Source organism: Streptomyces erythrochromogenes, assembly GCF_036170895.1.
Lineage (GTDB): Bacteria > Actinomycetota > Actinomycetes > Streptomycetales > Streptomycetaceae > Streptomyces > Streptomyces erythrochromogenes.
The window spans coordinates 1415332-1473002 of the sequence record NZ_CP108036.1 but is presented as its reverse complement, the minus strand read 5'-3'; the positions used below and the strand labels follow the sequence as shown (position 1 = coordinate 1473002).

Below are 57671 nucleotides of genomic sequence, written 5' to 3'. Positions count from 1 at the left end.
TCCTCACCCCACAGCGCCGTGATGAGGTCGGTGGCGCTCGCCGAGTGCCCCGGCCGCAGCAGGAGGACGGCCAGCATCGCCTGCTGCTGCGGGCTCCCGATCTTGAGCGCGGTAGCGCCCCGGTGAGCCCGCATCAGACCGAGTAATGAGAAACGGAGATCGCCCAAGTCCTGCCCCCAGCCCCAGAACACGGTGCCCGCCCCCGCTCGGCGCCCATGTCTCGATTTGTGTCACCTTTTTAACCACAGCGTCGTACTCGGTGTCGAGAGTCCGTTGAGCCTGTGGTGATCAGGTGTTGAACCTTGCGGTAAAGAATCGCACCGTGCCGCGGGCACGCCGGAGACCGTCCGGGCACCGCGCCCGCCCCCCTCGGTCGCCGGTGCCGCCGGGCCCGACCATACATTCGGAGGCGGACGTCCGTGAACACCCCATTGCTGTACAGATTGCTCGACACCGACCCCGCCGCCGGCCCGGCGGAACTGCTGCACCGAGCCCGGGCCGGCCGCCATCTGCCCCACCTGGTGCTCTCCGCCCTGGAACGCGACGGGGTCCGGATGGGCGAGCCGGCCCGTGCCGAGCTCGGCCGGGCCCGCGAGCGGGTCGACCGGTACGCCCGCCTGGCCGCCGACCTCGCCTGCTCCACGGGTGTGCGCGCCATCGGCGGCCTCCCGCTCGCCCGGTACTACCCGGCCGGTCTGCTCCGTCCGCTGGAGACCCTCGACCTGGTCGCCCCCGACGAGGCCGCCCTGTGGCAGGCCGTCATCCGTCTGGTCACCGACCACCCGGTGGAGCACATCGACGTCTCCCTGCTCGGTGAGCGCCCCCACCACACCGCCGTCACGCTCCACTGGCCCGCGGAGGACCCCCTCGTCGACCCCTGGTACCGCGTCCACCTCTCCACCGCCGCGCTGCCGGGCGACGGCCGGGGCGTGCCCGTCCGGCCGTACCTGGTCGCCGACGACCACGTGGAGTGCCTCATCGCCCTGGCCGAGTCCTGCCTCGGGGGGCCCGACCTGCCGCCCGGCCCCCTCGCCGTCCTCGACGTCGCCGGGCTCGCCGGCCGGCCCTTCGAGGCCGCCGAGGCGGCCGCCGTCCTCGCCGCCTACCGGCTGGCCCCCGAGGCCTCGGCCCTCCTCGACCACGCCGCCGAGTACGTCCCGCTGGGTCCGCTCGCCGCCGTGCGCGCCGCCCTCGGCCCTCATGTGGCCGCCGAACACCGCCGCCGCGGCGAGGCTCCTCCCGGTGCCCGCCGGGCCGGGACACGGCACGGCGCCCTGCTCCGCCGGACCGTCATCCGCCACACCTGGGGCGAGGCCCGTCTCCTCACCCCCGGCCCCGGCACCTCCCTCCTGCTCACCCCCGTCGCGGACTACCTGCTCACCCCGGCCCGCGAGGCCGTCGCCGAGCCGGCCACCCGCACCGCCGCCCTGGACGCCCTCCACTCCTGGGACACCCTCTGTTGATGTTGGGGAATTCGGCATTCCGCCCGGTGTGCCTCGCAGCCCCCGGTTTCCCCGCTGTGGCCTTCACGACATTTCCGAACCGGCCCACCAGCTCCGCTAACATGTTCGAGCGAACAATGATCAGGTTGAAATATGAACATCGGCTGAAAAATTGATATCTGCGGTAAAGCGAGCGATTTCGCGAAAGGACGGCGGAGCCGAGTCCGCTGCATGGCGTCGCCCGAGCGTTGTGCTGTGGGTCGCGGTGAGTGCGGTGGCCCTCGGATTCCTCATCGCACTGGAGATCGCCGCGCGCGGTTACGGCGTGCGGGGGCCGATCACCGACCAGGCGCGGGAGGTGGTGTTCGCCCCCAAGTCGGGCACGGTGCTCTACGCCAGCATGGCCCTGATGCTGGTGGTGCTCACCTGGCGGCAGCGGTTCATCGCGATCGGCGCCGCGGTCGGCATCGACCTCGTCTTCTGGCTCGTGCGCTGGGTGGTCGGCGCCGAGATGATGTACGGCAACGGTGCCCTGCTGGTCACCCTGGCCTGCGCCGTCATCGCGCTCACGCGCCGCACCGGCCGCGAACGGATCCTGCTGCTGCAGGGCGTCGGACTGGCCCTGCTGCTGGTCACCGGCCGCAAGACCGGCTACACCTGGCTGCTGATCACCTCGAAGACCCGCCCGACGGTGCTCGACCAGTACGTGGCGACCGCCGACCAGGCGCTCGGCAACCCGTCATGGGTGGCCGGCCGGATCGTCGAGGCCACCGGGGTCGCCGGTTTCCGCGTCCTCGAATTCGTCTACATCCAGCTCGCGGTGATGGCGGTCGTCGTCGCGCTGTACCAGCTGCGCAAGGTGGCGGTCGAGCGCCGCTTCCCGCGCCACCACCTGGTGCGCACCTTCCTGGCCATCGGTCTGCTCGGGCCGGGCATCTACATGGTCTTCCCGGTGGTCGGGCCGATCTTCGCGTACGGCGCCGACGGCGGCCAGTGGGCGCTGGCCCAGCTCTGGCCGAACACGCCGCCGCCGGTCACCACCCCGCAGCCGATGCCGTTCGACGAGTTCACGCCGCGCAATTGCATGCCCAGCCTGCACACGGCGTGGGCCACCGCGATCTTCATCCATTCCCGCAAGGCCCCACGGGCCCTGCGCTGGGCGGGAACGTTCTGGCTGATCGCGACGCTCGGCGCGACGCTGGGGTTCGGTTACCACTACGGCGCGGACATCGTCGCCGGTGTCGTGTTCACCCTCACGATCGATGCCGGGCTGCGCACCCTCGACCACGGCTGGGACCGCAGGGGAATCCAGCTGGTCGCCTACGGCACCGCGGTCTTCGTCGGGCTCCTGCTGTCGTACCGCTACCTGTCGATGGAGATGGCGGCCCACCCGTGGGTGTTCGGGCCGCTGGTCGTCCTGTCGATGGTCTCGGTGATCTACGGCTACGTCCGGATCACCAAGCGGTGGGAGCGCCGGGCCGCGGCGGCGGTGCAGCTGCCGCAGCAGCGCCGCGAACAGCAGCCCGAACTGGTCTGAGACGACACCGCGCGCCCCCCGGTGCGGCGGGGCGCGCGCGGACGGCCGGACGGTCGGGTCAGACGATGCCCTCGGCGATCTCGGCCTGCTCCCGGGCGTTTCCGTACGCCGACGGGGTCCCGTACGAGCGCCGGGCGGCGTACCACCACGCGCTGGCCAGGACCAGGACCACGGCCAGGGCGATCACCGCGTAGTTCATCGAGTCGATGGTCACCGGCGACTTCTGCGGCAGGCAGAACAGCACGGTGACGACGGCCACCCACACGACGGCGATCCAGCCGATCGGCTTGCTCCAGCGGCCCAGGCTCCACGGGCCGGGCTGGAACCGGTTCCCGGCGCGCAGCCGCAGGTAGATCGGGATCGCGTAGGCCGGGGTGATGCCGATGACGTTGATGGCGGTCACGGCCCCGTAGGCGGTGGCGGAGTAGAGCGACGGGAGCGCCAGCACGGCCGCGACGGCGACGGAGAGCCACACGGCCGGGACCGGCGTCTGCGTACGGCTGCTCACCTTGCGCCACAGGGCGGAGCCGGGGAGCGCGTTGTCGCGGCTGAAGGCGAAGACCATCCGGCTCGCGGCGGCCACCTCGGCGTTGCCGCAGAAGAGCTGCGCGACGATCACGACGAGGAGCAGGGCCGTGGCGCCGCCGGAGCCCAGCGCGTCGATGAAGATCTGCGCCGGCGGGACGCCGGTGGCGGTGCCCTGGACGGCCGCGTAGTCCTGGATGGCGAAGGTCAGGCCCGCGAGCAGCGCGAAGCCGGCGATCCAGGAGACCCAGATGGCCCGGACGATGCCCTTGGCGGCGGAGACGGAGGCGTTGGAGGTCTCCTCCGAGAGGTGCGCGGAGGCGTCGTACCCGGAGAAGGTGTACTGGGCGAGCAGCAGGCCGACCGCCGCCACGTAGAACGGGTTGGCCCAGCCGGTGTCGTTGACGAACTCGGTGAAGACGAACGAGGGCGACTGGTGCTGGTCGGGTATGAAGGCGAGGGCGCCCACGATCAGGGCGACGCCGCCCAGGTGCCACCAGACGCTGACCGAGTTCAGCACGCTGACGAGGCGGACGCCGAAGAGGTTGAGCGCGGCGTGCAGCAGCAGGATGCACAGGAAGATCACGAACGTCAGGCCGGGGGTGGGCTCGACGCCGTACTGGAGGTTGAGGAAGGCGCCGGTGAACAGGGCGGCGCCGTAGTCGATGCCGGCGATGGCGCCGAGCAGGCCGAGCAGGTTCAGCCAGCCGGTGTACCAGCCCCAGCGGCGCCCGCCGAGCCGGTCGGCCATGTAGTAGAGCGCTCCCGAGGTGGGGTAGGCGCTCGTCACCTCGGCCAGGGCGAGACCCACGCAGAGCACGAACAGGCCCACGCCCACCCAGCCCCACAGCATCACGGCCGGACCGCCGGTGCCCAGGCCGAAGCCGTAGAGGGTCATGCAGCCGGACAGGACCGAGATGACCGAGAAGCTGATGGCGAAGTTGCCGAAGCCGCCCATCCGGCGGGCGAGGACGGGTTGGTAGCCGAGCTCCCTGAGCCGTTCCTCCTCGTCCCGCCGGGGCGGGGCCTTGCTGTCCTGGCGGACGGTCGGCGCGGTTCGGGACATGGGGGAGTACCTCCGGGGGTCGAGAGGAGCGGGGGTGGGGCAGGGGGGAACCTTCGGGAGCGCGGGGCAAGGGGGGGCCCGCGCGGTCAGCTCCGGGCCGTCAGGCTGCGGGCACGGGCCCGCAGGAAGACCTCCATGGCCAGTTCCTGGTCGGCCGGGTCGCGGGTCCGGTAGGCCCACGGCAGGGTGGTCCAGTACCGGTCGATCGCGTCGAACACCTGCGCCGCCGCGCCGAACAGGTGGGCTCCCCACAGGGCGTGCGCGAGGTGGTTCAGGTCGAGCTGGGAGGCGCGGCGCAGGTCGCTGTAGCGGAACCAGGTGTCCAGGGCGTGCCCGGCGTCGCGGACGGCGTCCTCGGCGACCCAGTGGAGGTCGAGCGCCTTCTCCTGGCCGCGTTCGCGTCGGTAGCGCTCGACGCTCAAGTAGAGCGGCAGCAGATGGACGGCGGACTCGGGCGGGGCCGAACCGGACGCCCAGTGCACGAAGTTGGCGGCCTCGGTCAGCGGTCCGGGCGTGCCCGCGCACACGAACTGGAGCATCCGGTGGTACGCCTCGCGGTTGTGCGGGTCGCGCTTGTCGACCTGGGCGAGGATGCCCCAGGGGCCGCGGGGCAGCATCAGGGCGGGCGGCGCCTGGCGGTGCTCGTCCATCGAACGGTGCTCGTCGAGGAGGGCCAGCGCGAGTAGGCAGACCCAGGGCACGGGGTCGGCGGGGCTGAGCTCGGCGGCGTCGCGGCAGGCGGCCCACGCCTCCTGCCACAGCTCGCGCGTACGGGGGTGGCGCGCGCGGTGGGCGCGGACGGCGCGCTCGACGACGACACGGGTGTGCATGACGGACGCGGCGACGCTGCGCGGTTCCTCGGACCGCCACGCCTGGACCACATCGGATCCGGCGGCGACCGCGGCGAGCACCTGGGTGCGCTGGGTCCACAGCCCCCAGCCGTCCGTCCGGTCCAGTAAGTGCGCCATCGCCAGCCAGCGTCCGGTGCGCAGGTCCTGCACGGCCACCCGCAGGTCGTTGTCGTGGCCGGCGGGGTGGTAGACGGGCCGGAAGTCGCCGCCCGCCATCACCTCGCCCCGGTCGACGGGTCGTCGGGACGGGCGCGTCTTGCGGTGGTCGTGGTCATCGGTCCTCGTATCGCATGGCCTTCGCGCCTGGTGATCGGCGATCACTATAGAGTGACTATGAGCGTTCGAGTCATGAAACTTTTTCGAATGCAAGTATCAAGCCACATACAAGATGTGAATTCGCGTCAGCGCGATCGTCGCCCGCGCGGATGGATCTTGACGGGGCGGTGTCCGCTGGTGAAGGCTTCCCAGAGACGATCGCGCATGCCGACACCAGGGACGGAGTGGTGATGACGGGCCCGGTGCTCGCTGTGGACCAGGGCACCTCGGGAACCAAGGCCCTCGTCGTCTGCCCCGTACGAGGAGTCATCGGCTCCGCATCCGCCCCCGTACGGCCCCGGTACCTGCCGGGCGGCCGTGTGGAGGTGGACCCCCGCGAGCTGCTGGATTCCGTGGTCGACGCGGGGCGCGCCGCCCTGGCCGCGGCCGGCGAACCGGTCGCCGCGGTGGGCCTGGCCAACCAGGGCGAGACCGTCCTCGCCTGGGACCCGGCGAGCGGTGAGCCGCTGACCGCAGCGATCGTCTGGCAGGACCGCCGCGCCGAGCAGCTCTGCGCCGAACTGGCGCCGCACGCAGCGGCGTTACAGGACCGGACCGGCCTGCCCCTCGACCCGTATTTCGCCGCGCCCAAGATGGCCTGGATACGTCGCCACCTCACCCGGCAGGGCGTCGTGACGACCAGCGACGCCTGGCTGGTGCACCGGCTCACCGGTGCCTTCGTCACCGACGCGGCGACCGCCGGCCGCACCCAGCTCCTCGACCTCGACACCGTCGACTGGTCGCCGGCGGCGCTCGACGCCTTCGGCCTCACCGGCGAACCGCTGCCCGAGGTCGTCGACGCGGACACCCGGGTCGGCACCACCACCGCCTTCGGACCCCCGCTGCCGCTGACGGGGCTGCTCGTCGACCAGCAGGCCGCGCTCCTCGCCCAGCGCGTCACCGAGCCCGGCACCGCCAAGTGCACCTACGGCACCGGGGCGTTCCTCCTCGCACAGAGCGGCCCGCGCCCCCGCCGCAGCACCACCGGACTCGTCGGCTGCGTCGCCTGGCGGCTCGCCGGAGAGACCAGCTACTGCCTGGACGGCCAGGTCTACACGGCTGCGTCCGCCGTCCGCTGGCTCACCGACCTCGGCGTGATCTCCGGCGCCGAGGACCTCGACACGGTGGGCGGGACCGCCCCCGACGCCGGCGGCGTCACCTTCGTCCCCGCCCTCGCCGGCCTCGCCGCCCCGTGGTGGCGGGGCGACCTGCGCGGCTCGGTCACCGGGCTCGGCCTCGACACCACCGCCGGGCACCTCGTGCACGCGCTGTGCGACGGCATAGCCGCACAGGTCGCCGAGCTCGCCGACGCCGTCGCCGCCGACCTCGGCGCGCCGCTGGCCACCCTGCGCGTCGACGGCGGGCTCACCCGGTCCGCCCTGCTCATGCAGGCGCAGGCCGACCTGCTCCAGATCCCCGTCGAGGTGTCCGCGCTCCCCGACGCCACCGCCCTCGGCGTCGGCGCCGTCGCCCGGCTCGGCCTCGACCCCGCCCTCGCCGTGCACGAGGCCGTACCGGAGTGGAAGCCGTCCGCCGTCTACGAACCGAAGGCCGGCGCCGGGCACGCCGCCGAGCGCCGCGCACGGTTCCGGACGGCGGTGTCCGCCCTGCTCGCCGACCCGGCATGACCCTGACCCGGCGCGGCCCGCTCCCGGGCGGCGACCCGTACGACGTGACGGTCGTCGGCGCCGGCGTGGTGGGCTCGGCCATCGCCCGCGAACTGGCCCGCCTGCCGCTGCGGATCGCCCTGATCGACGCGTCCGACGACGTCGGCAACGGCACCTCCAAGGCCAACACCGCCATCCTGCACACCGGTTTCGACGCCGTGCCCGGCTCCCTGGAGGCCCGGCTCGTCCGCGACGGGCAGCGGCTGCTCGCCGCGTACGCCGCCGACAGCGGCATCCCGGTGGAACCGGTCGGAGCCCTGCTCGTGGCCTGGAACGAGGAGCAGCTCGCGGCCCTGCCGGGCCTCGCCGACAAAGCCGTGCGCAACGGCTACCACGCGGCCCGCATCCTCCCGGCAGGCGAGGTGCGGGCCCGCGAACCGGAGCTCGGCCCCGGCGTGCTGGGCGCCCTCCACGTACCGGACGAGTCGCTCATCTGCCCCTGGACGACCACCCTCGCCTACGCCACCCAGGCCGTGCGCGCCGGCGTCGACCTCCACCTCAACTGCCCCGTGCGGGCGGTCGCCCCGGGCGAGCCGCACACCCTCGCCACCGGCCGGGGCCCGCTGCGCACCCGGCACCTGGTCAACGCGGCCGGCCTGTACGCCGACGAGGTCGACCGGCTCCTCGGCCACGCGGACTTCATCGTCACGCCCCGCCGCGGCCAGCTGATCGTCTTCGACGAACTCGCCCGCGGCCTCGTACGCCACATCCTGCTTCCGGTGCCCGACGCCCGCGGCAAGGGAGTGCTCGTCACGCCGACCGTCTACGGCAACGTGATGCTCGGCCCGACCGCCGAGGACCTGGACGACAAGACCGCCACCGGCTCGACCGCCGAAGGGCTCGCGCTGCTGCGGGAGAAGGGCCGGCGGATCCTGCCGGCGCTCCTCGACGAGGAGGTCACCGCCGTGTACGCCGGGCTGCGCGCGGCCACCGGGCAGGAGGACTACGCGATCCGCGCCCGCCCGGCGCAGCGGTACGTGACCGTGGGCGGGATCCGCTCCACGGGCCTGACCGCGTCGATGGCGATCGCCGCCCACGTGGTGGAACTGCTCGCCGAAGGCGGTCTGCCCGTGACGGGCGCCCGCGAGCCGGCACCGGTGCGGATGCCGAACCTCGGCGAGGCGTTCCCCCGCCCGTACCGCGACGCGGCGATGATCGCGGCGGACCCGGAGTACGGACGGATCGTCTGCCACTGCGAGCGCGTCACCCGCGGGGAGATCCGCGACGCGCTCGCCGCGACCGTACCACCCGTCTCGACCGACGGTCTGCGCCGGCGCACACGGGCCCGCGGCGGCCGCTGCCAGGGCTTCCACTGCGGGGCCGCCGTCCGCGCCCTGTTCGAGGAGGCCCGCCGGTGAACCGTACGGACGGTGGTGACCGTACGGACGTGCGGGTCGACGTCCTGGTGGTCGGCGCCGGCCCCGCCGGACTGGCGCTGGCCGCCCGCCTCGCCCGAGCGGGAGCCGGCCGGGTCGAGGTCCTGGAACGCGAGCAGGACCCGGGCGGCATGCCGCGCCACCTCCACCACGGCGGCTTCGGCCGGCCGCCGCTCCCCTGGCTGCGGGGCCCCGAGTACGCGCGGCGCTCGGTACGGGCGGCGCTCGCCGCCGGGGCCGCGCTCCGTACCGGCGTCACCGCCACCGGCTGGGCCGGCCCGCTCTGCCTGGAGACCACCGGCCCGGCGGGTCTGCAACGGATCACGGCCCGGGCCGTCGTACTCGCCACCGGCGCCCGGGAACGCCCGCGCAGCGCCCGGCTGGTCCCCGGCTCACGCCCGCAGGGGGTGTTGACCACCGGGGAGCTGTTCCAGGCGGTCCACGCGTACGGACTGCCCGTCGGCCGACGGGCAGTGGTGGTGGGCGCCGAGCCCGTGGCCCGCCACGCGGCGGCCACGCTCCGGCAGGCGGGCACGGACGTGGTGGCGATGGTCACCGAGCACCCGCGCGCCCCCGCCGTACCGGGGATCCCGCTGCTCACGGCGACGACGGTCGGCGAACTGCGCGGCCGGGGCCGGCCGACCGGCATGGTGATCCACCACCGGGACGGCCGCATGGGCCTCCTCGCCTGCGACACGGTGGTCTTCACCGGCGACTGGATCCCCGACCACGAACTGGCCCGCCGCGGCGGCGTCCCCCTGGACCCCGGCACCCGGGGCCCGTGCGTGGACGCCTCCTTCCGCACGGCGGCGCCGGGCGTCTTCGCGGTCGGCAACGCCCTCCACGGCATCGAACGGGCGGCTTCCGCGGCCGCGGAAGGCGCCGCCGCGGCCGCGCCCGTACTCGCCCACCTCGCGGGCGCCCCCTGGCCGGAGCACGGCCCGCCACTGCAGGTCCGCGCCCCGCTCGTGTGGGTGACGCCCAACCGGATCACGGGCGTCGCCCGGCGGCCGCTGCTGCTGCGCTCCGCGCAAGCCGTGACCGCCCCCGTGGTGGCGGTGACCCAGGACGGCCGCCCGCTGTGGCGGCGACGGCTCCCCCTCCCGGCCTCCCCGTCCCGCTCCCTGCACCTGCCGCCCCACTGGACCGCCCGCGTGGACCCCACGGGCGGCCCGGTCGTGGTGACCCTGGCCTGATCATGCCGTCGGCCGCCGACCGGGGGACCGGTCGGCGGCCGACGGCACGGGGCGGCATCGCGGTGCCGACCGTTCGAGTGGTCAGCCCTTGAAGACGTCCTTCATCTTCTCCTTGGCCTGCCGGGCGTTGCCCTTGGTCTTCTCGGCACGGCCCTCGGCGGTCAGGCGTTCGTTGCCCACCGCGCGGCCTGCGGTCTCCTTGAGCTTGCCCTTGGCCTGTTCGGCCTTGGCCCGGCTCTTCTCCTTGTCGGACACGACTGATCACTCCCTCGAGATCGGGGTACGGATGCGTCGTACACCTCGCTTCTGACCACGATCCCCGGCGGCAAACGCGGCACCGCCGATCCCCCCGGGGCCGTAGTGACCACCCGTACGCGCGGTGGGACGATGGGGTGCGGGAGACGGGGCCGTGAGGGGCCGAGAGGGTGAGTGCCACCATGGCGGAGCTGGACACGTTCACCGACCTGCTCGACTACCCGATGTACGTGGTGACGGCGGCGGCCGGGGACCGGCGCGCCGGGTGCCTGGTGGGCTTCGCCTCCCAGTGCTCCATCGATCCGCCCCGGTTCATGGTGTGGCTCTCCAAGGCCAACCACACGTACACGGTCGCCCGGACGGCCTCCCACCTCGCGGTGCACACCCTGCGGGACGACCAGAAGCGCACGGCCGCGCTCTTCGGCGGCCGGACCGGCGACGACACCGACAAGTTCGAGCACCTCGCCTGGCGGCGCTCGCCCCACGCCCCCGCGCCGATCCTGGAAGACGCCGCCGCCTGGTTCCTCGGGCGGATCGAAGGGCACACCGACGGCGGAGACCACGTCGGATTCCTGCTCGCGCCCGTCGAGACGAGCCGCCCCGGCCCCGAGCGCCCGCCGCTGCTGCGCCTGAGCGACGTCCTGGACCTCACGCCCGGCCATCCGGCCTGACGGCCCCGCCTCTGTTTGCGGCCCACACCGACCGCGCAGAGACTGGATCCGCGTGTGATCAGCCAACCAGCGAACGGACGACGGGAGAAGACATGTCTGAATACGGGAACGGATTCGCCTGTGCAGCCGGTGCCGAGGACTTCACCGCCACGGCCCACCGGTACGGCAAGGGCGGGCGCACGGTCACGGTGAAGGGCACGTGCCAGTGCCGGACCCCCGGCTTCGATCTCGAACTGGTACTGGCGTCCCCACCGATCGTCCCGGTCCCCGAGGAACTCCACCTGGAGCTGACCGAGGTCGCGCCGACCGGGACTGTCGCCCAGGTCATCACGCCCACGGACGTGGAAGGCGAGTTCGAGATCGGCGACGAGGTCGAACGGGTCCTCATCCGCAAGCGGAACATCACCGTGCTCATCAAGGAGGGGTGATCCCAGGGCGTACCGGGACCCCGCCCGACCGCTGACATCCGGTCAGGCGGGGCGATCACCTCGCCGCCCCGGGTTCCGAATTCACCCGCACGGGTGAAAATGGGGGCCGGCCACGGACGTGTGTGGGGGGCGCCATGCCGGTGTTGCTCGTACGGGAGAACGGCCGCGTGCGCGGCTGGCCGGCCTACGTGGGCGCGGTCGGCCTGGGCGCGGCGGCCCTGGCCCTGGCCTCGCTGTGGACCAGCGGGGCATGGGCCACCGGAATCGGCGCCGCCGTCACCACCTTGTCCGGCCTGGTGGCCGAGCGGCTCCAGCCACAGCGCGGCACCGCGGCGGGCGGGGACGCCACCGCGGCCGGAGCGGACGCGCTGCTGCGCACCGCGGCGGGCCGCATCCCCACCCTGCGGCAGGTGGACCGCCCCGAACCGGCCGGCGCCCACCACGCGGACGGACGTCCCGCCGACGGGAGCCGGACCCCGGCCGCGCCCCCCGCGTACATCCGCCGCGACGTGGAACCGCAGCTCCGCGAGGCCCTGGGCCGGGCCGGGTTCGTCCTGCTGGTGGGGGAGTCCACCGCCGGCAAGTCCCGGCTGGCCCACGAGGTGGCCCGCACGCTCTTCCCCGGTCACGCCTTCGTCCGCCCGCTGGGCAGGGCCGCGCTCCCGCAGGCGCTGCGCGTGGCCGGCACACGGCGGCGGGCCGTGCTGTGGCTCGACGACCTGGAGGAGTTCCTCGGCGCGGGCGGGCTCACGACCGCCATGCTGGCCGCCCTGTCGGCGCCGGCGCCGGGGCGCCGGGTGGTGGTGGCGACCATGCGCACCCAGGAGTTCCGGCGCTTCGACGCCCGCGAGGAGGGCCGGCTGACGGGCTCCGACCGCGACGCCTGGCGCACCCAGCGGGACGTGCTCCGTCAGGCGGAGGTGGTACGGCTGGCACGGCACTGGTCGCCCGAGGAACGCCGGCGGGCAGCCGCCCACGGGCAGGACCCGCGGATCAGGGCGGCCCTGCGGGCGGGGGAGCGCTTCGGCATCGCGGAAGTCCTCGCCGCCGGACCGGAGTTGCTCGCCGCCTGGCACAACGCCTGGACACCCGGGGCCAATCCGCGCGGCGCGGCCGTGGTCGCGGCCGCCGTGGACTGCCGGCGGGCCGGACTGCGAAGCCCGGTGGGCCGGGACCGGCTGCGCGAACTGCACCGGCCCTACCTGGAGGAACGCGGCGGCGGCGACCTACAGCCGGAACCCTTCGACGATGCGATGAACTGGGCCTGCACGGCGGTCTACGCCACCAGCGGCCTGCTCATCGGCAACTACACCCAGGGGTACACGGCTTTCGACTACCTCCTCAACACGCCCGGCCTGCCCCCGGTACCGGAGCACCTGTGGCAGGCCCTCGTCGCGAGGGTCACCCCGGCCGAGGCCTACGACATGGGCCTGCTGGCCCACCAGGAAGGGCGGCCGAGGCGGGCCGCCGAGGCGCTGTCCCGGGCCCGGCTGGGCGGGGCTCCCGGCGCCGACTTCCTGTTCGCCATCACGGTCGGGGACGCGGGGCGCCCGCGCCGGGCCGCCGCCGACCTCGCCGGGATCACCCGGCGGCGCGAGGACCGGCTGGGCCCCGCCCATCCCGACACCCTGGCCGCCCGCCACCAGCTGGCCTTCTTCACCGGCGAGGCCGGCAACCCGCACGCCGCGGCCGGCCGGTTCGCCGCCCTGGCCGCCCACACCGCGTCCGTCCTCGGCGCCGACCACCCGGACACCCTGGCCGCCCGGCACGAACTGGCCTACTTCACCGGCGAGTCGGGCGCCCCGGCCGAGGCGGCCCGGCAGCTGGCCCGGCTGCTCGCCGACCGGCTCCGGGTCCAGGGCCCGGACGACCCGCAGGTACTGGCCACCCGGCGCAGCCTGATCTGGTACCGGGCTGGTGAACCGGCCCGCACCGAGGAGAAGTTGGCCGAGCTGCTGGCCGATGCCGAACGCTGCCTCGGCCCCGACGACCCGCACACCCTCGCCGTCCGCAGCAGCCTCGCGGCCTTCGCGGCCCGGGCGGGCCGGACCGCCGATGCCGCGACCGCCTGGGAGTCGCTGGTGGCCGACCGCACCCGCGTCATGGGCCCCGACCACCCGCACACGATCTACGCCCGCCTGGAATGGGCCCGCGCCCTGGCCTCCTCGGGCCGCCCCGAGCAGGCCCGCACCCTGCTGACCCGGACCCTCGGCGACGCCCGGACCCTGCTGGAGCCGGGCCACCGCCATCTGCGCCTGGCCCGGGAGCTGCTGGCCGGCCTCCCGCCGGCGGGGCGGCACCGGGCGTGACCCGCGTACCGCCCGCGCCGGGGGAGGGGCCGGTCAGGCGGCGGCCGGCTCCGTCCGCCCGGCGGGGACGGGATCCGCGAGCCGCCCGCTGCGGTGCAGCCACCGGACCGCGGCGGCGCACAGGGCTCCCAGGGCGGCCAGTGACAGCCACGGCAGTGCCGGCGCACCCGAGGCCCGGGCCGCGTCGAGGGCAGCACCGGTGAGCAGGTTGCCCGCGGTGATGCCGATCCCGCAGACCGTGTTGTAGAGCCCGTAGTGCGTCGCGACGAGCCGGTCCCCGGAGAGCCGGACGATCGTGTCCATCTCGAACGGATAGGCGATCATCGTGCCGACGGCGAGCAGCAGCGCCGCCAGCGCCGGCGGCCCGGCGGCGAGCAGCCACCGCCCCGGACCCCCGTCCGGCACCGGTACGGCCGCCGCCAGGAGCAGCGGTACGAACGCGCCGCCCATCACCAGCAGACCCCCGGTCAGCGCCCGGCCCGGCGTTGTGCGCGCCGTGCACCAGGCGGTCACCCGCGTCTGGAACAGGACGGTGCTCAGCCCCGACACGGCGAACAGCGCCGCCGTCGCCGCCCCCGCGAAGGCCCCGTCGCCGCCGAGGCGCCGGACCTCCAGCGGCAGTGCCAGGTACACCTGGAAGGTCAGCACGTACGAGCCGGTCATCGCGGCCGCGAAGAGCAGGAACGGCCGGTTGGCGAGGATCCCCCGCCACTGGGCCGGTACCGTCTCCCGCGCGCCGCCCTGCTCCGTGCCCGCCCCGCCCGCCCGGCGTGCGGGCAGGCTGCGGATCTGTACGAGGCTCAGCACGGCGAAGATCCCGGCCGCCGTCAGGCAGGTGACGCGGAACCCGGCCCCGGCCAGGACCATCCCCACCAGCGGCCCGAGCAGGATGCCGGCCTGGTAGAAGACGTTGAACAGGGCGAACGCCTCCACCCGGCGGTCACCCGCGTCCGCGGCCAGGTACGCCCGGGTCGCCGGGTTGAACAGGGCCCCCGCCAGCCCGGTGGCGGCGGACGCCGCCAGCAGGGCGGGTACGGAGTCGACGAGTCCGAGGGCGGCGAAGCCGACGACGCGCAGCACCAGCCCCGCGATGATCATGGGTTTGTAGCCGAGCCGGTCGGCGAGGGTGCCGCCGATCAGGAACATGCCCTGCTGGCTGAAGTTGCGTACGCCGAGGACCAGGCCGACGAGCCAGCCGGCCAGTCCCAGCGAGCCGGACAGGTGCGCGGCGAGGTACGGCATCAGCATGTAGAAGCCGAGGTTGATGGTGAACTGGTTCACCATCAGCAGTTGGACGCTGCCGTCGTAGGAGCGGACCTGCGCGAGGGTGCCCTTCACCGGTCGGAGACCTCCGCCCGTTCCGGGGACCCGGCGGCCCGCTCCTCGACGGACAGCGGATCGACGACGGCGGCGCACCGGGTCCAGCGGGTGACCTCTTTCTCGTCGACGCGTCCGACGACCTCCGGTTCGGCGGCCGGCGGGGCGTCGAGGAGCCCGTGGGCCGCGCAGTAGTCGTCGTCGTAGACGGTGCCTAGGTACCGCTGGGGACCGTCGGGGAAGACCGCGGCGATACGGGTGTCCGCCGGCCGGGTCCGGGCCAGCCAGCCGGCGACCAGGGCGACGGCGCCGACGCTCCAGCCGCCCGTGGCGTAGTGCGAGCCGGCGAGCTGTCGGCAGGCCCAGACCGCTTCGGACGGCGCCACCCAGTGCACCTCGCCGAAGTTGCCGTAGGCGACGTTGCGGGGAAAGATGCTCGATCCCAGCCCGCGCATCAGGCGGGGCCGGGCGGGCTGGCCGAAGATCGTCGAGCCGATGGTGTCCACGCCGACCAGCTCCAGCTGCGGGTAGAGCTGCCGCAGCACCCGGGAGACGCCCGCGGAGTGCCCGCCGGTGCCCACGCTGCACACCAGGACGTCGATGTGCCCCAGCTCGGTGGCGAGTTCCAGCGCGAGCGGCGTGTACGCGCCGGTGTTGTCGGGGTTGTTGTACTGGTCGGGGCACCAGGATCCGGGATTCCGGGCCATCAGCTGCCGTACCCGCTCGCGGCGGGCCTCCTGCCACCCGCCGGCGGGGTGGGGCTCGGCCACGACGTTGACCTGGGCGCCGTAGGCGGTCAGCAGTTTCGTCATGGACGGCTCCAGGCCCGGGTCGGTGACCAGCGTGACCGGATGCCCGTGGACCATGCCGGCCAGGGCGAGCCCCAGGCCGAGGGTGCCGCTGGTGGACTCGATGATCCGGGCGCCGGGCAGCAGGTCGCCGCGGGCGCGGGCCCGTTCGACCATGTGCAGGCCCGGCCGGTCCTTGATGCCACCGGGGTTGAAGCCCTCCAGCTTGGCCCAGAAGCCGCGGCCTTCGGGGGCGAAGGGCTCGGACACGCGCAGGAGCGGGGTGTTGCCGACGAGCCCGGACAGGGCGGCGCCGCGGGCGGGCCGGGTGGTCCGTGTGGACGGAGAGGACATCTTCCTCTGCTCTCGTTCGTAGACGGATGTTTCCGTGCACATCTCGTCCGCCGCCGCCGCGCAGGGGCGTTCGCCCGTACGCGGCGCAGGGGACGGCGGCCTTCGGGCAAGGCCGCACGAACGGCTGCTAGATCCGCCAGCAGCAGAGGCGTGTCCTGGTTCTGCGCCCCGCGAGCGCTGTCCCGGCAGGCGTGGGGGCGCGGCGCCGTACCGGGCCGGGAGACGCGGTGGCGAGCAGCGCGAGGAGCACCGGGAACGCGGCCGGGCGCTGGGCCGCGAGGTCCTGGACGCCCCGGGGCGCGAGGTGGAGGACGCAGGGGTCGTCGGGGTGGGGGATCCCCGGGGAGTCCCGGGCGGCGGGCGCGTGGTGGTGGACCGTGGCGGACCGCGCGAGGGCCTGCCGCGGGGGCGGTTGGCCGTCGTGGACCAGGCAGCCGATGAGGGCCGCGGTGAAGGCGGTCAGCGCGAGGAGCGCGGACAGCGCGAGCAGCGGCCGTACGAGGACGCCCGCGCGGCGCGCGGCGGCGGAAGGGGGCAACGACACGGCTCCTCCGTGGAGGTGCTTCGGACCGTGGGCGGGGAGGGGCAGCCCGGTAGGGGCAGGCGGATGGTGCCGCGGGTCGTGCGGAGTGTTCCGCCGATGCCCGGGGGTCCGGTCGGCGCGACCCCTGAACGCCCGGGAAGGGTGAACCGCATGCGCCGCGTGGCCCACTGGACCGACGGACGGGTGCGGGGCGGGCGTACGGGCCCGGCAAGACCGGAAGCGACGGCCTAGATGCGCAGGACTCCGTGGGCGGGCCGGGTCGGGGTGCCGCATGCCTGCGGGGACGTGCCCGGCGTCGGGGACCCGTCGGTCCGCACGGCGGGCGTGGCCGGATCGGCGACCGTCTGCGGGTGGCTCGCGGGCGCGGTGCTGCGGTCGGAGCGGCCCGGCATGCACTGCTCGGCCGGATGCGTGGAACCGTCCGCGCCGGACACGGGGGCCTGCGAGGACGCGGCGACGGCAGCGGTGGAGGAGACGGACGTGGACGTGGACGTGGAGGCGGACGGGGCGTGGTGCACGCCGCCGCGGTCCGTGCCGATCCCGTGCGCGTCGAGCAGGCCGATGAGGAGCAGGGTCAGCCAGAGCAGCACCAGCGGACTCCGGTTTCCCCGGATCCGCGGCACGCCGGAGGACGACCGAGCCGTGATCATGTCGTGATCCTAGCCACCCGTTCGCGGCCGACGGCAGGCCCGCTCGGGCGAATGGCTCGAAAGCGGTAGGCCTTGGCGGCGCGCGGGGGCCGTACGATGATCCGGTGACCCGCACCCGCCACTCGACGAACCGACGCCCCTCGGCGCGCGGTGCGGCGCTGCTGGTGCTGGTACTGGCGGTGCTGACCGGGATCCTCGGCATGCACGCCCTGGGCCCGGCTCCGGCCCCGGCTCCGCTCCCGGCATCCGCTGCCGTGTCCGCGGGCGCCCACCACGCTGCGGCCGGGGACCACGGGGCTGCCGCCGTCGAACCGGCGGGCGGGGACTGCTCGCACTCCGCGGGCGGTTCGGGCCACGCCGAGCACGCCGACGCCACCTGCGCCGCTGCCGGCGTCGCCTCCGCGTACTCGCCCCCCGCGCTCGCCGAGGCGCTCGTGGGCCTCCCCGGGGCGTCCTCGCGGGACGCCGCCGAGCCGGTGGCCGCGGCGGGCGCCCGGGCTCCGCCCGATCTGGCCGAACTGCAGCTGCTGCGGATCTAGAGCCGCCCGCGCGGCCGTCCCACCCGGCACCCGCCGGGCGAACGGCCGTGCTCCGGGCCTTCCCTCTTCATCCGTTCTTCCCGCATGCCCTGAACCGGGCTGCGGATCAAGGAGCAGCACCACCATGACCAGCAAGCGTTCCCTCTTCCGTCGCGCCGCCGCCGTCGTATCGGCGGGCGCGGCCGCCGTCGTGCTCGCCGCCTGCAGTGGCGGCGCGAGCCCGGACGGGCACGACGGCCACGGCGCCGCGGCCGCCTCGGCGTCCCCGTCGGCCCCCGCGTCGACCCGGGCCCCGGCCGCCCAGGGGCAGCACAACGAGGCCGACGCCGCCTTCGCCAAGGGGATGGTCCCCCACCACCGCCAGGCCGTGGAGATGGCCGATCTGGCTCCCTCCCGCGCCCGGTCCGCGGAGGTGAAGAAGCTCGCCGAGGACATCAGGAAGGCCCAGGACCCCGAGATCAAGACCCTGTCCGGATGGCTGGCCTCCTGGGGCGAGCAGGTGCCCGCCGAGGGCGCCATGGACCACTCCGCGCACGGCACGTCCGGGATGATGACCGCGGAACAGATGGACAAGTTGAAGAACGCCTCGGGCGCGGCGTTCGACACCGCCTTCATGGAGCTGATGGTCGAGCACCACGAGGGCGCGGTGGCGATGGCGAAGACGGAGCAGGCGCAGGGCGCCTTCCCCGCGGCCAAGGCGATGGCCGAGGGGATCGTCACCTCCCAGTCCGCGGAGATCGCGCAGATGAACAAGCTCCTCGGCAAGAGCTGACCGTCCCCCGGCGGGCCGGGGCGGGGCGCGTACGAACACCCCGCCCCGGCCCGCCGGGCACCGCTGCGAAGTCGTTCGTTTCTCCTGGGGGTAGGGCACAAGTGACATCGGACAGGATCCTCGTGGTCGGGGGCTACGGCGCCGTGGGCGCCACGGTGGTCTCCACACTCGACGGCTGGTTCCCCGGCCGGGTCGTCGTCGCCGGGCGCGACGAAGGCAGAGCACGCCGGCTCGGCGGCGTACGCGCCGACGCGGCCGATCCGGAAGGATTCCGGCGGACGCTGGAGGGGCTGGGAGACGTGGTGGCCGTCGTGCTGTGCGTGGAGCCGCCCGACACCCGTGTCGCGCGCGTCTGCCTGGAACGCGGCGTGCACCTCGTCGACATCGGTGCCACCCGGCGGCTGCTCGACGGGGTGGCGGACCTGCACGACCTCGCCGCCGGGGCCGGGGCCACGGCCGTGCTCAGCGTGGGCGTCGCCCCCGGCCTGACCAACCTCCTCGCCCGCCGGGCGCACGAGGCCGTGGGCGGCGCCGAGCGCATCGACCTCACGGTGCTGCTGGGCGCCGGAGAGCGGCACGGCGCCGACGCCGTGCGCTGGACCGTCGAAGGCCTGGCCGGGCCGCCGGCCGGAGCTCCGCTGCGGACCACCCTGCCCGGTCACGGCAGGCGCACCGCGCACCCGTTCCCCTTCTCCGACCAGCACACGCTGCCCCGCACGCTCGGCGTCGGGCAGGTGACCACCCGGCTGTGCCTGGACTCGAAGCCGCTGACCTCCGCGCTGTTCGGGCTGCGGGCGGCCGCCCGCCGGCCGGCCGTGCGGCGGGCCCTGACCGCCGCCTTCGGCCGGGTCCACCTGGGAGGCGACGGCTTCGCCGTCCGGGCCGACGCCCGGCGCGGGGACCTCCACGCGGCCTGGGCCGTCACCGGGAGGGTGCAGAGCCGCGTCACCGCCCTGGTCGCCGCGTACGTCACCCGGGAACTGCTCACCGGCTCCGCGCCCGCCGGGGTCCACCACATCGAGCAACTTCCCGCCCTGGCAGGCCTCCCGGAGGCCCTCGGTGCCCACGGGCTCACCGTCTGGGATCGCCACGCCGCCGTGCTCGGCACCTGACCGTTCGCACGGCCTCCGGCTCCGCGTGCGGAGCCGGAGGCGGGCTGTCGCGTGCCGCACCCGCTCCCCTACAGTGCGTGATGCCGAAACCGGTCCGTGACGACGCACAGCCGCCGAACAGGAGCAGACCCGTGGCCACCCACGCCCGCCCCGGCCCCCTCCCGCCCCCGTCCCCGGCCGGCCGCCCGGTTCCCGAACTGGACCCCGCCCTCGTACGGGACTGGCAGGCCGGGGGAGGGGAGCTCATCGACCTGTTCGCCCAGGCCCGCGCGCGGCTCGGCGGGGTCGCCGCCTTCCGGCTCGGCCCGCACCCCACCGTCCTGGTCACCGCACCCGAAGCAGTCCAGCACGTCCTCGCGCTGCGGCCCGACCTGTACGTGAAGCGCTCGCACCGGGCCCGGCTGCTGATCGGCGACGGGCTCCTGGCCGCGACCGGGGACGCCTGGCAACGCCAACGCAGGGTGCTCCAGTCCCAGTTCACCGGACGCGGGATGCGCCGCTACGAGCAGCGGATCTCCGAGGCCGCGCGGACCGCCGCGGCGCGCTGGGCGGCGTACGCCCGCGACGGACAGGTCCTCGACGTCGGCGAGGAGATGCGCCGCTTCGCCCTGGACACCATCTGGCGGTCCCTGACCGGCCACCCCCTCGATCCCGGCACCGAACGTGAACTGGCCGCCGTGCCGGCCGTGGTGGCCGCGCTGCCCAGCCTCCCCGCCGACGGCGTCGCCGCCCAGGGGGCGGTGGCCGCCGAACTGGCCCGTATCGACGCCCTGTCGGGCCGCGCCATCGCCGCCGCCCGCACCGCCGGGGCGGGCCCCCACGGCCCGGGTCTGCTGCACGTCCTGCTGGAGGCGGCCGACACCTCCCCCGAGTACACCGACCGGCTGATCCGGGACGAGCTCGTCACCCTGCTGGTCGCCGGCCACGAGACCACCGCGACCACTCTGACCTGGCTCCACCTCCTGCTCGACCGCTACCCGCAGGCGCGGGAGCGGGCACTCGCCGCGGGCGCGGAAGGCTCCCCCGAACGGCACCGGGCGGTGCAGGCACTCGTCCACGAGACACTGCGCTTCTACCCGTCGGCCTGGATCCTGCCCCGCCACGCGGCCGGTGACGACGTTCTCGCCGGGTACGCGATCGAGGCCGGCACCGACGTGCTGGTCTGCCCCTACCTCACCCACCGGGACCCCGGGACCTGGGAGGACCCCGGCCGCTTCGACCCGGACCGCTTCCTCACCCCCGGCCGGCGGCCCACCCGCCCCGGCAGCTACGCCCCCTTCGGCCTGGGCCCCCGGGCCTGTCTGGGCCTGCAGTTCGCCCTCCGGGAGTCGACCGTCCTCCTCGAACACCTGTTGCCCGCCCACGTCCCGCACTTCCACTCCGTCCCCGCCAAGGCCGCCTACGGCCTCACCGTCCGCCCCGACGGCCCCACCCCCGCGACCCTCGGCGCCGTCGCGACCATCTAGGCGTTCACCCGGTCCGGTCGGCCGGAGCGGCTTTGCGGAGTTCGCCCGGGGTCGTTCCCGACCAGCGGCGCACCGCGCGGCGCAGGACCCGGACGTCGCTGTACCCGACCCGGCCGGCCACCGCCCGGAGCGGCAGGTCGGTGCTGTGCAGCAGGTCCAGGGTGAGCTCGTGCCGTACGCGCTCGGTCTGCTCGCGCCACGTCGTGTCGTGCTCGGAGAGCCGTCGTTGGAGCGTGCGGGGGCTCACCGCCAGACGGCAGGCCACCTCCTCCAGGCCGACGGTGCCGTCCCGGAAGGCCGCGGTGAGCACGGCCCGGAAGCGGTCGAGCCAGCCGAGTACGGGCCGGGAGGCCGCCAGGACCAGTTCCGCGTGCTGCGCCAGGATCCTGTCCACCCCCGGCTGGGCCCTGGGCAACGGCACCCGTACGTCGTCCTCGGTGAAGGAGATCGAGTTGTACGGCGCACCGAAGTGGATCCGGTCGGTGCCGAACAGCCGGGCCAGCTGCCGGGACCGGCGGGGCGCCCGATGGGTGACCGTGACCCGGGACGGAACGATGTCGAGGCCGGTCGCCGACCTGGCGCGGGTCAGGAAGAGCGACAGGGCGAAGAGATCGACGGCCTCGACCACGTCCGGTCCCCAACTGCCCGTCGCATGGCGGACGGTGAAGCGGCCGCCGCCCTCCTCCACGACCAGTTTCTCCGCCGCCGGATCACCGACCACGGCGATCAGGTCCACGGCCTGCGCGAGGGATTCCCGCAGGGTCGGCCCGCTGGTGATCAAGTAGTCCCAGAGCCCGAAGGCGCCGATCGGAGCCTCTTCGAGGATCAACGGGCCGATCAGGGTGTGGGGTTCTGTCAGGACCAGGTTCTCCCACACGGTCAGGAGCGACGCGGTCGAGACCCGGGCCCTGTCGTCGCCGAGCACCTCGGCGCCGAGGTCGGGCAGCCTGGAGAGCCCGCCGGCGCGGGGGTCGGCCAGGGCGGCGACGAGGGAACGGGTGAGGTGGGCCGAAACGGTGCCGTTGATCGCGGACGGGTGCATGGCAGCAGCGAGGCTATCAGCCGCCCCGAACAGTCCTTCGGCGGCCGGAAAACGCGTGGACCGCCCCGGCGTCCGTACGGGACACTCCGACTCCTGTCCTGCTGGTCCGACAACACAGGGTTTGGGATGGGTTCACCAAAATCGCCCGAAAGCACGCCGAGCAGGGGCTCGGTCCTCCTCGCACTTCGCTACTACGGACGGGAGTTGGCGCGCCTGCGCCGGCTGACCGCTCCGGCCATGCTGCTCCCGGCGCTGGGCAACATCGGCATCTTCTACGTCGCGCCGCTGGTCGTCGCCAAGCTCGTCGGCCACGTCGCCGACGGCGGCGCCGTCGGAATCGACGCGATGCTGCCCTACGTCCTCGGCTTCGCCGGGGTCCTGCTGCTCGCGGAGACGCTGTGGCGGATCGGGCTGCACTGCCTCAACCGGCTCGACGCCCGGGGCATCGAGCACCTCTACGTCATCGGCATGGACGAGCTGTTCGCGAAGGACGCGGCGTTCTTCCACGACAACTTCGCCGGCTCGCTGACCAAGCGGGTCCTCAGCTTCGCCTCCCGCTTCGAGGAGTTCGTCGACACGCTGACGTTCTCGGTCATGGGCAGCTTCGTGCCGCTGCTCTTCGCGTCCGTGGTGCTGTGGCAGTACGAACCGATGCTCGTCGTCGGCCTCCTCGCGCTGATCACCCTGACGGCCGTCTGCGTCACCCCCCTCATCCGCCGCCGCCAGACCCTCGTCGCCCAGCGCGAGGAGGCGATCGCCCGGGTCTCGGGCCACGTCGCCGACAGCCTGATGAACATGGACACGGTCCGGGCGTTCGCCGCCGAGGACCGCGAGGCCGCCGAGCACCAGTCCCGCGTCGCGCAGTCGCGGCGGCTGACGCTCCGTTCGTGGGACTACGGCAACCTGCGCATCGACACGCTGGTCGCACCCCTGTCCGTGCTGACCAACGTGCTGGGCCTGCTGCTCGCCGTCGCCCTCGGCGCGGGGGAGCACGGCGTGGAGGCGATCATCGTCACCTTCACCTACTACGCCAACGCGACCCGCATCATGTTCGAGTTCAACCAGATCTACCGCCGCCTGGAGAGCTCGATGACGGAGGCCGCGCAGTTCACCGAACTGCTCCTGCAGCCGCCCACGGTGCTCGACCCGGAGGCCCCCGAGCCGCTGCGGTCCGAGAGCGCCGACGTCCGGTTCGAACGGGTGAACTTCTCCCACGGCGGGGCGAAGCCGCTCTTCGAGGGCCTGGACCTGGACGTCCCCAGCGGGTCGAAGATCGGTCTCGTCGGCCGCTCGGGCGGCGGCAAGACCACGCTCACCCGGCTGCTGCTGCGGATGACGGACGTGGACGGCGGGCGGATCATGATCGGGGGCCAGGACATCAGCCGGCTGCGGCAGGCCGACCTGCGCAGCCGGCTCGCCTACGTGCCGCAGGACCCGGCGATGTTCCACAGGACGCTGCGGGAGAACATCGCGTTCGCCCGCCCGGGCGCCACCGATGCCGAGATCCGCCGTGCGGCCGAGGCCGCGCACGTCACGGAGTTCGCCGACGCGCTGCCGGACGGATTCGACACCATGGTCGGCGAACGCGGCGTCAAACTGTCCGGCGGACAGCGCCAGCGGGTCGCCCTCGCCCGGGCCATCCTGCGCGACGCGCCGATCCTGCTGCTCGACGAGGCGACCAGCGCCCTGGACTCGGAGAGCGAGATCCTCGTCCAGGAGGCGCTGTGGCGGCTCATGGAGGGCCGCACCGCCCTCGTGGTGGCGCACCGGCTGAGCACGGTGGCCACCATGGACCAGCTCGTCGTCCTCGACCGCGGCCGGATCGTGGAGCAGGGCTCGCACCGGGAGCTCCTGGCCACCGAAGGCGCCTACGCGAAGCTGTGGAAGCACCAGTCGGGCGGATTCCTGCACGACACCGGCACCGGCACGGCCCCCGGCACCGGCACCGTCACCCGCGCGCGCTCCGAGCCCAACTGAACCGAGGCCGTGTCCTGCGGAGCAGGAGGGGTGGAAATGAATAGTTTGTCCTGATGTGAGCGTCGAAGCTGAAGGTCGAGAGGTCCCGGGACGGCGTCGGCTGGCCCGGGCGGTGCTGACGGGCGTGGCCGCCGTGGGGGCCGGGCTGGTGGCCGGTTCCGCCCGCGTGCCCATGGCCGCCCCACCCGGGGGAGGGGCCGGATCACGGCCCACCACACCGGAGTCGGCGCTCCGCGAACTGGTGGCGGGGAACGGGCGCTGGCGGACCTACCACGAACGCCACCCCGACCAGACGCGCACCGTGCGGCGCACGCTGGTCGCCGGCCAGCACCCGTTCGCCGTCGTCCTCGGCTGCGTCGACTCCCGCGTCCCGCCGGAGCTGGTCTTCGACCAGGGCCTCGGCGACCTGCTGACCGTGCGCTCGGCGGGCGAGGTCCTGGACGAGGCGGTACTCGGGAGCATCGCCTACGGGGTCCTGGAGCTGCGCATCCCGCTCGTCGTCATCCTGGGACACCAGTCCTGCGGGGCCGTCGCCGCGGCCGTGCGGGCCGCGGAGGGCGGACCGCTGCTCCCGGGCCACATGCAGTACCTGGTCGACCAGATCCGCCCCGCCATCGACCGCGGGCTGCGGGGGGCCGCGCGGATCGACGCCGCGATCACCGCGAACGTACGGCTGGTGCGGGGGCGGCTGGCCGCGGAGCCCGAGATGGCCGCAGGGATCGCCGCCGGGGCGCTGGCCGTCGTGGGCGCCCGGTACGAACTCACCAGCCAGCGCGTGCGCCTGGTGCACTGAGCGCACGCCGGCGTACGAAACTCCGTTCGTCAGCCCCGTGCGCACGAGGCCGCACGTCCGGGTGATTGTTCCCCGCCGGGGCGGCTTTCAGCGATCAAGGCCCCCGGAGGCCGGGAGAGTTGACTCATGATCATCGACTCTTCCCCGACACCCGGCTCCGACCCCGACCCCGAGCCCGCGGAGGACACCGCACGACGCCCCTCCCGTCGTACGCTCATCGCCGGCGCAGCCGTGGTCGCGGGAGCCGGCGCCCTCACGGTCGCCACCGCGTCCGCCGGGACCCCGCAGGCGCCGGCCGGCTCCGCGCGCCCGGACTGGGAGACCTGCCTCACGATCGCCCGGGCCGTACTCGTACGGGGCGACGACGACCAGCCCCTGGTGCCCGGTTACACGGACATCCTCCTCGGGAACGGCCTGCCGCGCTCCCGCATGCCCCGCCGGAAGGTGCTGGTCGTCGGCGCCGGGCCGGCCGGCCTGACCGCCGCCCACCTGCTGCGCGAGGCCGGCCACGAGGTCACCGTCATCGAGGCCAACGGCAACCGCGTCGGCGGCCGGATCAAGACATTCCGCACCGGCGGACACGAGAAGTCCCCTGCGGCCTTCGCCGACCCCAAGCAGTACGCCGAAGCCGGCGCCATGCGGATCCCCGACAGCCACCCGCTGGTCACCGGCCTGATCGACAGCCTCGGCCTCAAGCGCCGGCGCTTCCACCTCGTCGACGTCGACGGCTCGGGCCGCCCCGCCTACCGCACCTGGATCTTCGTCAACGGCGTCCGCGTCCGCCGCGCCGACTACGCGCGCAGCCCGCAGACCCTCAACCGCTCCTTCGGGGTGCCGGCGGCCTACGAGGGGATCCCCGCCGCGCAGATCGTCCGCAACGCCTTCGCCCCCGTACGCAAGGAGATCGAGGGCAAGAAGGACAAGGCGCTCGTCGAAGGCTGGGCCCGCATCATCCAGCGCTACGGCCACATGTCGATGTACCGCTACCTGACCGAGGAGGCGAAGCTCGACGAGCGCACGATCGACCTGGTCGGAACCGTCGAGAACCTCACCTCCCGCCTCCACCTCGCCTTCGTGCACAGCTTCATCGGGGCCTCCCTCATCAGCCCCGACACCGCCTTCTTCGAACTGCCCGGCGGCACCGCCACCCTGGCCGACGCCCTCTACGCCCGGGTCGAGGACATCGTGCGGCTCGACCGGCGCGCCACCCGGATCACCCACGGGGAGGGCAGGGTCACCGTCGACACCGTCTCCGAGGGCCGCGGCGGCCGCCCCGTACAGCGCGAGACCTTCACCGGCGACACCGCCATCATCACCGTCCCCTTCTCCGGGCTGCGCCACATCCCCGTCACCCCCGCCCTCTCCTACGGCAAGCGGCGCGCGATCACCGAGCTGCACTACGACGCGGCCACCAAGGTGCTGCTGGAGTTCAGCCGCCGCTGGTGGGAGTTCGACGAGGCCGACTGGAAGCGCGAACTGGAAGCCGTGCAGCCCGGCCTGTACCGCAAGTACCAGCTCGGGCAGACCCCGGAGGACGGGTCACTGCTGGGCGCCCACTCCTCCGTAGCCCGCAGCGGCATCTCCGGCGCCCAGCGGGCCCACTACGCGGCCTGCCGCAGCCTCACCCGCGACCAGCCCGAGGCCGCCGGAGTCATCGGCGGCGGCTCGGCCACCGACAACCCCAACCGCTTCATGTTCCAGCCCTCCTACCCCGTCGAGGGCAGCCGGGGCGGGGTCGTGCTCGCCTCCTACAGCTGGTCGGACGACGCCCTGAAGTGGGACTCCCTGGACGACGACGAGCGCTACCCCCGCGCCCTGGCCGGCGTCCAGGAGGTGTTCGGGCAGCGGATCGAGGTGTTCTACACCGGCGTCGGACGCACCCAGTCCTGGATGCGCGACCCCTACGCCTACGGCGAGGCCTCCGTACTGCTGCCCGGCCAGCACACCGAGCTGTTCCCGCACGTCCGCAAGGCGGAGGGGAACCTGCACTTCGCGGGCTGCCACACCTCCATCAAGCCGGCGTGGATCGAGGGCGCCCTGGAATCCGCGGTGCGCACCGCGCTGGAGGTCCACACCTCGGCGTGACCGCCGCCCCGAGGCCTGTGGCTCAGCTCTCGGCGAGCACGACCACCCAGTCGTGCTCGCCGAAGCGGACCCGCTGCCGCTTGTCGGGATTGAGCCGCACACCGTACGAGGGAGCCGTGGCGGCCTGCGCGCGCAGCCGGTAGCCGACCGCGCACTCCCGGCGGCGGCGCGCCGACTCGACCACCGTCGCGAACGCCACCTCACGGTCGGTGCGGACGTAGTCCGCCACCGGCCTCAGATAGAACTCGCTGCCCTCCGCCTTGAACAACTCCTCGAAGACGTCGGCGAGATGACCGCTCTGCGAGATCTGCGTCATCAGCAGGCTGATCAGCCGGCCGCTGACGATGAAGTCGGCGCCGGCCCGGGCGGGCGCGAGCAGGCGGTTGCCGTCGTCGGACATCTCGGTGGTGAGCGGGAGTTCGCAGTCCGCCGCCTCGCCGATCGCCCGCAGGTGCAGCAGCGTCACCAGGGTCCGGTCGTCCGTGGCGCTCCCGGGCTCCGGGGCGAAGGCGGGCGGGGCCGTATCGGGCGCCGCGGCCGCGGGGGCGGGCGCGGGGGCGGGCGCGGACTCGCGGTCCGTCTCGCCGATCACGATCACGCTGTCGTAGGAGGGCACGTCCAGTTTGGCCAGGACGTCCGGGTCGGTGATGTCCCCGCTGCGGAAGGCCACTTCGAGACGGCTGCGCGCCGCGGCCACCTCGGCGGCGGTCCGCAGCGTCGCCCCGTCGCCGAGGGCGACGACGTCCAGGGTGGTGCCGGGGCTCACGAACTCGTCGAGCTGTTCGAGGACGAGTGGTGCGCGCCGGTTCCAGCCGAGCAGGAGCAGGCGTTCGGCGAAACGGGACCGGGGACGGGCGGTGACGATCGCGTCCTCGTCGACCCAGGGGCCCGCCGGCTCCGGCACGGCCGTGTCGTCGTCCTCGGAGACCAGGATGATCCGGTCGTCCGCGCCGATCTCCGTGTGCGGATCCGGATTGAGTACCACACGGCCGTCGGCGTGCAGAAGTCCGACCACCGCGGACGTGGTGAACGCCAGAAGGGCCTCGCCGAAGGTGCGCCCGGCGAGACCCTGCGCGGCGGCGGTGTAGAACTCGTCGCCGTCGAAGTCCAGCAAGTCCTGGTAGACGAGGGAGAGCCCGGGCTGGCGGGCGGTCTGGACGAGGAGCCGGGCGATGATCTCGTCGGCGCACAGCACGTGCCCGCCGGGCCCGGCCGCCAGCTTGGCGGTGAGGTGGTTGCGGGAGTCGCGGACCGCGGCGACCACCACCGTGCCGCGCGGGCGGGTGAGCACGGCGTCGAGGGCGAGCAGGGTCTTCACCACGTGGGCGTCGCCCGAGTCACCGTCGGGAGGCAGCACGAGGACCGCCTTGGAGGTCTGCGGGCTCACCCTGGCCAGCGCCGTCGGGTCGGTGGTGGGGCCGCTGCGGCAGATGATCCGGGTGGCGCCCGTGCCCGTACGGCGTCCCGTGCCCGTAAGGCCCCCCGTACCCGTACGGCCCCCCGTACCGCCGAGGCCCGTGGCGACCTCGTCCTCCATGTCCACCTTGTCCCTCGGGGCGAGGACGGCAATGGCGGACCGGCGCTGGTTGGCGTTGGCCGCGACGAGTTCCGAGACCACCGGGAGGATCTGGTCGGACCAGCCCAGGACGACGGTGTGCCCCGCTTCCAGCACCGTGGAGTGCCCGCGGCGCAGCGACAGGATGCGCCCGTTGATGCCGGTGGTGATCAGACTGACCAGCGTCGACACGAACAGCAGGGCCACCAGGGCGAGCGTCACCGAGGCGAGCACGTAGAGGGGCGAGCCGACCGCGCCGCCGAGCTTGAGGGTCTGCCCGACGCTGACCCATACGGCGGTGAGCCGCCCCGAGAAGGTCGGCGGCGCCGCCCGGTCGGCCCAGACCAGCACCGCGCTCGCCGGGACCACGACGGCCAGGCAGGCCAGCGCCAGCCACCCGATGAGCGGGGTGGTTCCGCCCGCCACCAGGTTGTCGAACCGGTACTGCAGGCGCAGCCGCAGGGACGTCGTGTGCTGCTGTGCCATGGGTGCTCCCTCGTCTTCCGAGCTGCTAACCGGTGGGAGCCCTCCCGGTTACGGCTCGAACCGGCCTACGCGGCCCCGCCCCCGGGGCCGGGCAGCCCGAGCAGGTCGAGCAGGGTACGGCGGAGCACGGCGTCGGTGACCGGGGCGGCACGGCCGGCGATGCCCGAACGGAACAGTGCCGCGCCCTCCATGAGCATCACGAAGACCTCGGCGCGGGAGTGAGCCGCGACCGGGTCCAGGCCGGGGGAGCGGTCGCGGACGAAGCGGGCCACATGCCCGGCGTACGCGGCGTAGAAGGCGCGGACGGCTCCGGCCGCGTCCTCGTCGTGCGCGGCCATGGCCCAGACCTCGGTGAACAGCCGTACCAGGGACGGGTCGTCGTGGTCGCCGAGGAGGGCGTCGAGGACGGCCGCCAGGTCGCCGGCCGCGTCGCCGGCCTCCCCGAGGGCGGCGACGCGCGCCAGCGAAGCCGTGAGGATGCGGTCGAGCAGGGCGGCCAGGAGATCGGAACGGGCCGGGAAGTAGTACTGGAGGTGGCCCAGCCGGACGCCCGCCGCGTCGGCGACCGCCCGCATCGTCAGTTCGGCGCCCCCCGCCGAGCCGAGGACGTGCTCCGCCGCGTCCAGCAGGGCCGCGCGCCGCTGGTGCCCCTTCGGGGTCGGCGCCGAGGGGTTGACGGGGCTGCCGGGGCTGCCGGGGTTCTCGGGGGTCATGCCGCCGCCCCCGTCCCCGCCCGGTCGAGCTCGACGCGTACGCCGTGGTCCGCGAGCCGCGCGGCCGCCGCGACCGGGTCGGGGTGCTGCTCGGGGAAGACCACCCCCTGCGGCGGCGCCGCCCCGTCGGTGCCCAGCACGCGGTGCAGGCCCAGGAACGCCCCGACGGCGGTCAGATGGCCCTGGCCGCGCGCGTCGGTGACGGTCGCGGTGCGGCTGCGCCCGCCGTGCGACACGTCGATGCGCAGCTGCGCCGTACCGCCCTCCCCGGGCGAGTGCAGCAGGGCGCGGCGCGCCGGCGCCCAGCGCTCCCCGCCGGCCCAGTGGAAGAAGCCGGTGCCCCGCAGGGCGAGGAGCGCGCGGGTGGCGGCCGGGGAGCTGAAGCCGATGCGGGTGGCCGCGGTGGAGGTGGCCAGGGTCAGCGGGAGGGTGAACTGCTCCGGGGTGTCGATGCGCGCGACCCGTACGGGAGCCCCGCCGATGACGACCGTACGGGCTTCCGTGAGCGGGCCGGCGATCCGGCGGCGCCCGCCGTCGACAACTTCGAACCCCACACCGAGCCGGTCCATGAACTCCACCGAGTCCGCGCCGGACCGGTCGGCCATGTCCCAGCGGACGGCGATCTCCACCTGCTCGGCGCCGCCCAGATCGGCGGCGAGCGACGCGGCGACGAGGCTGCTCACTCCGCCCATCCAGGCCGAGGACAGCAGGACGGGCGCGGTCGGTCCCAGCAGGGTCGCCACGGTGACCGCCCGCTGCATCCGGGCCGTCCAGCGGGTGATGTCGACGTAGGGGACGCCGCCTTCGACGGCGGCGCGCAGGACCCGGTCCTCCGGGTCGTTGACCGCGTTGACCACGGCCCTTGCGTCCGCGCGGAAGGGTGCCGCGGCGCCGAGGTCCCACGCGCGCACCTCGGCGCCGGTCTCGGCGGCCAGGGCCCGGCCGCGCTCGGGCGTGCGGCCGGTGAGCAGGATCGGGGCGCCGGGGGCGACCATACGGGCGATCTCGGCGCCGACGGTTCCGTACCCCCCGGTGATCAGGACGGGGGCGGACGGGTCGTGCCGCAGGGCATCAGTCATGCCGCAGATTCTAGGTCGAACGACCTAGAAACGCGAACAGGGGTCCGTGGTCAGGGGCGCAGGGCGGCGATGACCTCGTCGGTGGTGCTCACCTTGCCGATGCGCGGGAAGATCTTGCCGAAGGTGTGCGCGTGGGAGTCGGCGTCGGTGTCGGCGGTGGCGTCCTCCGGGAAGACCAGGTCGTAGCTGAGCTCCCATGCCGTACGGGCGGTGGACTCGACGCCGACGCTGGTGGAGATGCCGGCCAGGACGATGCGGTGGATGCCGCGGCGGCGGAGCTGGAGGTCCAGCTCGGTGCCGGTGAAGGCGCCCCAGTGGCGCTTGGTGACGACCACGTCCCCGAGGGCGGCGAGTTCGGCGGGGATCTCGGAGAACGCTGCGGGCGGGGCGGCGGCCGGGCCCGGGCGGTCCACGTTGGAGGTGGGAAGGTCCCCGCCGTCCGGCGACCAGGCCACCTTGACCAGGACCACGGGCAGTCGTCGGGCACGGAACGCCTCGGCGAGCGCGACGCCCCGCTCCAGGACCTCGGGGGCGGGCCTGGTGGTGGGCAGCGCCAGGATGCCGGTCTGCAGGTCGATGAGGACCAGGGCGGTGTCCTCGCCGAGGGCGAGGCCGTTCGGGTCGGCGGGCATGCGCGCTCCTTCGAAGCCGGGTGCGGCGGGGCCGCCACGGGCGCTCGGTCTGGGGTGAAAGCCTGTCAGAAGCCGCCGCGCCGCTCCGCCGATCGCCGCGGCATGTCGCGAGACGGGGAACCGTCTAGAATGCGAACGTGAGTACGAATGCGGGGGAGGTGCGCCCCCTCCTGTCGACGGCGCTGACCGGGGCGGAACTGCTGCGCTGGTACTGGACCCTGGCCGAACTGACCGGACTGGCGCGGCAGATGGGCGTAGCCGCCCGGGGCGGGAAGGCCGCCGTCACCGCCCGGCTCGCCGCCGCGCTCGACGGCCTGCCCGAGCCCGCGGCCACGGGGCCCGCCGCGCCCCGCCGCGCGGGGCGGCAACTCGCCGCCCCCGTCGACGGGACGACGGTGATCCCGCAGGGGCAGCGCTGCAGCCAGGTGCTGCGGGAGTACTTCGTACGGGAGATCGGGCCCGGCTTCCACTTCGACGCCTTCATGCGGGAGTACGTCGCCGGGCACGCGGGTCACACCCTCGCCGAGGCCGTCGAGCACTGGCACGCAACCCGGGAGCGGGCGGCCGAACCCCAGGAGGTCGGAGCCCAGTTCGAGTTCAACCGCTTCCTGCGCGACTGGCACGCCCGCCACCCCGGCGGCGCGCGCACGGACGCCCTGGCCGCCTGGCAGGCCCACCGGGCCCGCCCCCGCGACTGACCTCAAGCGGCCGGCTCCGGCAGCCGCCGGGCCAGCGCCCATGCCGGCACCGGCAGCGCGGCGGGCGGAAGCAGGGCGGCCCGCAGCGAGAGGGAGTCGGCAGCCGCGCCGATCAGAGGGCTCGCCAGGCCACCGACGCTCCCGGTCAGTCCGAGGGTGACCCCGCTCGCCGTCCCCGTCCGCGTCGGCCGGTAGTCCTGGCCGAGGGCCCCCTGGAGCGAGAAGGGCACGTGCAGCGCGGCCGCGGCCGCCGCCGCACAGAGGGGCACGAGCGGCGCCGGCAGCAGCAGGATCCCGGCGACGGCGGGCGCGGCCGCGGCGTAGGCCCGGCGGACGGTGGCCTTCCGCCCCCACCGGCCGGCCGGCCGCCGAGCAGGGTGCCGCCCGCGCTGCCCACGCTGCCCGCGAACAGCGCCACCGACCCGGCGGTGCCACCGCCGCCGCGCTCACGGACGTACAGGGCGATGAAGGTGCTCAGGCCGGTGAAGACCACCGAGCGGGTGATCACGACCAGGGAGAGCCGCAGGAAGGCCCGCCGGTCCTCGGCCGGGACGGCGGCGGGCACGGGCGCGGCGGGCAGGGCCAGCAGCCACCAGCCGGCCGGCCCGGGCACCGCCAGCGCGCAGGCGACCAGCAGCGGCGCGCAGGCGAGCCCGACGCTGGCGGAGCTGGCCGCCGCCTCGGGGCGGGGGCGGGCGAGCGGACGCTGAGCCGGCTGTTTCCGGGCCGAGCTGGGGCATGACCCTCCCGCAGTGGCGCACCCAGCCGAGGCTGTACCGGGCGCTGCGGCTGCTGGCCGTGGGCACGCCGGTGACCGCCGTCGCGCACCGCTGCGGGTGGTCCTCGGCCAGCGCCTTCATCGACGTCTTCCGCCGCGCGTTCGGGCGCAGGCCCGGGGCGTACGGGCGCCCGTAGCACGCCGCGCCCACGGAGATACTGATCGGCGTGAAGACCGAACCCGAGACCGACGCCAAGGCCCCCTCCGACGACGACACCGTCCTGTTCCACGTCGAGGGGCGGACCGGCGTGCTCACCCTCAACCGCCCCAGGGCCCTCAACGCCCTCACCCACCCCATGGTGCTGCGGATCTCCGAGGCCCTCGACGCCTGGGCGGACGACCCCGCCGTCGGGCAGGTCCTGATCCGCGGAGCCGGTGAGCGCGGGCTGTGCGCGGGCGGCGACATCCGGGCCATCCACGACGACGCCAAGGCCGGGAACACCGCCTCCGCCGGCTTCTGGCGCGACGAGTACCGGCTCAACGCGCGCATCGCCCGCTACCCCAAGCCGTACGTCGCCCTCATGGACGGCATCGTGATGGGCGGCGGCGTCGGCGTCTCCTCCCACGGCAGCGTCCGGGTCGTCACCGAACGCTCCCGCGTGGCCATGCCCGAGACCGGCATCGGCTTCGTCCCGGACGTCGGCGGGACCTGGCTGCTGGGCCGCGCCCCCGGCCGGCTCGGCACCCATCTCGCCCTCACCGGCACCGCCGTGGGCGCCGCGGACGCGCTGCTCTGCGGGCTGGCCGACCACTTCGTACCCGCCGCGCGCCTCCCGGAGCTCACCGCCGCGCTCGCCACGGCCCCCGCCGACGAGGTCCTGCCGCGGTACGCCGCCGCGCCCGAGCCCGGGGTACTCGCCGGCGGGCGCTCCTGGATCGACCACTGCTACGCGGCCGGCACGGTCGAGGAGATCGTGGAGAGGCTGCTCGGCCAGGGCGACCCGGCGGCGAAGGAGGCCGCCGAGACGATCCTGGCCAAGTCCCCGACCGCGCTGAAGGCCACCCTCGCCGCGGTGCGCCGGTCCGCAGCCCTCGGCACGCTGGAGGAGGCGCTGGCCCAGGAGTACCGGGTCTCCTGCAACGCGCTGACCTCGCCCGACCTGGTGGAGGGCATCCGGGCGCAGGTCGTAGACAAGGACCGCAACCCGCGCTGGTCCCCGCCGACCCTGGCCGGGGTCACCGCAGCCGACGTCGAGCGGTTCTTCGCCCCGCTGGGCGAGGACCGCGAGCTGCGCCTGCCGTAGACCCCCGGGGGTGAGCCGGCGGCCGTGCCCCGCGGCGCGGCCGCCGGCCCGGCCCGCTACGCGTCCGCGCCGACGTACTCCCGCAGGTGACGGGCGGTCAGCGTGTCGCCGTCGGCCACCAGCGAGGCCGGAGTGCCCTCGAAGACGACCTGGCCGCCGGAGTGACCGCCGCCGGGGCCGATGTCGATCAGCCAGTCGGCGTGCGCCATCACGGCCTGGTGGTGCTCGATGACGATCACCGAGTTGCCGTCGTCGACGAGCCGGTCCAGCAGGGCCAGCAGCTTGTCGACGTCGGCCATGTGCAGTCCGGTCGTCGGCTCGTCCAGGATGTACGTCGAGGACTTCTCCGCCATGCTGATCGCGAGCTTCAGCCTCTGCCGCTCGCCGCCCGACAGGGTGTTGAGCGGCTGGCCGAGCCGGACGTAGGAGAGGCCCACGTCGGACAGGCGGCCCAGGACGGCCCGTGCCTGCCCGGTGGTGAAGAACTCGTGCGCCTCGGCGACCGGCATGTTCAGCACCTCGCTGATGTTCTTGCCGCGCAGGCGGTACGTCAGCACCTCGGGGGTGAACCGCTTGCCCTCGCACTCCTCGCACACCGTGGCCACCCCGGCCATCATCGCCAGGTCCGTGTAGACGAGCCCGAGGCCGTTGCACTTCGGGCAGGCGCCCTCCGAATTCGCGCTGAACAGCGCTGCCTTGACGCCGTTGGCCTTGGCGAAGGCCGTCCGGATCGGCCCCAGCAGCCCGGTGTAGGTGGCCGGGTTGGACCGGCGCGAACCGCGGATCGGCGACTGGTCGGCCACCACCACCCCCTCGCGCCCGGACAGGTAGCCGTGGATCAGCGAGCTCTTCCCGGATCCCGCGACACCGGTCACCACCGTGAGCACGCCGAGCGGCACGTCCACGCTGACGTCCTTCAGGTTGTGCAGGTCGGCGCCCTTCACCGACAGGTGGCCGCGCGGGGTGCGCACCGACTCCCGCAGCCGCGCCCGGTGCCCGAGGTGGCGGCCGGTGAGGGTGCCGGAGGTGCGCAGCCCGGCCACGTCCCCGCTGTAGCAGAGCTGTCCGCCGGCCGTGCCGGCGCCCGGGCCGAGGTCGACGACGTGGTCGGCGATCGCGATGACCTCGGGCTTGTGCTCCACGACCAGCACGGTGTTGCCCTTGTCGCGCAGGCGCAGCAGCAGGTCGTTCATGCGCTGGATGTCGTGCGGGTGCAGGCCGGTGGTGGGCTCGTCGAAGACGTACGTGACGTCCGTGAGGGAGGAGCCCAGGTGCCGGACCATCTTCACGCGCTGGGCCTCGCCGCCGGAGAGCGTGCCCGAGGGGCGGTCCAGGCTGAGGTAGCCCAGGCCGATCTCGACGAGGGAGTCGAGCAGGCTGCGGAGGTTGACCAGCATCGGGGCCACGGCGGGATCGTCGATCCGGCGCACGAAGCCGGCGAGTTCGCTGATCTGCATCGACGCGCACTCGGCGATGTTCACGCCATGGATGCGCGAGGACAGCGCAGCCGCCGAGAGGCGGGTGCCCCCGCAGTCCGGGCAGGCGGTGAAGATCACCGCGCGGTCCACGAAGGCGCGGATGTGGGGCTGCATGGACTCGCGGTCCTTGGCCAGGTAGAGGCGAGTGATCTTGGTGATCAGGCCCTCGTAGGTGAAGCCGTTGGAGCCGGCCTTCACCTTCACCGCGCTCTTGTGGAGGAAGTCGGCCCACTCCTGCTCGGTGAAGTCCTTCAGTTTCGTGTCGGGGGAGTAGAAGCCGGAGTTCGCCATGTTCTGCCAGTACCAGGACTCCACGGCGAAGCCGGGGACGGTGATCGCGCCCTCGTTGAGCGTGAGTTCGCGGTCGACCAGCTGGTCCACGTCGATGTCGGAGACCTCGCCGACGCCCTCGCAGCGCGGGCACATCCCGTCGGGGTTGTTGAAGCTGAATGCGCTGGACGTGCCGATGTGGGGCGTGCCGACACGGGAGTAGACGATCCGCAGCATGGTGTAGGCGTCGGTGGCCGTGCCCACGGTGGAGCGGGAACCCGCGCCCATCCGCTCCTGGTCCACCACGATGGCGGCGCTCAGGTTGTGCAGTCCGTCCACGTCCGGCCGGCCGAGGCTCGGCATGAAGGACTGGATGAAGGCGGTGTACGTCTCGTTGATCATCCGCTGTGACTCGGCGGCGATGGTGCCGAAGACGAGGGAGGACTTCCCGGAGCCGGAGACGCCGGTGAAGACCGTGAGGCGACGCTTGGGGATGTCCAGAGAGATGTCGGCGAGATTGTTCTCCCGGGCTCCCCGGACCTGGATGACCTGGTGGTTGTCGGCGGCGATGTGCACGGAACTCCTCGAGGTGCGGCGTCTCGGCTTACTCTCTGCGCTTTACTCTATACGTTGTACTCTATACGGTGTAGCCAATTAATGGCGAAAGTTCGGAGGCCGGGACATGGTGAAGGACCGGAGCGGGGCGGGAGACCCCGTCCGCACGCTGGAGCTGCTGTGGCGCGAGCCCGGACAGCCGGCGCAGCCCGGCCGGCGCGGCCCGCGGCAGGGCCTCAGCGTGGACGCCGTCGTCCGCGCCGCGACCGTGCTCGCCGACGAGGAAGGGCTGGCCGCGCTGACCATGCGGGCGCTGGCGCAGCGGCTCGGCGTGACGCCGATGACCGTCTACACCTACGTCCCCGGCAAGGCGGAGCTGCTCGACCTGATGCTCGACGACGCGTACCTGCACATGGAACGCCGGCCGGCGGACCCGAAGGAGCCCTGGCAGGTCCATGTGACCCGGGTGGCCGAGGACAACCGGGACCTGATGGTCCGCCACCCCTGGATCGCCGACCTGGCCGTCACCCGCCCGCCGCTGGGCCCCGGGGTGATCGGGAAGTACGAGTACGAGCTGGCGGCCTTCGAGGGGATCGGGCTCACCGACACCGAGATGGACGCGGCCCTGACGCACCTGCTGGGCTTCGTGCACGCCAACGCACTGGCCGCCGCCGACGACGCCGACCACAACAGCCGCCAGAGCCAGGAGGACTGGTGGGCCGTCAGCGCCCCGCTGCTGGAGCGCGCCCTGGACCCCGACCGCTACCCGCTCGCCGGCCGCGTCGGCACCGCGGTCGCCGGCTACCACCCCGGGACGATCTGGACCTTCGGCCTCCAGTGCGTCCTGGACGGCCTGTCCCACCGCCTGGCCGACCGTCCGGCCTCCCGCGCCACCCCGTAGCCCGTTGCCGGATGCCGTGCTCAGGGCTGCCAGCGGGGGGCATCGTCGTCCGGTGTGTCCGGGCTCGAGAAGTGGAAGGGGACGCAGAGGTGGGCCGCGAGGTCCCCGCCGGCCCTCTCGGCCGCCACAGCCACGGGATGGCGGCCATCGAGCTTCGCGCCTTCTCCGAGGTGGCGTTCGGCCAGGGACCGGTGGATGAAGGCCAGTGCGTACTCCTCTGCCGGCTCGGCCGTGATGGCCAGCAGCCGCACGAACCAGTCGTGGACGGTGTCGCCGTCCCAGACCGCCTCGATCGCCACGACGCTACCGAGGATCCCTCCGACGCGCCGAACCAACGACTCATGGTCCAGGGGAGTGTCGGGCTCTCGGGCGATCCGGTCACCGTGGTGCGCGTACCGGTCGCTGACGATGAGCTGCGCGGTGGCGGCCCCGATTCCGTCGGGGGCCAATCCGATCTCGGTGACGACACGGATCGCCGCCATCAGCGAGTCCTGGAGGACGTACCCGTCGATCTGGTTGCGGATCCCGGCGGGCAGCCCCTCCCACCATTGCGTTCGAGCCTGCTTGTTCATCACGTCCGGTTGCCCCCGCGTCCCGTACGGACCGCGCGACGCGGGTCCCCGCCCCACCCTACGTGGACGGAATCACGCGCCGTCCGGGATCCGGAAGAGACGGCCTAGCGGTAGCCGGTGGTGTTCGCCGGGCGGCCGGGGTCCTGGACTTCGACCAGGTAGCGCCAGGCGTCCGGGCGGCTGCCGTCCAGGTCCGTGAAGCCGTAGACCTGGGCCAGGCGGCCGCTGGAGAGGGACTGGCCGTTCCAGCGGGAGACCTCCGGGTCCGCGGCGAGCGCCGCGACCGCGCGGCCCACGTACGCGGGGGTCTCGGAGATCGCGAAGTGCGGGGACTTGGCCAGCGCGTCCCGCCAGGTCTCCTCCGTCACGCCGTAGGCGTCGAGCATCATCTCCGAGCGCAGCCAGCCCGGTGTCAGGGCCACGGCCGTCGCGCCGCGCGGGCCCAGCTCGTGCCCGAGCGCGAACGCCATGCGCAGCACCGAGGACTTGGCGATGTCGTAGAAGAAGGAGACCCGGTAGCGGGTGGCGTTGTAGTCGGCGGTGCCGTCCGTCATCTCCACCACCAGGCCGCCCGGCTCGCGCAGCAGCAACGGCACTGCGAAGTGGCTGGTGATGGCGTGCGTTTCCACCGCCAGCCGCAACAGCCGCAGCCCCTTGTCCAGGTCGTGCTCCCAGACCGTGCTGTCCCACTCGAAGAGCAGCTCCCCGCCCCAGATGTCGTTGACCAGCACGTCGAGGCGGCCCTGTTCGGTGTCGATCCGCCGGACCAGCGCCTCCACCTCGCCCGGCACGAGATGGTCGGCGACCACCGCGATCCCCCGGCCGCCCGCCGCGGTGACCAGCTCCGCGGTCTCCTCGATCGTCTCGGGCCGGTCGTACTCCGAACGCCGGCCCCGGGTGCTGCGGCCCGACACGTACACGGTCGCGCCCCGCGCCCCCAGCTGTACCGCGATGCCCCGGCCCGCGCCACGGGTCGCGCCCGCGACGAGGGCCACCCTGCCTTCGAGACCTTCGGCACCTTCGAGAGTCATGCCACGACCCTACGACGGGCCGCCCGCCCGGCGCCCGCCCAACACGGCGACCGCCGACAGGGACAGCAGCAGCCCGCCCGCCGCGCCGGCCAGCGCCGCGCCCGGCCCCCACACCGTCCAGGCCGCCCCGAACAGTACGGACCCCCCGAACCGGGCCAGCGCCTGCGCCGTCTGGAGCACCGCCAGCCCCGTCGTGCGCAGCCCGGCCGGGAGCAGCGGCCCGGCGGCGGCCATCAGCACCCCGTCGGTGGCCGCGTAGAACAGGCCGAGCAGCGCCGGCACGCCGACGACCACCAGCGCCCCGGCCGGCAGCGGGGCCAGGAGCAGCAGGCAGGCGCCGAGCAGGGCTGCGTGTCCGCCGAGGAAGACCCGCCCGCGCCCCACCCGGTCGGCGAGCCGGCCCACGGGTACCGCGGCCAGCAGGAACACGGCCGCCGTACCGACGGGCAGCAGCGGAAAGTACGCGGCCGACAGGTCCAGGCGGCGCTGGAGCAGCAGGTAGAGGAAGGCGTCGCCGACGGTGAACAGGCCGAGCACGGCGGCCGTCAGGCACAGCCGCCGCAGGCCCGCGATCCGCAGGAGGGAGCGTACGGGCGGCGGCGCGCAGGCGCGGGGAGCCGCGGGCGCCGGGGCCTCCCGTACGAAGAGCGCGAGCATCACCACGCCCAGGACGGCGACGCAGCAGCTGACGGTGAACACCGCCGCGTACCCGTCGACCGCCACCCACAGCACCCCGAACGCGGCCAGCGGCCCGAGCAGCGCGCCCGCCGTGTCGAGCGCCCGGTGCACCCCGAAGGCGCGGCCCTGCATCCCGGGCGGTACCGCAAACGAGATCAGCGCGTCGCGCGGGGCGGTGCGCAGGCCCTTCCCGGTCCGGTCCGCGGCGAGCACCGCCGCCACCGACCAGGGGGTGGTGACGGCGAGCAGTGCCGCCTTGCACGCCGCGGAGAGCGCGTACCCGGTGCCGGCGACGAGCTTGTGGCGGCGGGTCCGGTCGGAGATCCGGCCGCCGGCGAGGCGCAGCAGCGCGGTGGCGCCCTGGTGGAGACCGTCCAGGGCGCCGAACGCGAGCGGGGACATGCCGAGTCCTGCCATCAGGTACAGCGGCAGGACGGCGGTGACCATCTCCGCGGAGACGTCCGTGACCAGGCTGACCAGTCCGAGCGCGAACACCGTGCCGGGGACGGCCCGCAGGGGGCCCTTCGGTGCCGGGGCGTCCGCGGAGGCGTCCGCGGCCCGGCTGGTCGACAGGTACACGGATGCCTCCGGGGCCGGGTCAGAACCAGTTGACGGTGAGCGGGAAGGCGGCCGTGACGGTCGTGCCCGTGGAGTCGGTCGCGGTCGCGGTGATCGGGATCGTGCCGACGGACCACGGCTTGCCGCTGATCCGGCCGGTGGCGGCGTCGACGGTCAGACCCCAGGGCAGACCCGTGGCCGCGTACCGGACCGGCGGCCTGCCGCCGGTGGCGCTGAGCTGGACGGTGCAGGACTGGTTGAACTTGCAGGTCTGCGGGCCCGGGTCGGCCAGTTTCAGACCGCCCGGGGTCGGGGTCGGAGTGGGGGTGGGCGTCGGTGTGGGGGTCGGCGTCGGCGTGGGCTGCGCCGAGGTGTCGAACACCTCGCTGATCGGCTGGACGTTGGCCGCGTTGCCCGCGTGCGTCGCCGTGCCGAAGAGGTCCTCGAAGGTCCGCAGCAGATGGTGGTGGTTGAAGGCCGTGGCGTACTTGCCCGTCTTGACCTTCGCGCCGTAGAAGACGGTGGCGATCTGGTTCGACCCCAGGTAGTTGTCCTCGTCCCAGGTCAGCACCAGCAGGCTGTTGTTGGCCTTCGCCCACTGCGCGTAGGCGTCGATGTTGTTCCTGGTCCAGGTGTCACCGGTGCCGACGGAGCACGAGTGCATGTCGTTGCACTGGTTGGGGACCACGAAGGACAGGTCGGGCAGTGCCGCGAAGTTGTTCTGCGGGAACTGCGTCCACGTCTTACCGGTGTTCAGCGGCACGTTCTTGAAGGCGAACCACGGGTTGTGCTTCTGCGCGTACTGGCCGTTCGTGCAGACGGTGGAACCCTCGCCCGGCAGGTCCTCGTTGTACGTCGCGAAGGTCTTGCCGGCCGCGATCAGCTCCTGGCCGAGGTTGGGCGCCGTCATCGACTGCGGCGTGTAGCAGCCGTCCCCGGTGATGCCCTGCGTGGATCCGGAGAAGAGGTTGAAGTAGTTCGGCTGGCTGGGGTGGGTGAGCGCCTTCATGCCGGTCAGGCTCGCGCCGCCGTTCGCCAGCTGGTTGATGTACGGGGCGTTCGCGCTCCCGATGATCTCCCCGTACTGCTTGTTCTCGTACACGACGACCACCACGTGGTCGTAGGCGGGCAGGGCCGCCGCGGCGGCTGCCGGAGCAGCCGAACCGGGCTCGGCCGCCTGCGAGTTGGCGACCGTGAAGGCGCCGAGCAGGCCGAGCGTGCCGATCCCGGCGACGGCCGCGGACCACAGGGCGCGGCGTCTCGTGCGCGCCGTCGGTGAGGGTGGGTGCGTGGGCATGGGCGGTTCTCCTTGGGGGTTGGGCGGGTCATTCCTCGCGCCGGGCCGCACCGGCCACGACGATGTTCAGGAAGCGCGGTACGGGCCGGCCCCGGCCGCGGAAGTCCTCCGCGACCGCGGACCGCACCGCCGTCAGACGCGTCTCGGGCAGCAGCATCAGCAGGCTCCGCCCCGGCCGCTGCCCGGGCGGCCAGGCGCTCAGCGCCCCGGCCCGGCGGGCGCAGGACACGGCACGGGCCAGCTCCCGGGGGCGGTCCGCGGCCCCGCCCCGTACGGCCATCAGCACCAGCCGTGCCCCCGAGGCCGCCGGGTCGAAGGCGACGTACCGGCGCCGCCGCGGCCGTGCCCCCAGCAGCAGGGCCCTGCCGGGCCGGGCGTGGAACACCGCCCGGCGCAGGCCGTCGTCCCCCTCCGGCACGGCCCCGGCCAGCAGCCGGGCCAGGAACGCGCGGTCGGGCCGCTCGCCGGCCGCCGAGTGCACGTCGGCCACCGCCAGCGCCACCGCGCAGTCGGCCGGCTCGGCCGTGGCCAGTCCGGCGGCGCCCGTGAGCGAGCCCTGCACGTGCAGGTCCGTCCCGCCGCGGCCGTACCCGGCGCGGGCCAGGGCCCGCAGCACGGTGTACGGCCGGACGGCCCAGGCGGGCGCGTCGGGCAGCGGCCCGGACAGGGTGAGCGGCAGATCGCAGCCGTCCGCCGGATGACCGAGGGAACTGAGCCGCACCAGGCCGTCGTCGCGGGGAGCCGCGGCGGCGGCCGTCGGCCAGCCCGCGGCGGCGACGAGCCCGGGGGAACCCAGCCGGAAGGCGTACGGGGCGCTCCACACGGCGGCCGGGGGCCGCCCGTGCGCGGCCTCCAGGGCGTAGGCGACGAGCCGGAACAGCGGATCGGCGGTGGCCCGGCGGGCCAGGTCGCCTCCGGCGAGGCCCGCAGTGTCGGGCCGGGCTCCGCCGGAAGCGGTCGTCCCGGCCGCCCGCCCGGACGGGCCCGGGTCCGGGTCCGGGTCCTCCGGAACGGTGGCCGTGGGGCCGGCAGCCCGAGCGGCCGGACCGGTGGGCGTGCCCGTGGTCGCGGCGACGGGGCCGACGGAGCCGGCCGGGCCGGTCACCGGGCGTCCTTGCGGGCCAGGATCCGGTAGGCGTTGCCGCCGTCCGTGCGCCGGGCCGCCGCCGTGCGCAGCGCGTCGAGCACCGCCGCACCCGCGAAGCACGGCAGCGCCGCCAGCCGTACGGCGTGGGCGAGGGCCCGGGTCCGGCGCGTGGCCGGCGGGCCCCACGGCCGGTCCGGGTCGGGAGCCAGGCGCGTCGCCGTGAGCGCCACCGCGCCGAAGAAGTCGTTGCCCTGGTGGGCCGGTCCGTGTTCCTCAGCGACGACCGTGAACCCGCGGTCGGCCAGCGCCTCGCGCAGGTTCGCGGCGGGGGCCAGGTGCTGGTGCTGCGGCTGGAACCACGGCAGCCAGGCCGGGCCGAGGAGCCGCCCCATCCGCGACTCCGGATCGGGCAGCTCGATCGCCAGGAACCCGCCGGGGGCGAGGGCGACCGCCGCCGCATCCAGCTCGGCGAGCGGATCCCGGGTGTGCTCCAGGTAGTGGTACATGCTGACCACCTCGTACTGGCCCGCCAGCTTCGGGGCGAATTCGGGGAACTGGCCCTGGTATCCGGTCTCCACCCAACCGCGGCGTTCCGCCTCGCGGACCCCGTCGCCCATGTCGAGCCCGTCGAACCGGGTCCGCGGCCACACGGCCCGCGCCGCGTTGCAGAAGTGTCCGTGCCCGGTGCCGACGTCCAGCCAGGACGCCGGGTCCGCGTGGGGCAGGAGCATCTCGGCGCGCCCCCGGTAGGCGGCGCCCAGCCGGCCGAAGACCGTGCCGGCGCCCTCGCCGCCGCGCCCGTCGTAGAAGTCGCGGTAGTAGAAGTCCAGCCCCTCCGGGGTCAGCCGGGGGTTCTGGAAGACGTGCCCGCAGTCCCAACACCGCTCCAGGGTGAACCGGCCCGGCTTGCCCTGGAGCAGGTCGGGCACCCGCACGCGCACCGAGAGCCGGCCGGAGCCGCACCACGGGCAGTCCGGACGGCGCGCCTCCAGGAAGCGGTCGGTGCCCCCGGCCAGGTCGTCCCGGTACGCGGCCGCCCGAGCGGCGTCGGGAGCGCGGTCCGGGCCGGCCGCCCGGGCCGTACGCACGGCGGAGACCAGGGAGCGCACCGGTCGGGCGGCGGTGGCCCGGGCCAGATCCGCCGGCCGCAGCGGCGACCCGGGCCGGCCCAGCACCAGGTACGGCTGGAGCCAGTACAGCCCGGCCGCAGCCGCACCCCAGCGGCCCTGGCGCCCGGCGGCGCCCGCGAGCAGCGCCAGCCCGCACAGCTGCGCGGCGGCCAGCGCGCCCGGCGGCAGCCCCTGGGCCCGCAGCTCCGCGGCACGCGCCGGGCCCCCGGTGTCCCCGGGCCCTCCACAGCTCAGGCCCGGGGCGACGGCCAGCCCCGTCGCGCCGACGGCGTACTCCTTCAAACGGCGCGTCAGCGCGAGCAGTTCCGCCGGGTCCGGGCGCGGACCGCCAGGATCCACCCCGGCCCGCTCCAGCACCTCCTCGGTGGCGAGGACGGCGAACCCGGCGCCGCGCCCCTCTCCCAGTCGGTCCCACCGGTAGCGGGCGGGGTCGACCAGGCGCAGCAGCCCCAGCGCCCGTTCGGCGGCCAGGTCCGCGGGCAGCAGGTCCAGCACCCGCAGCCCCTCGCCCTCCGCGTACGCGCAGGCGGTGAGGAAGGTGGCCGCGTCGGGCTCGACCCCGCCGGCGGTCAGCAGCCGCCACCCGGCGGGCCGCGGCACCCCCGCCGACGTGGGCGGCACCACCGGAAGCACCGGCAGGGCCCGCAGCCGCAGCGCGGCGCGTACGGTGCCCGCGCCGAGGGCGGCCAGCAACACCGCGGAGGTCCAGTGGACCCGGGAGAGCGGAGGGTGCGTCATATCAGCTTCTCCAACCGGTCGGCCGCGGCGGCGGCCCCGCCCGCCGCGGCGAATGAGGCCTGAATCCGCCGGGCTGCCCGGCGGTGGCCGGGGTCGTCCAGTACGGCGGTGAGCGCGTCGCGCAGTTCCTCGGCCCGCGTCCGGCCGAACCGGACCCGGACTCCGGCGCCGGCCTCGACCACCTGCCGGGCCACGATCGGCTGGTCGTCCCGGATGGGCGCGACGACCAGCGGCAGCCCGTGTGCGAGGGTCTCGCAGACGGTGTTGTGCCCGGCGTGGCAGACCACCGCGTCCAGGTGCGCCAGCAGCTCCAGCTGCGGGACGCTCTCCTGGAGGAGCGCGTGGTCCGGTACCTCCCCGACCACGGCGGCGGGCGCCGCCAGGACCAGCTGGACCTCCTCGGAGAGTCGTTCGGCCGCGCCCAGTACCGCTTCGTAGAACCGGGCGCCGGCCTCCTGGTTGAGGGTGCCGAGGGACACCAGTACGCGCCGGCGCCCCGGATCCAGCCGCTGCCAGGGGAACCCGGGCGCGGCCGGACGGGCTCCGAACGCCGGGCCGACGTACGCGTGGTGTGCGGGGAACTCCCCGGCGGTTCCGACGAGTTCGGGTGTGGAGAACACCAGCACCAGCCGCTCCGAGAACCTCGGGTCCCACCCCTGTGCCTCCCCTGCCCGCGGCGGCCGGCCCGCGCCGAACTCCGCGAGCAGGCCGGCGATCTGCCCGGCCACCCACTCGCCGACCTTCGGGAAGTCCGCGAAGGGCCGGGTCAGTTCGGCCGAGGTACTGGCGGACGTCGCCCAGGGCACGCCGAGCCGCCGGGCGACCAGCGGTCCGGCCAGGGCCTGCTGGTCGGCGACCACCACGTCCGGTCCGAAGGCGCGCACGGCCCGCTCCACGCCCGGCACCATCGCCCGGGCCAGCGGCACCAGCGCCTCCTCCCACAGGAACCGCAGCGCACCCACCCCGCGCAGGTTCCGCCAGCGCTCGTGGAGCTCCGAGTACGCACCGCCCGCCTCCTCGCCGGCGGGCAGGATCAGGGCCTGGGCGGGAAGCAGGCGGGCGAGCGCGCCCGCCGGGCCGGTCCAGGCGATCTCATGGCCCCGGGCGGCGAGTTCGGCCCCGACGGCCACGGTCGGATTGACGTGCCCCGCCAGCGGCGGCACGGTGAACAGCACCCTCACCGGACCAGAGCTCCTGCCCGCGGCCGGGCCGCCGTCGCCGCGGCCGATGAGGCCGCCGGGGTCGTCGGGGCCGTCGCCGCGATGTGGGCGAGCACGGCTTCCCGCAGGACCCCGCTGCTCTCCTTGAGGACGTCGTGCCCCAGGCCCGGCAGGATCCGCAGCTCGCAGCGGGGTGCGTGCCGGGCCAGCTCGCGGGCTCCGTGCACCAGCTCGGAGTGTTCCCCGCAGACGATCAGGGCCGGGCAGGCCCGCCGGGCGTGGTCGGCCCGTGTGAAGGGGCGGCTCGCGGCGATGTCGTCGATGAGCGACGTGCGGTTGAGGAGGGCGTCGGCGATGGCCGTGAGGTTGGCGGCCTTGCGCAGCCGCAGGGTGCGCAGCTCGGCGGGTACCGGACTGTCCTCCAGGCTGAGGGCGGCGGCCGACAGCGTGTCCACCATGTTCTCCACCCAGGCTCCGCTGAGCGGGGGTTCGAGGAGGGTGAGCCCGCTGACGCGGTCGGGCCGGGCCAGGGCGGCGTGCAGGGCGAGGGTGCCGCCGTAGCTGTTGCCGACCAGGTGCACGGGACGGTGCCCCAGGCCCAGGGCGGCCAGCAGCGCGAACAGGTCGCGTACGGCGGTGCGGCTGTCGTAGCCGGTGGCGGGGCGTTCGGTGCGGCCGTGGCCGCGCAGGTCGTAGAGGACGGCCTCGTGCCCGGACCGGGCCACCGGCACGGCCAGCGGACAGTAGAAGGAGGACAGGTTGTCGACGACCAGGCCGTGCAGGAACACCACGGCGGGACGGTCGGGAGCGTCGGCGCCGGCAGCGGCCGGGAGTCGCTGGACGTGGAAGTGGAGGGAGTCGGCGAGTACGACGGCCATGGCGGGCTCAGCCGGCCGACGCGGGAGAGTCGCCCGCCGAGACGTGGGCCCGGGCCAGGGACGACCGGGTGATCCGGCCGATGTGGGTGACGAGTTCGCCGACGGACATGGCCAGGATGGCGTCCATGTCCTTTTCCGCGAGGAAGCCCATCAGATCCACGTCCGCGCCGTAGCGATGGTGGAGCAGCTCGGCGAGGGCGACGAACTCGACGCTCTCCAGGGCGAGGTCCTCGTTGAACGTCGTCTTCATCGTGACCTCCTCCGCGAGCAGGTACTCGTCGCCGACGATCTCCACGAGCATGCCGGTGATCTCGGCGAGGATGTCAGTTGCCATGACGGGTCTCCGTGAGGTGGAAGGGGACGGCGGGCGCCGCCGCCGCGGGGTGCGGGGTCCAGGCGACGACGTGATCGGTCGGTGGCGCGGTGACCGGCGGGCCGGCGATCGCCGGGTCGGCGGGCGGAGTACCGGTGAGCAGGGTGGTGCGGACCGGGTACGGGGCGCCGTCGGGGGACGTCACGAGCAGCTCGCCGGAATCCCGGTCGCCGGTCACCCGCCAGTCCCGGGGCCGGCCGCCCAGCCCGCCGCCGTCCGCCTTCGCGGCGGCCTCCTTGGCACACCACAGCGCGGTCAGCGCGGCCGGCAGGCCGCGGTCCCCGTGGGCGGCCAGCCTTTCGGCGAGCCGGAGTTCACCCGGCCCGAGGGCTATCCGGACCAGCGCGTCCGGGTCGGCGGTCACCGCCTCGACATCGATGCCGACCGCCCGGTCGGGGTGGGCGAGGGCGACCGCGATCCGGTCCTTGTGGGCGATCGACAGCCGGAAGCCGCGGGTGAGCGGCCCCTCGGCCAGCGGCCGGCCGGCGGGGTCGTTGCCGACCGGAACCTCGGCCGGGAACACCGGCCCGGCACCGCCGTCCCACAGCAGCCCGCGCAGCGCGTCCTTGGCCGCGATCCGGCCCAGCAGCCAGGGCGCCCGGGCCCGCGGCGCCAGCCGCTCGTAGACCTCCCGCTCGGCGGCGCCGAGGTAGCGGCGCATCACCAGCTCCTGAGAGGCGGGATCGCTCCAGCGGCGCCGCGCCAGGCACCAGCCCTCCGGCCGGGGCTCGCCGATGCCGCAGACCTCCGGGGTGAACTTCATCGGCCAGACCCGCTCGTCGGCGCCGAAGCGGCGGTACGTCCACCCCTCGATCCGGGCCCACACCTCGCCGCCGGGCCGGCGCAACTCGACGTCCCCGCGTACGGTGACGTCCTGCACGGCACGGATCCGGGCGGTGGCGGCGAGCAGCTCCGGCGGGGCCAGCGGCGGACCGTAGAGGCGGATGCGGTCCACGGTGGCCGGGAACACCAGCCGGTCCACCGGGAGCCGAAGCTGCATCCAGTGCCCGAAGAGCTGCCCTGCGGCGTCGAGGAGCGCACCCGGGTCGGGCAGGACCCGCAGCACGCCGTGGATGCCGTCCGAGCCGACCGCCCGGACCTCGTGGACCCCGGCGAAACGCGGCCCGTGGAACATCCACCGGTCCCGGTAGAGGGCCTCGGCGCTGACCGGGGCCGGCCCGGCGTCGCGCAGCGGCGTGCCGTCGGGTGCCGGCGGCCCTTCGTACCGCTCGCCGAACAGCACGACCACCGAGGCGTAGGCGCCGAGCGCGACGCGCATCCGGCCGGGCCCGTCCGGGCGGACGGAGACCTCGACGTCGACGGCCGGCTCGACGGCGAGCCACCGCAGGGCCCGTACGTCCTCGTAGCCGACGACGGCGAGGCCGGGCGGGGCGTGCCGCCGGGCGGCGTCGGCGGCCAGCTCCAGCATGGTGGTCATGGGCACGACGGGGAACCGGTCGGAGTCCTCGGACCAGCCGTCGGGCTGGAGGTAGACGCAGTGGTCCCGTACGCAGGGCAGCTCGGCGAGGGAAAGCCGGAGGGTCTGCGCCCCGCCTCCTGCGGCACCGGCCGCAAGGCCCGACCCGGCTCCGCTCCCGGCGTCCGGGGCGGCTCCCGGGCTGGGCCCCGTTCCGGTCCCGGCCTCCGGCTCGGTCCTCCGGCCCGGCCCCGGAGCGCTTCCCGATGCCGTCCATGCCCCGGTCACGGCCCGAGCGGCCGCGTCGGTGTCGGCGAGTACGGCGTCCAGAGCGGACAGCAGCACCGGCCGGTCCACCGGCCGCGCGGCGGGTGCCGGGGCCGGGGCCGGGGCGAGCATGCCGGCCAGGGAGGCCCGGGCCTCCTCGCCGAGCCGCACCAACGGCGACCCGAGGTCCAGGGGGACGGCGCAGCCCGTACCGGTGCCCGCGGCGCGGTCCGGTTCGGCCGCGCCGACCGGGCTCCGCCCGTCACCGACCCGGGCCGTCCCCGGCCGGAAGTCCGGGCGGCCTGCGGTCCCCGGTGGCACCGGTGCGCCGGTCTGAGCGGAGCCGGGCTCGGCCCCGACCGGGGACCTGCCTCCTGCGGCCTCGGCCGAGGCCCCTACCCGCGGGCGGTCGCGCGGCCCGGCCCCGGCCTTGAGCCACGTCGGGCTTCCCGCAGGGAACACCGTGTGGCCCTCGGACCAGAGGGCGGCGCAGGTGCGTTCCAGGGCCGCGAGGCCGCCGAGCCGGGGTGCGGAGGTGGACACCGAGAGGTGGGGGCGGTCGCGCAGGGTGTCCTCGACGAAGCCGGGCAGGCTGCCCGGACCCAGGATGACGAAGGTGCGCACGCCCTGCTCGTAGAGCCCCAGGGCCAGCTCGCGGAAGCGGACCGGCTCCAGGAGGTGACGGACCACCAGGTTCCGCACGTCCCGCGGAGCGGACGGGAACGGCGCGCACGTCGTGGCCGACCAGACCGGGAGGGAGCCGGGCCGCAGCGGCAGCCGGTCGAAGGCCGCGCGGACCTGGCCGAGGTACGGCTCCCACATCGGGGTGTGGAAGCCCGAACGGAACGGCAGCTCCTGGCCGAGGACCCCGTCGGCGCGCAGGCGGGCGACCACGGCCGCCACCTGGTCCGGTTCGCCGCAGACCACCGACTGGTGCGGGCAGTTGTCGTGGCTGAGCACCACCCGGTCCATGCCGTGCAGCGCTGCCTGCGCCCGGGGCGCGCCGCAGCCCAGCGCCGCGTACACGAGGTCCGGGACCCGCAGGTCGCCCGGGCGCAGCGAGTCCAGGAAGGTGTCGGCGGCCTCCTGCGGATACATGCCGGCCGCCACCATCGCCGCCCACTCGCCCAGGCTGTGGCCCGCCAGTACGTCGGCCCCGACGCCGAGGGCCGGCAGGACCCGGGCGTAGAAGCGGCCGGTCGCGATCGCGTCCAGGGCACGTTCCACGAGCGACGCGCCCCGGGTGAGGCGGGGCGGCGTCAGCGCGAACCGCTCCGCGACGTCGTCGACCACGGGCGCGAACTCCGGCTCCAGGCCCGGGAACAGGAACGCCACCTGCCCGCCCAGCGGCTGCCGCGCGAACCACACGTCGCCGCGGCCGCGCCACGGCCGGCCGCGCGCCACCACCTTCGCCGCCAGCGCGAGCCGCTGGGGCGTCGGCCCGACCACCGCGACCCGGCAGGGCCCCTCGCCCCCGGACACGGGGGAGGCGGCCGCCAGCCGCGCCGACAGCTCGGCCGGGGTGTCCGCCCCGATCAGGAGTACGTCGCCGTGCGCGGCCGGACCCGAGGGCGCGACCGCGCCGCCCAGCGGCAGGAAACGTCGCACCGGGAGCCTCGGGCGGGCGGCCGCCGGGGCCTCCTCCAGCACCGCGTGCGCGTTGATCCCACCGAAGCCGAAGGCGTTGACCCCGGCCCGGCGGGGCGCCGGACCGCGCTCCCACGGCTGCGCCGCGGCCACCGGCCGCATCCGGGTCCGGGCCAGGTCGGGGTGCGGTTCCTCCAGGTGCAGCGTCGGCGGCAGCACCCCCTCGTGCACCGCGAGCGCGGCCTTGATCAGCCCGGCCATGCCCGAGGCCTGCATCGTGTGCCCGAGCATCGACTTCACCGAACCGAAGCCGATCCCGGGCCCGTCCGGCCCCGGCGGGCCGAAGACCTGCGCCAGGGTGTCCAGTTCGGCGGCGTCCCCGACCGGGGTGCCCGTGCCGTGCGCCTCCAGCAGCCCCAGCGCGCCCGCCTCCCGCGGGTCCAGGCCGGCCTCCCGCCAGGCCCGCTCCAGGGCCCGTACCTGGCCCGCGACCAGGGGGCTCATCAGGCTCGCCGCGCGGCCGTCCCCGGCCACGCCCGTCCCGCGGACCACCGCGTACACGCGGTCGCCGTCCCGCTCCGCGTCCGCCAGCCGCTTGAGGAGCACCACCCCGGTGCCCTCGGACAGCAGGGTCCCGTCGGCCCTGCGGTCGAAGGGCCTGATGGACCCGCTCGGGCTGAGCGCCCGCAGCTGGGTGAAGACGCTCCACAGCGTCGCGATGTGGCAGTGGTGCACCGCCCCGGCGACCACCGCGTCGCAGCGCCCGGCCGCCAGCAGCCCCACGGCCTGGTCCACCGCCAGCAGGGAGGAGGCGCAGGCCGCGTCGAGCGTGTAGGCGGGCCCGCGCAGGTCCAGCCGGTTCGCGGTCCGGGCCGCCGTGAAGCTCGGGACGAGCCCGATCGAGGCGTCGGGCCGTTCCGGCCCCAGGGCGTCCTGGAAGGCCGAGCGCACCGCGGCGATCCGCCGCTCGCCCAGCTCCGGCGCCAGTTCGCGCAGGGTCTGCGCCAACTGGTGCGCCGTACGCACCCGTTGGTCCAGCCGGGCGGTGGCCACGCCCATGAACCCGCCGCGGCCCAGCACCACCCCGATCCGCGAGCGGTCGGCCGGCAGCCGGTCCTCGCCGCCGGCGTCGGCGATCGCCTCGGCCGTCGCGTGCAGGGCCAGCATCTGGTCGGGTTCGGCGCCCTCCACGGCGGCCGGCATGATTCCGAACCGGGTCGGGTCGAAGGCGGCGAGACCGTCGACGAAGCCGCCGCGCCGGCAGTAGAAGCGGTCGCCGGCCGCGGGCCCGGCGGCCGCCTCCGGGTCGAAGTACACCTCCGGGTCCCAGCGTTCGGGCGGGACGTCGCCGATGCAGTCCGTACCGGCGAGGAGATTGCGGCGGTAGGCGGCCAGATCGGCGGCTCCGGGGAACACCGCGCCCATCCCGACGATCGCCGCGTCGGTCGGGCGGGGGCCGCCGCCCTGCCGTGGCCGTCGTTCACTCATCGCCGGAGCCCTCCGGTGCCGTGGGTGCCGACGGCGCCATCAGGACCACCTGTACGTCGCTCCCGCGGGCCAGTTCGTCGAGGAAGGCGGAGGCTGCGGCGTCCGGTGCGAGGAGCGGGACACCGCGCTGGGCGTAGGCGCGCTCCAGCTCGGGAGTGACCATCCCGCCCGCTTCGGCCGCCCAGGGTCCCCAGTCGACGGACAGCACCCGCCCGGGGAAGGACTCCGCCCAGGTGTGCGCGAGGCCGTCGAGCGCGTCGTTGGCCGCGGCGTAGTCGCTCTGCCCGCGGTTCCCGTACACCCCCGCGACGCTGCCGAACAGGGCCAGGAAGCGGGGCGCGGGCCACGTCCCGTGCTCGGCGGCCGCGGCAGCCAGGTGCCGGGCCCCGGCCACCTTGGTGGTGAACACCTCGGTGAAGTCCTCCGGCCGCTTGTCGCGCAGCAGCCCGTCGCGCAGGATCCCGGCGCCGTGCACGATGCCGTCCAGCCGTCCGTGGCGCTCCCGTACGTCGGCCACGACCGCCCGTACGGCCCGCTCGTCGGTGACGTCCGCGCAGTGGTAGCGGACGGAGGCCGCCACCGCGGCGAGGGCGGTGAGGGTGGCCCGCACCTCGCGCTCGGCGAGGATCCGCGAGGCCGCCGCCTCGATTTCCGCGGGCCTGCGCAGTCCGGAGGCGATCAGGGCGGCGCGCAGCGCGACGCGGTCCTGGGCGTGCGCGAACGCGTCCGCCGCGGGGTTCGGAGAGGGGCTCGGCGAGGGGGGCGGCTCGGGGGTGCGGCCGACCAGTTCGATGTGGCATCCGGTCGCGCGGGCCAGGGCGAGCGCCGTGCGTGCGGTGATCCCGCGGGCCCCGCCCGTGAGGAGGACCACCGAGCCCGGGTCCAGGAGGGCGGGCCGGGGCCCGTCCGGGGCGGGCAGGGGAGCGGGCACCGGCCGGCGGGCGACACGCGTCCCCTCGGGGGTGTAGCCGACGGAGGCGTGGGCCGGGAGGGAGGAGCCCAGTTCGCAGACGAGCTGCGCGGCGACGCGCTCCGGGTCCTCCTTGGGGTGGACGTCCACGGCGCGCACCAGCGCGGCGGGGAATTCGAGGGCGGCGGAGCGGGCGAAGCCGTGCAGTCCGGCTCCGCCGGGGGCGCCCGGGCCGCCGGCGGCGACGAGCAGCAGCCTTGGGATTCCGCCGGTCAGGGCGTTGCGCAGGCCCGGGAAGGCTTCGGGCAGTACGGGTTCGGCTCCCGCCCGCAGGGAGGACAGGTCGACGATGCCGTCGAGCCCGGCCTCGGCCGTGCGGAGGATCCGCGGTTCGGCGCCCAGGGCCTCCAGGGCGGCGGCGAGGGCGGGCGCGAGGCCCTGGTCGTCCTCGACGATCCCGATCCGCAGACCGTGGAGGGCTGCCGGGTCGCCGTCGGCCGGGGGGAGGGGGGAGAGGTCCACGCGGAGCCGGCCGACCGCCGGTGCGGCGGGTTCCGATTCCGCGGTCGGGCCGCCGGGGGTGTGGGAGGTGACCCAGTCCACGATGCCGCGCAGGGTCTTGAGCCGGGACAGCTCCTCGATCGCGGACTCGGCGGATCCGTCCTGGTCCGGGGTCCGGTCCGGGGCCTGGGGGAGGCCGATCCGGTCGGCGAGGGCTCCGATGATCTCCACGCGCTTGATGGAGTCGATGGAGAGGTCCGCCTCCAGGTCCAGGTCGGGGTCGAGCATGTCCAGGGGGTAGCCGGTCCGGGTGTGGACGATGTCCAGGACCACGTCCATGACGTCCTGGGCGGAGCGGGGTCCCGGGCGGGGGCCCGTGCCGGGCGCTTCGCGGGGGGCTTCGCCGGGGGCGGTTCCGGCGGGGCCGGGCGCGCGCCGGGGCGTCTCCTCGGCCGCCGAAGAACGGGCCTCCGGGTCGGGGCGTGTGGCGGCGGTGCGTTCGGCGCCCTGCGGGGATCGTCCCCGCACGCTCCCGACCCCGCCGGAACCGCCTTGGCCGTCGGGCGGGCGCGGGGTGCCCAAGTAGGCCAGCAGGACGTCCCGTTGGGCCTCCACCAGGGCGCGGGCGCCGCGCAGGTACTCCAGTACCGCCTCTTCGCGCCCGTCCGAGGCCGAGCCGTCCGAGCCGTCCGAGCCGGCCGACGGTATCGGCCTGGTGGTGGCCGTGCCTGTGCCCGTGCCGTTCATCGTCGACCACGCTCCCTCGTCGGCCATGGCCGTCTTCCTCGTCGTGTCGGACTCCGTGCCCGCTCCCGTGCCGGTTGCCGCCGTACCCGTTTCCGGCGCCGCAGGGATCCGTACGCGGCGGGCCGGCTGCAGGCCGCCTCGGACCGGGGTGCCGTCCGTCGTGCGGACCAGGTGGCCGTCCACCAGCCAGCCCGGCCGGCGCGGGGCGCGGTCCGGGAGGCGGGAGGTCCGGCCGCGGAAGAGGGCCTCCGGGGCCACCGGAACGCCCGCCGCCGTCAGTTCGGCCAGCGCCGTGACCAGGCGGACCAGGCCGTCTTCGCCCGGCACGTCCAGCGGGACCGCCGTGTGCGGGCGCTCGCCGAGGATCCGGCCGACGAGTCCGGACAGGACCCGCCCGGGCCCCGCCTCCACGAAGGTCCGCACGCCGGCCGCGTACATGGCCTCCACCTGTTCCACGAACCGGACCGGCTCGGCGACCTGGCGAGCCGCAAGGCTGCGTACGCCTTCGGCCGTCGCCGGATACCGCTCGGCCGTCGTGTTCGACCACACCGGGACGGCCGGCGCGGTCACCGGCGTCCGCGCCAGTTCCCCGGCCAGGGAGGCCGCCGCCCCCGCCACCACCTCGCTGTGGAACGCGCAGGCGACCGGGATCGGCTCCGCCGGCAGGCCCGCCTCGCGCAGTGCGGCCACCGCCGCGGCGACGGCCGGCGACGGGCCCGAGATCACGCACTGCCGCGGCGCGTTGTGGTTCGCCACCACACACCCCGCACGGGCGGCGAGCTCCCGGACCTCCTCCGGCGCGGCCGACACCGCCGCCATCGCCCCCGGGTCCGCGCCGGCCGCCGCCAGGATCGCCTCGGCGCGGTGTGCGCTCAGCCGGAGCAGGCTCTGCGTGTCGTAGGCCCCCGCCGCCCACAGCGCGGTGAGCTCCCCGTACGAGTGCCCGGCCACGCAGTCGGGCCGTACGCCGAGTTCGCCGAGCAACCGGTGCGCCGCGGCTCCCGCCAGGCCGAGGGCCGGCTGGGCGACCCGGGTGTCGGTGACCGCCGCCCGCTGCGCGGCCCGCCCCTCGGCGGTGAACGCCGCCGGCGGGAACATCGCCGACACCACTTCCGGGGGAGCCGTGTCCAGCAGGCCGCGCAGACCGGGGAAGGCGGTGAACAACCGGCCCAGCATGCGGGGGCGTTGGCTGCCCTGGCCGGGGAACAGGAACGCCACCCGGACCGGGTCCGCGGACTCCTCCCGTACGTGGACGCCCGGGCCCGGGGTGTAGGACCGGGCCTGCTCCAGGCGGACCGCCAGTTCGTCGAGGTCCGAGGCCACCACGGCCACAGCCACGGGCGCGTCGCCCGGAGCGGTCTCGGCCGCGAGGTCCCGCAGGGTCCAGGGGCGCCCCGCCGTGTCGTTCTCCTCCAGGCGCGCCGCGAGCCGTGCCATCGCGCGGCCCGCCGACCGGCGGTCCGCGCCGCGGAAGCAGAACAGCTCGGCCGGCCATTCCTCCAGGCCGTGCCGGGGCTCTTCCGAGCCTCCGTAACCGGCCAGCACGGCGTGGTAGTTGGTGCCGCCGAAGCCGAAGGCGCTCACCCCCGCGAAGCGCCGGTGGGCGGGTACGGTCCAGGGCCGGGGTTCGGTGTCGAAGGAGAAGGGGCTGGCTTCCGGCCGCCAGGCCGGGTTCGGGGTGCCGATGTGGAGGGTGGGCGGCCGGACGCCCGAGTGGACGGCGCGGGCGGCTTTGATCAGTCCGGCCAGCCCGGCCGCGCACTTGGTGTGGCCGAGCTGGGATTTCACGGAACCCAGTGCACAGGCTCCGGCGGTGGCGCCGGATGCGGTGAACAGGTCGCTCAGTACGGCCAGTTCGGTGCTGTCGCCGACCACCGTGCCGGTGCCGTGCGCCTCGATCAGGCCCACCTCCGCAGGGGCGATGCCCGCGCGCGCGTAGGCCCGTTCCAGGGCCCGTCGCTGGCCCTCGGGCCGCGGGGCCGTCAGGCCGAGGGACCGGCCGTCGCTGGCGGCGCCCACCGCCTTGACCACGGCGTACACCCGGTCGCCGTCGCGTTCCGCGTCCGCCAGCCGCTTCAGTACGACCGCGCCGACGCCCTCGCCGAGGGCGATCCCGTCGGCGGCGGCGTCGAAGGGCCGGCAGCGGCCGCCGGGGGACAGGGCGTGGACGGAGGCGAACATCAGGTAGTCGTTGATGCCGTTGTGCACGTCGGCGCCGCCGCACAGCACCATGTCGCTGTCCCCGTCGCGCAGTTGCCGGCAGGCGAGGTCGAGCGCGGCGAGGGAGGAGGCGCAGGCGGCGTCCACCGTGCAGTTCGCGCCGCCCAGGTCGAGACGGTTGGCCACGCGGCCGGCGATGACGTTGGCGAGGATCCCGGGGAAGGAGTCCTCGGTGAGCCGCGGCAGCTGCTCGTCCAGGGCGGCCGGGAGGTCGCCGAGGTAGGCCGGGTGCAGGGCGCGCAGCCCGTATGCGCCGGCCAGTTCGGTGCCGGCCTCCGCGCCGAAGACCACCGACGTCCGGGAGCGGTCGAAGGCGCGGTCCCTGCCGTAGCCGGCGTCGGCGAGGGCCCGCGCCGAGATCTCCAGGGCCAGCAGCTGCACCGGCTCGATCGCGGAGAGGGAGGCGGGCGGGATACCGTGCGCGAGCGCGTCGAAGGGCACCGGGCCGAGGAAACCGCCCCAGCGGGAGGGCGTGCGCTCCCCGGCCCGGGCCGGATCGGCGTCGTAGTAGAGCGCCGGGTCCCAGCGCTCGGCCGGCACCTCGGTGACCGCGTCCGTCCCGGCGAGGACCATCGCCCAGTAGGCGGCGAGGTCCTGCGCGCCCGGGTAGGCGCAGGCCATGCCCACGATGGCGACGTCCACCGGGTCGGCGGCCCCGAGCGGCTCGCCGGCGGCCAGCTCCTCGGCCCGCCGTTCCAGCCATGCGGTGGCACCTTCGGTGACCTGGGCGTGCAGGGCCGCGACCGTCGTGGTCCGCGTGCGCAGGGTCGCCGCCTGACCGAGCATGAACAGGCCGTCGGCCGCCTGCCGTTCCTCGGAGACGGGCTCCGGCGCACCCCCGCCGGGGGGCCGTCGCAGGCCCTTGCTGGCGATCCGCAGCCGCCCCAGGTTCAGCCGCTCCAGCTCCTCCCACATCTCACGCGGTTCGACGCCGCTCTCCGCGAGCCGCCGCCGGGTCGCCTCGAAGGTCGCGGCGTACGGGGTGGACGCGCAGCGGGTGGCGTGTCCGGGCGCGGTGTGCAGAAGCACGGTGTCCGCGCACTCCAGTGCCGCCCGCTGGAACCCCGGCAGCACCGCGCCCGCCGCCACGGCCTCCTCCGTGAACAGGTACGCGGTGCCCATCAGCACCCCGATCCGCGCGCCCCGCCCGGCCAGCGGTGCGGCGGCCGCCACGGCCATCGCGGCGGACCGCTCGTCGTGGATCCCGCCCGCGAACAGGACGTCCAGGGCGGCCGGGTCGGGGCAGGAGCGCAGCAGCAGATCGATCTGCTCCTCCCAGAGGGGGAAGGAGGCGCGCGGCCCGACGTGCCCGCCGCATTCCAGGCCCTCGAAGACGAACCGCCGCGCTCCTTCCGCGAGGTAGCGCTCCAGCAGGCCCGGCGAGGGCACGTGCAGGTGGGTGCGGATCCCGGCCGCCTCCAGCGGGGCGGCCTGCGCCGGGGTGCCGCCGGCGATGATCGCGTACGGCGGGCGGGCCCCGGTCACCGCCGCCAGTTGCTCCCGCCGCAGCTCGGGCGGGGCGAAGCCGAGCAGGCCGACGCCCCACGGGAGGTCCCCGAGCCGCTC

The 57671-nt window shown here is 74.9% G+C and carries 45 protein-coding genes and 1 pseudogene (2 of these 46 only partly in view); 20 read left to right on the top strand and 26 right to left on the bottom strand.

Annotated features, from left to right (window positions below):
* Positions 1-134 carry the beginning of an AfsR/SARP family transcriptional regulator gene (locus OHA91_RS07020; RefSeq protein WP_328738856.1) on the bottom strand. Its footprint begins 3022 nt before the window's first position, so the window shows 134 of its 3156 coding nt (coding positions 1-134); the start codon lies at positions 132-134; its stop codon lies off the left edge, out of view.
* Positions 135-443: 309 nt separating this feature from the next.
* Here OHA91_RS07020 and OHA91_RS07015 point away from each other — a divergent pair, with 309 nt between their 5' ends.
* Together OHA91_RS07015 and OHA91_RS07010 are read left to right on the top strand one after the other, a co-directional pair.
* A complete protein-coding gene (locus tag OHA91_RS07015; RefSeq protein ID WP_276565872.1) occupies positions 444-1463 on the top strand; it encodes a hypothetical protein in 1020 nt (339 codons plus the stop codon).
* A 229-nt stretch (positions 1464-1692) separates the two neighbouring features.
* Positions 1693-2979 (top strand): phosphatase PAP2 family protein, encoded by a 1287-nt coding sequence (locus tag OHA91_RS07010; RefSeq protein WP_328738855.1) that lies wholly within the window; start codon positions 1693-1695, stop codon positions 2977-2979.
* A gap of 58 nt (positions 2980-3037) precedes the next feature.
* On the opposite strand, the gene OHA91_RS07005 is transcribed toward OHA91_RS07010, so the two are convergent.
* Together OHA91_RS07005 and OHA91_RS07000 are read right to left on the bottom strand one after the other, a co-directional pair.
* Positions 3038-4570 carry an amino acid permease gene (locus tag OHA91_RS07005; RefSeq protein ID WP_328738854.1) on the bottom strand — a complete coding sequence of 511 codons (1533 nt, stop codon included), beginning with the start codon at positions 4568-4570 and terminating at the stop codon, positions 3038-3040.
* Positions 4571-4656: 86 nt separating this feature from the next.
* Positions 4657-5637 (bottom strand): hypothetical protein, encoded by a 981-nt coding sequence (locus OHA91_RS07000; protein ID WP_328738853.1) that lies wholly within the window; start codon positions 5635-5637, stop codon positions 4657-4659.
* Between the two features lie 290 nt (positions 5638-5927).
* Between OHA91_RS07000 and OHA91_RS06995 the strand changes: the two genes are divergently transcribed.
* Genes OHA91_RS06995 through OHA91_RS06985 form a run of 3 tightly spaced genes read left to right on the top strand, consistent with a single transcriptional unit; the run spans position 5928 to position 9975 of the window.
* Positions 5928-7364, top strand: coding sequence for an FGGY family carbohydrate kinase (locus tag OHA91_RS06995; protein ID WP_031146757.1), 1437 nt, complete (start codon positions 5928-5930; stop codon positions 7362-7364).
* The gene (locus OHA91_RS06990) at positions 7361-8761 is read left to right on the top strand and encodes an FAD-dependent oxidoreductase (protein WP_328738852.1); all 1401 of its coding nucleotides are present in this window, start codon (positions 7361-7363) and stop codon (positions 8759-8761) included. Before OHA91_RS06995 ends, OHA91_RS06990 begins: the two co-directional genes overlap by 4 nt.
* On the top strand, positions 8758-9975 hold the full coding sequence (locus tag OHA91_RS06985) for an NAD(P)/FAD-dependent oxidoreductase (RefSeq protein WP_328738851.1): 1218 nt from the start codon (positions 8758-8760) through the stop codon (positions 9973-9975). Before OHA91_RS06990 ends, OHA91_RS06985 begins: the two co-directional genes overlap by 4 nt.
* Before the next feature lie 81 nt (positions 9976-10056).
* Here the strand turns inward: OHA91_RS06985 and OHA91_RS06980 are convergent, their stop codons facing one another.
* On the bottom strand, positions 10057-10230 hold the full coding sequence (locus OHA91_RS06980; protein ID WP_078959083.1) for a CsbD family protein: 174 nt from the start codon (positions 10228-10230) through the stop codon (positions 10057-10059).
* A 182-nt stretch (positions 10231-10412) separates the two neighbouring features.
* Here OHA91_RS06980 and OHA91_RS06975 point away from each other — a divergent pair, with 182 nt between their 5' ends.
* From OHA91_RS06975 to OHA91_RS06965, 3 genes are all read left to right on the top strand, one after another.
* The gene (locus OHA91_RS06975) at positions 10413-10901 is read left to right on the top strand and encodes a flavin reductase family protein (protein ID WP_031146763.1); all 489 of its coding nucleotides are present in this window, start codon (positions 10413-10415) and stop codon (positions 10899-10901) included.
* Between the two features lie 92 nt (positions 10902-10993).
* Positions 10994-11329: a hypothetical protein gene (locus OHA91_RS06970; protein WP_031146765.1), complete on the top strand. Its 336-nt coding sequence runs from the start codon at positions 10994-10996 to the stop codon at positions 11327-11329.
* A 134-nt stretch (positions 11330-11463) separates the two neighbouring features.
* On the top strand, positions 11464-13638 hold the full coding sequence (locus tag OHA91_RS06965) for a tetratricopeptide repeat protein (RefSeq protein ID WP_266493784.1): 2175 nt from the start codon (positions 11464-11466) through the stop codon (positions 13636-13638).
* A gap of 33 nt (positions 13639-13671) precedes the next feature.
* Here the strand turns inward: OHA91_RS06965 and OHA91_RS06960 are convergent, their stop codons facing one another.
* From OHA91_RS06960 to OHA91_RS06945, 4 genes are all read right to left on the bottom strand, one after another.
* Positions 13672-14976 (bottom strand): MFS transporter, encoded by a 1305-nt coding sequence (locus OHA91_RS06960; RefSeq protein ID WP_328738850.1) that lies wholly within the window; start codon positions 14974-14976, stop codon positions 13672-13674.
* Positions 14973-16097 carry a PLP-dependent cysteine synthase family protein gene (locus tag OHA91_RS06955; protein ID WP_328738849.1) on the bottom strand — a complete coding sequence of 375 codons (1125 nt, stop codon included), beginning with the start codon at positions 16095-16097 and terminating at the stop codon, positions 14973-14975. The genes OHA91_RS06960 and OHA91_RS06955 overlap by 4 nt, the downstream gene beginning before the upstream one ends.
* A 127-nt stretch (positions 16098-16224) precedes the next feature.
* Positions 16225-16641: a hypothetical protein gene (locus OHA91_RS06950; RefSeq protein ID WP_328738848.1), complete on the bottom strand. Its 417-nt coding sequence runs from the start codon at positions 16639-16641 to the stop codon at positions 16225-16227.
* 227 nt (positions 16642-16868) lie between these two features.
* Positions 16869-17291, bottom strand: coding sequence for a hypothetical protein (locus tag OHA91_RS06945; protein WP_328738846.1), 423 nt, complete (start codon positions 17289-17291; stop codon positions 16869-16871).
* Positions 17292-17395: 104 nt separating this feature from the next.
* Here OHA91_RS06945 and OHA91_RS06940 point away from each other — a divergent pair, with 104 nt between their 5' ends.
* The 4 genes from OHA91_RS06940 (at position 17396) to OHA91_RS06925 (ending at position 21180) form a co-directional block, all read left to right on the top strand.
* Positions 17396-17830 carry a DUF6153 family protein gene (locus OHA91_RS06940; RefSeq protein ID WP_328738845.1) on the top strand — a complete coding sequence of 145 codons (435 nt, stop codon included), beginning with the start codon at positions 17396-17398 and terminating at the stop codon, positions 17828-17830.
* A 124-nt stretch (positions 17831-17954) separates the two neighbouring features.
* Positions 17955-18602 carry a DUF305 domain-containing protein gene (locus tag OHA91_RS06935; RefSeq protein ID WP_328738844.1) on the top strand — a complete coding sequence of 216 codons (648 nt, stop codon included), beginning with the start codon at positions 17955-17957 and terminating at the stop codon, positions 18600-18602.
* A 101-nt stretch (positions 18603-18703) separates the two neighbouring features.
* Entirely contained in the window at positions 18704-19714 is a 1011-nt protein-coding gene (locus OHA91_RS06930; protein ID WP_328738843.1) for a saccharopine dehydrogenase NADP-binding domain-containing protein, read from the top strand.
* A gap of 131 nt (positions 19715-19845) precedes the next feature.
* A complete protein-coding gene (locus OHA91_RS06925) occupies positions 19846-21180 on the top strand; it encodes a cytochrome P450 (protein WP_328738842.1) in 1335 nt (444 codons plus the stop codon).
* 4 nt (positions 21181-21184) lie between these two features.
* On the opposite strand, the gene OHA91_RS06920 is transcribed toward OHA91_RS06925, so the two are convergent.
* Positions 21185-22222, bottom strand: coding sequence for an AraC family transcriptional regulator (locus OHA91_RS06920; RefSeq protein WP_328738841.1), 1038 nt, complete (start codon positions 22220-22222; stop codon positions 21185-21187).
* Positions 22223-22348: 126 nt separating this feature from the next.
* Between OHA91_RS06920 and OHA91_RS06915 the strand changes: the two genes are divergently transcribed.
* The 3 genes from OHA91_RS06915 to OHA91_RS06905 all read left to right on the top strand — a co-directional run bounded on the left by OHA91_RS06915 (position 22349) and on the right by OHA91_RS06905 (position 27077).
* On the top strand, positions 22349-24199 hold the full coding sequence (locus OHA91_RS06915) for an ABC transporter ATP-binding protein (protein ID WP_328738840.1): 1851 nt from the start codon (positions 22349-22351) through the stop codon (positions 24197-24199).
* Between the two features lie 55 nt (positions 24200-24254).
* The gene (locus OHA91_RS06910) at positions 24255-24992 is read left to right on the top strand and encodes a carbonic anhydrase (protein ID WP_031146790.1); all 738 of its coding nucleotides are present in this window, start codon (positions 24255-24257) and stop codon (positions 24990-24992) included.
* A gap of 126 nt (positions 24993-25118) precedes the next feature.
* A complete protein-coding gene (locus tag OHA91_RS06905) occupies positions 25119-27077 on the top strand; it encodes a flavin monoamine oxidase family protein (protein ID WP_328738839.1) in 1959 nt (652 codons plus the stop codon).
* Positions 27078-27099: 22 nt separating this feature from the next.
* Here the strand turns inward: OHA91_RS06905 and OHA91_RS06900 are convergent, their stop codons facing one another.
* From OHA91_RS06900 to OHA91_RS06885, 4 genes are all read right to left on the bottom strand, one after another.
* Positions 27100-29118: a CASTOR/POLLUX-related putative ion channel gene (locus tag OHA91_RS06900; RefSeq protein WP_328738838.1), complete on the bottom strand. Its 2019-nt coding sequence runs from the start codon at positions 29116-29118 to the stop codon at positions 27100-27102.
* A 65-nt stretch (positions 29119-29183) separates the two neighbouring features.
* Entirely contained in the window at positions 29184-29831 is a 648-nt protein-coding gene (locus OHA91_RS06895; protein WP_051892667.1) for a TetR/AcrR family transcriptional regulator, read from the bottom strand.
* The gene (locus OHA91_RS06890; protein ID WP_031146797.1) at positions 29828-30910 is read right to left on the bottom strand and encodes a saccharopine dehydrogenase family protein; all 1083 of its coding nucleotides are present in this window, start codon (positions 30908-30910) and stop codon (positions 29828-29830) included. Before OHA91_RS06890 ends, OHA91_RS06895 begins: the two co-directional genes overlap by 4 nt.
* Before the next feature lie 50 nt (positions 30911-30960).
* On the bottom strand, positions 30961-31542 hold the full coding sequence (locus OHA91_RS06885) for a hydrolase (RefSeq protein WP_031146800.1): 582 nt from the start codon (positions 31540-31542) through the stop codon (positions 30961-30963).
* 137 nt (positions 31543-31679) lie between these two features.
* On the opposite strand from OHA91_RS06885, the gene OHA91_RS06880 reads away from it, so the two are divergent.
* Entirely contained in the window at positions 31680-32240 is a 561-nt protein-coding gene (locus OHA91_RS06880; protein WP_031146802.1) for a DUF6434 domain-containing protein, read from the top strand.
* 2 nt (positions 32241-32242) lie between these two features.
* Here the strand turns inward: OHA91_RS06880 and OHA91_RS06875 are convergent, their stop codons facing one another.
* Positions 32243-32509 carry a hypothetical protein gene (locus tag OHA91_RS06875; RefSeq protein ID WP_266493827.1) on the bottom strand — a complete coding sequence of 89 codons (267 nt, stop codon included), beginning with the start codon at positions 32507-32509 and terminating at the stop codon, positions 32243-32245.
* A gap of 213 nt (positions 32510-32722) precedes the next feature.
* Here OHA91_RS06875 and OHA91_RS06870 point away from each other — a divergent pair, with 213 nt between their 5' ends.
* From OHA91_RS06870 to OHA91_RS06860, 3 genes and pseudogenes are all read left to right on the top strand, one after another.
* Positions 32723-32950: a hypothetical protein gene (locus OHA91_RS06870; RefSeq protein WP_328738837.1), complete on the top strand. Its 228-nt coding sequence runs from the start codon at positions 32723-32725 to the stop codon at positions 32948-32950.
* Positions 32926-33155, top strand: a pseudogene (locus OHA91_RS06865) (helix-turn-helix transcriptional regulator); the annotation flags it as partial. The gene OHA91_RS06870 and the pseudogene OHA91_RS06865, both read left to right, overlap by 25 nt.
* A gap of 30 nt (positions 33156-33185) precedes the next feature.
* Complete coding sequence (locus tag OHA91_RS06860; RefSeq protein WP_328738836.1) at positions 33186-34262, top strand: enoyl-CoA hydratase/isomerase family protein; 1077 nt, start codon at positions 33186-33188, stop codon at positions 34260-34262.
* A 56-nt stretch (positions 34263-34318) separates the two neighbouring features.
* Here OHA91_RS06860 and OHA91_RS06855 read toward each other — a convergent pair whose 3' ends face one another.
* Entirely contained in the window at positions 34319-36586 is a 2268-nt protein-coding gene (locus tag OHA91_RS06855) for an ATP-binding cassette domain-containing protein (protein ID WP_031146808.1), read from the bottom strand.
* 106 nt (positions 36587-36692) lie between these two features.
* Between OHA91_RS06855 and OHA91_RS06850 the strand changes: the two genes are divergently transcribed.
* Positions 36693-37466 carry a TetR/AcrR family transcriptional regulator gene (locus OHA91_RS06850; protein ID WP_031146810.1) on the top strand — a complete coding sequence of 258 codons (774 nt, stop codon included), beginning with the start codon at positions 36693-36695 and terminating at the stop codon, positions 37464-37466.
* 20 nt (positions 37467-37486) lie between these two features.
* On the opposite strand, the gene OHA91_RS06845 is transcribed toward OHA91_RS06850, so the two are convergent.
* The 11 genes from OHA91_RS06845 to OHA91_RS06795 all read right to left on the bottom strand — a co-directional run.
* On the bottom strand, positions 37487-38038 hold the full coding sequence (locus tag OHA91_RS06845) for a hypothetical protein (protein ID WP_266493834.1): 552 nt from the start codon (positions 38036-38038) through the stop codon (positions 37487-37489).
* 104 nt (positions 38039-38142) lie between these two features.
* A complete protein-coding gene (locus tag OHA91_RS06840) occupies positions 38143-39069 on the bottom strand; it encodes an SDR family oxidoreductase (protein ID WP_031146814.1) in 927 nt (308 codons plus the stop codon).
* Between the two features lie 9 nt (positions 39070-39078).
* On the bottom strand, positions 39079-40326 hold the full coding sequence (locus OHA91_RS06835) for an MFS transporter (RefSeq protein WP_266493838.1): 1248 nt from the start codon (positions 40324-40326) through the stop codon (positions 39079-39081).
* A 19-nt stretch (positions 40327-40345) separates the two neighbouring features.
* Complete coding sequence (locus OHA91_RS06830; RefSeq protein WP_328738835.1) at positions 40346-41602, bottom strand: alkaline phosphatase family protein; 1257 nt, start codon at positions 41600-41602, stop codon at positions 40346-40348.
* 28 nt (positions 41603-41630) lie between these two features.
* Positions 41631-42707 (bottom strand): galactokinase, encoded by a 1077-nt coding sequence (locus OHA91_RS06825; RefSeq protein WP_328738834.1) that lies wholly within the window; start codon positions 42705-42707, stop codon positions 41631-41633.
* Positions 42704-44557, bottom strand: coding sequence for a class I SAM-dependent methyltransferase (locus tag OHA91_RS06820; RefSeq protein ID WP_328738833.1), 1854 nt, complete (start codon positions 44555-44557; stop codon positions 42704-42706). The genes OHA91_RS06825 and OHA91_RS06820 overlap by 4 nt, the downstream gene beginning before the upstream one ends.
* Positions 44554-45732, bottom strand: coding sequence for a glycosyltransferase (locus OHA91_RS06815; protein WP_266496833.1), 1179 nt, complete (start codon positions 45730-45732; stop codon positions 44554-44556). The genes OHA91_RS06820 and OHA91_RS06815 overlap by 4 nt, the downstream gene beginning before the upstream one ends.
* A gap of 2 nt (positions 45733-45734) precedes the next feature.
* On the bottom strand, positions 45735-46595 hold the full coding sequence (locus OHA91_RS06810; RefSeq protein WP_328738832.1) for an alpha/beta fold hydrolase: 861 nt from the start codon (positions 46593-46595) through the stop codon (positions 45735-45737).
* Between the two features lie 7 nt (positions 46596-46602).
* The gene (locus OHA91_RS06805; RefSeq protein ID WP_031146827.1) at positions 46603-46929 is read right to left on the bottom strand and encodes a hypothetical protein; all 327 of its coding nucleotides are present in this window, start codon (positions 46927-46929) and stop codon (positions 46603-46605) included.
* Positions 46919-51727, bottom strand: a complete 4809-nt coding sequence (locus OHA91_RS06800) for a polyketide synthase (protein ID WP_328738831.1) — start codon at positions 51725-51727, stop codon at positions 46919-46921. Before OHA91_RS06800 ends, OHA91_RS06805 begins: the two co-directional genes overlap by 11 nt.
* Positions 51720-57671: the 3' portion of an SDR family NAD(P)-dependent oxidoreductase gene (locus tag OHA91_RS06795; protein WP_328738829.1), read on the bottom strand. 1101 nt of this gene lie beyond the right edge of the window; only the last 5952 of its 7053 coding nucleotides appear in the window; its start codon lies off the right edge, out of view; it ends in the stop codon at positions 51720-51722. The genes OHA91_RS06800 and OHA91_RS06795 overlap by 8 nt, the downstream gene beginning before the upstream one ends.

What these genes read in the sequence shown, in the direction of transcription:
- OHA91_RS06805 (WP_031146827.1), bottom strand. Translation starts at nt 46,929, where the DNA reads ATGGCAACTGACATCCTCGCCGAGATCACCGGCATGCTCGTGGAGATC.
- OHA91_RS06830 (WP_328738835.1), bottom strand. Translation starts at nt 41,602, where the DNA reads ATGCCCACGCACCCACCCTCACCGACGGCGCGCACGAGACGCCGCGCC.
- OHA91_RS06890 (WP_031146797.1), bottom strand. Translation starts at nt 30,910, where the DNA reads ATGACTGATGCCCTGCGGCACGACCCGTCCGCCCCCGTCCTGATCACC.
- OHA91_RS06810 (WP_328738832.1), bottom strand. Translation starts at nt 46,595, where the DNA reads ATGGCCGTCGTACTCGCCGACTCCCTCCACTTCCACGTCCAGCGACTC.
- OHA91_RS06850 (WP_031146810.1), top strand. Translation starts at nt 36,693, where the DNA reads ATGGTGAAGGACCGGAGCGGGGCGGGAGACCCCGTCCGCACGCTGGAG.
- OHA91_RS06885 (WP_031146800.1), bottom strand. Translation starts at nt 31,542, where the DNA reads ATGCCCGCCGACCCGAACGGCCTCGCCCTCGGCGAGGACACCGCCCTG.
- OHA91_RS06895 (WP_051892667.1), bottom strand. Translation starts at nt 29,831, where the DNA reads ATGACCCCCGAGAACCCCGGCAGCCCCGGCAGCCCCGTCAACCCCTCG.
- OHA91_RS06900 (WP_328738838.1), bottom strand. Translation starts at nt 29,118, where the DNA reads ATGGCACAGCAGCACACGACGTCCCTGCGGCTGCGCCTGCAGTACCGG.
- OHA91_RS06995 (WP_031146757.1), top strand. Translation starts at nt 5,928, where the DNA reads ATGACGGGCCCGGTGCTCGCTGTGGACCAGGGCACCTCGGGAACCAAG.
- OHA91_RS06970 (WP_031146765.1), top strand. Translation starts at nt 10,994, where the DNA reads ATGTCTGAATACGGGAACGGATTCGCCTGTGCAGCCGGTGCCGAGGAC.
- OHA91_RS06800 (WP_328738831.1), bottom strand. Translation starts at nt 51,727, where the DNA reads ATGAGTGAACGACGGCCACGGCAGGGCGGCGGCCCCCGCCCGACCGAC.
- OHA91_RS07005 (WP_328738854.1), bottom strand. Translation starts at nt 4,570, where the DNA reads ATGTCCCGAACCGCGCCGACCGTCCGCCAGGACAGCAAGGCCCCGCCC.
- OHA91_RS06990 (WP_328738852.1), top strand. Translation starts at nt 7,361, where the DNA reads ATGACCCTGACCCGGCGCGGCCCGCTCCCGGGCGGCGACCCGTACGAC.
- OHA91_RS06975 (WP_031146763.1), top strand. Translation starts at nt 10,413, where the DNA reads ATGGCGGAGCTGGACACGTTCACCGACCTGCTCGACTACCCGATGTAC.
- OHA91_RS07000 (WP_328738853.1), bottom strand. Translation starts at nt 5,637, where the DNA reads ATGGCGGGCGGCGACTTCCGGCCCGTCTACCACCCCGCCGGCCACGAC.
- OHA91_RS06920 (WP_328738841.1), bottom strand. Translation starts at nt 22,222, where the DNA reads ATGCACCCGTCCGCGATCAACGGCACCGTTTCGGCCCACCTCACCCGT.
- OHA91_RS06935 (WP_328738844.1), top strand. Translation starts at nt 17,955, where the DNA reads ATGACCAGCAAGCGTTCCCTCTTCCGTCGCGCCGCCGCCGTCGTATCG.
- OHA91_RS06965 (WP_266493784.1), top strand. Translation starts at nt 11,464, where the DNA reads ATGCCGGTGTTGCTCGTACGGGAGAACGGCCGCGTGCGCGGCTGGCCG.
- OHA91_RS06840 (WP_031146814.1), bottom strand. Translation starts at nt 39,069, where the DNA reads ATGACTCTCGAAGGTGCCGAAGGTCTCGAAGGCAGGGTGGCCCTCGTC.
- OHA91_RS06945 (WP_328738846.1), bottom strand. Translation starts at nt 17,291, where the DNA reads ATGATCACGGCTCGGTCGTCCTCCGGCGTGCCGCGGATCCGGGGAAAC.
- OHA91_RS06820 (WP_328738833.1), bottom strand. Translation starts at nt 44,557, where the DNA reads ATGACGCACCCTCCGCTCTCCCGGGTCCACTGGACCTCCGCGGTGTTG.
- OHA91_RS06905 (WP_328738839.1), top strand. Translation starts at nt 25,119, where the DNA reads ATGATCATCGACTCTTCCCCGACACCCGGCTCCGACCCCGACCCCGAG.
- OHA91_RS06845 (WP_266493834.1), bottom strand. Translation starts at nt 38,038, where the DNA reads ATGAACAAGCAGGCTCGAACGCAATGGTGGGAGGGGCTGCCCGCCGGG.
- OHA91_RS06955 (WP_328738849.1), bottom strand. Translation starts at nt 16,097, where the DNA reads ATGTCCTCTCCGTCCACACGGACCACCCGGCCCGCCCGCGGCGCCGCC.
- OHA91_RS06915 (WP_328738840.1), top strand. Translation starts at nt 22,349, where the DNA reads ATGGGTTCACCAAAATCGCCCGAAAGCACGCCGAGCAGGGGCTCGGTC.